Source organism: Salinibacillus xinjiangensis, assembly GCF_009649735.1.
GTDB lineage: Bacteria > Bacillota > Bacilli > Bacillales > Alkalibacillaceae > Salinibacillus > Salinibacillus xinjiangensis.
This window is the reverse complement of sequence record NZ_WJNH01000003.1, coordinates 286,505-344,175: the sequence shown is the minus strand read 5'-3', so window position 1 is coordinate 344,175 and position 57,671 is coordinate 286,505. Positions and strand designations below refer to the sequence as shown.

62 protein-coding genes, 2 pseudogenes and 2 riboswitches (2 of these 66 running past the window's edge) are annotated in these 57,671 nt (G+C 39.3%); of the genes and pseudogenes, 16 read left to right on the top strand and 48 right to left on the bottom strand.

What is annotated here, in order from left to right:
* The 3 genes from thiO to tenA form a co-directional block, all read right to left on the bottom strand.
* Window positions 1-862: the 5' portion of a glycine oxidase ThiO gene (gene thiO / locus GH754_RS07365; RefSeq protein ID WP_153728064.1), read on the bottom strand. The gene continues 263 nt to the left of window position 1, outside the view; the window shows 862 of its 1,125 coding nt (coding positions 1-862); the start codon lies at window positions 860-862; the stop codon falls past the left edge of the window.
* Window positions 863-1,477, bottom strand: a complete 615-nt coding sequence (gene tenI / locus GH754_RS07360; protein WP_153728063.1) for a thiazole tautomerase TenI — start codon at window positions 1,475-1,477, stop codon at window positions 863-865.
* A 63-nt stretch (window positions 1,478-1,540) separates the two neighbouring features.
* Window positions 1,541-1,641, bottom strand: a riboswitch (TPP riboswitch).
* A 21-nt stretch (window positions 1,642-1,662) separates the two neighbouring features.
* A complete protein-coding gene (tenA, locus tag GH754_RS07355) occupies window positions 1,663-2,349 on the bottom strand; it encodes a thiaminase II (protein WP_153728062.1) in 687 nt (228 codons plus the stop codon).
* Between the two features lie 71 nt (window positions 2,350-2,420).
* A riboswitch (TPP riboswitch) is annotated at window positions 2,421-2,527 on the bottom strand.
* Window positions 2,528-2,680: 153 nt separating this feature from the next.
* Here tenA and GH754_RS07350 point away from each other — a divergent pair.
* The 3 genes from GH754_RS07350 to GH754_RS07340 are packed head-to-tail and all read left to right on the top strand — an operon-like array spanning window position 2,681 to window position 4,159.
* Complete coding sequence (locus GH754_RS07350) at window positions 2,681-3,520, top strand: SPFH domain-containing protein (protein WP_153728061.1); 840 nt, start codon at window positions 2,681-2,683, stop codon at window positions 3,518-3,520.
* A gap of 58 nt (window positions 3,521-3,578) precedes the next feature.
* Entirely contained in the window at window positions 3,579-3,746 is a 168-nt protein-coding gene (locus tag GH754_RS07345; protein WP_153728060.1) for a toxin-antitoxin system HicB family antitoxin, read from the top strand.
* An 11-nt stretch (window positions 3,747-3,757) separates the two neighbouring features.
* Window positions 3,758-4,159, top strand: a complete 402-nt coding sequence (locus tag GH754_RS07340) for a hypothetical protein (RefSeq protein ID WP_153728059.1) — start codon at window positions 3,758-3,760, stop codon at window positions 4,157-4,159.
* 70 nt (window positions 4,160-4,229) lie between these two features.
* Here GH754_RS07340 and GH754_RS07335 read toward each other — a convergent pair whose 3' ends face one another.
* From GH754_RS07335 to GH754_RS07325, 4 genes are all read right to left on the bottom strand, one after another.
* A complete protein-coding gene (locus GH754_RS07335) occupies window positions 4,230-4,919 on the bottom strand; it encodes a GOLPH3/VPS74 family protein (RefSeq protein ID WP_153728058.1) in 690 nt (229 codons plus the stop codon).
* Window positions 4,920-5,045: 126 nt separating this feature from the next.
* On the bottom strand, window positions 5,046-5,210 hold the full coding sequence (locus GH754_RS19420; RefSeq protein ID WP_194841308.1) for a hypothetical protein: 165 nt from the start codon (window positions 5,208-5,210) through the stop codon (window positions 5,046-5,048).
* Between the two features lie 9 nt (window positions 5,211-5,219).
* Complete coding sequence (locus GH754_RS07330) at window positions 5,220-6,548, bottom strand: D-serine ammonia-lyase (RefSeq protein WP_153728057.1); 1,329 nt, start codon at window positions 6,546-6,548, stop codon at window positions 5,220-5,222.
* 21 nt (window positions 6,549-6,569) lie between these two features.
* Complete coding sequence (locus GH754_RS07325; RefSeq protein ID WP_323741894.1) at window positions 6,570-7,577, bottom strand: C45 family peptidase; 1,008 nt, start codon at window positions 7,575-7,577, stop codon at window positions 6,570-6,572.
* Between the two features lie 188 nt (window positions 7,578-7,765).
* Between GH754_RS07325 and GH754_RS07320 the strand changes: the two genes are divergently transcribed.
* Window positions 7,766-8,497 (top strand): RNA polymerase sigma factor, encoded by a 732-nt coding sequence (locus GH754_RS07320; protein WP_194841307.1) that lies wholly within the window; start codon window positions 7,766-7,768, stop codon window positions 8,495-8,497.
* Window positions 8,498-8,510: 13 nt separating this feature from the next.
* On the top strand, window positions 8,511-9,491 hold the full coding sequence (locus tag GH754_RS07315) for a hypothetical protein (RefSeq protein WP_153728054.1): 981 nt from the start codon (window positions 8,511-8,513) through the stop codon (window positions 9,489-9,491).
* A 39-nt stretch (window positions 9,492-9,530) separates the two neighbouring features.
* Here GH754_RS07315 and GH754_RS07310 read toward each other — a convergent pair whose 3' ends face one another.
* The 6 genes from GH754_RS07310 to ddlA form a co-directional block, all read right to left on the bottom strand.
* Window positions 9,531-10,289, bottom strand: coding sequence for a hypothetical protein (locus tag GH754_RS07310; RefSeq protein ID WP_153728053.1), 759 nt, complete (start codon window positions 10,287-10,289; stop codon window positions 9,531-9,533).
* Window positions 10,290-10,314: 25 nt separating this feature from the next.
* Window positions 10,315-10,857, bottom strand: a complete 543-nt coding sequence (locus tag GH754_RS07305; protein WP_153728052.1) for a histidine phosphatase family protein — start codon at window positions 10,855-10,857, stop codon at window positions 10,315-10,317.
* Between the two features lie 11 nt (window positions 10,858-10,868).
* Window positions 10,869-11,372 carry a GNAT family N-acetyltransferase gene (locus tag GH754_RS07300; protein WP_153728051.1) on the bottom strand — a complete coding sequence of 168 codons (504 nt, stop codon included), beginning with the start codon at window positions 11,370-11,372 and terminating at the stop codon, window positions 10,869-10,871.
* 21 nt (window positions 11,373-11,393) lie between these two features.
* On the bottom strand, window positions 11,394-11,570 hold the full coding sequence (locus GH754_RS19415; protein ID WP_194841306.1) for a hypothetical protein: 177 nt from the start codon (window positions 11,568-11,570) through the stop codon (window positions 11,394-11,396).
* Window positions 11,570-12,667: an ethanolamine utilization protein EutH gene (eutH, locus tag GH754_RS07295; protein ID WP_153728050.1), complete on the bottom strand. Its 1,098-nt coding sequence runs from the start codon at window positions 12,665-12,667 to the stop codon at window positions 11,570-11,572. Before eutH ends, GH754_RS19415 begins: the two co-directional genes overlap by 1 nt.
* A gap of 353 nt (window positions 12,668-13,020) precedes the next feature.
* Window positions 13,021-14,121 carry a D-alanine--D-alanine ligase gene (gene ddlA, locus GH754_RS07290; RefSeq protein WP_153728049.1) on the bottom strand — a complete coding sequence of 367 codons (1,101 nt, stop codon included), beginning with the start codon at window positions 14,119-14,121 and terminating at the stop codon, window positions 13,021-13,023.
* Between the two features lie 218 nt (window positions 14,122-14,339).
* Between ddlA and GH754_RS07285 the strand changes: the two genes are divergently transcribed.
* Together GH754_RS07285 and GH754_RS07280 are read left to right on the top strand one after the other, a co-directional pair.
* Complete coding sequence (locus GH754_RS07285) at window positions 14,340-15,491, top strand: thiolase family protein (protein ID WP_153728048.1); 1,152 nt, start codon at window positions 14,340-14,342, stop codon at window positions 15,489-15,491.
* A 29-nt stretch (window positions 15,492-15,520) separates the two neighbouring features.
* Entirely contained in the window at window positions 15,521-16,288 is a 768-nt protein-coding gene (locus GH754_RS07280) for a 3-hydroxyacyl-CoA dehydrogenase (RefSeq protein WP_153728047.1), read from the top strand.
* Between the two features lie 508 nt (window positions 16,289-16,796).
* Here the strand turns inward: GH754_RS07280 and GH754_RS07275 are convergent.
* The 13 genes from GH754_RS07275 to GH754_RS07215 form a co-directional block, all read right to left on the bottom strand.
* Window positions 16,797-17,069 carry a hypothetical protein gene (locus GH754_RS07275; protein ID WP_153728046.1) on the bottom strand — a complete coding sequence of 91 codons (273 nt, stop codon included), beginning with the start codon at window positions 17,067-17,069 and terminating at the stop codon, window positions 16,797-16,799.
* Between the two features lie 972 nt (window positions 17,070-18,041).
* Window positions 18,042-19,655, bottom strand: coding sequence for a long-chain fatty acid--CoA ligase (locus tag GH754_RS07270; protein ID WP_153728045.1), 1,614 nt, complete (start codon window positions 19,653-19,655; stop codon window positions 18,042-18,044).
* A gap of 24 nt (window positions 19,656-19,679) precedes the next feature.
* Window positions 19,680-21,347, bottom strand: a complete 1,668-nt coding sequence (locus GH754_RS07265; RefSeq protein ID WP_228550180.1) for a class I adenylate-forming enzyme family protein — start codon at window positions 21,345-21,347, stop codon at window positions 19,680-19,682.
* Entirely contained in the window at window positions 21,347-22,498 is a 1,152-nt protein-coding gene (locus GH754_RS07260; protein WP_153728044.1) for a CaiB/BaiF CoA transferase family protein, read from the bottom strand. The genes GH754_RS07265 and GH754_RS07260 overlap by 1 nt, the downstream gene beginning before the upstream one ends.
* A gap of 32 nt (window positions 22,499-22,530) precedes the next feature.
* Entirely contained in the window at window positions 22,531-23,676 is a 1,146-nt protein-coding gene (locus GH754_RS07255) for an acyl-CoA dehydrogenase family protein (protein WP_153728043.1), read from the bottom strand.
* A gap of 168 nt (window positions 23,677-23,844) precedes the next feature.
* Complete coding sequence (locus GH754_RS07250; protein ID WP_194841305.1) at window positions 23,845-24,381, bottom strand: GNAT family N-acetyltransferase; 537 nt, start codon at window positions 24,379-24,381, stop codon at window positions 23,845-23,847.
* 108 nt (window positions 24,382-24,489) lie between these two features.
* Window positions 24,490-25,647: a lactate 2-monooxygenase gene (locus GH754_RS07245; protein WP_407690657.1), complete on the bottom strand. Its 1,158-nt coding sequence runs from the start codon at window positions 25,645-25,647 to the stop codon at window positions 24,490-24,492.
* Between the two features lie 119 nt (window positions 25,648-25,766).
* Window positions 25,767-26,534: an ABC transporter permease gene (locus tag GH754_RS07240; RefSeq protein WP_194841304.1), complete on the bottom strand. Its 768-nt coding sequence runs from the start codon at window positions 26,532-26,534 to the stop codon at window positions 25,767-25,769.
* 25 nt (window positions 26,535-26,559) lie between these two features.
* Entirely contained in the window at window positions 26,560-27,450 is an 891-nt protein-coding gene (locus tag GH754_RS07235) for an ABC transporter ATP-binding protein (RefSeq protein ID WP_153728040.1), read from the bottom strand.
* Between the two features lie 172 nt (window positions 27,451-27,622).
* The gene (locus tag GH754_RS07230) at window positions 27,623-28,126 is read right to left on the bottom strand and encodes a GNAT family N-acetyltransferase (RefSeq protein WP_153728039.1); all 504 of its coding nucleotides are present in this window, start codon (window positions 28,124-28,126) and stop codon (window positions 27,623-27,625) included.
* Window positions 28,127-28,165: 39 nt separating this feature from the next.
* Entirely contained in the window at window positions 28,166-29,407 is a 1,242-nt protein-coding gene (locus GH754_RS07225) for a hypothetical protein (protein WP_153728100.1), read from the bottom strand.
* Between the two features lie 143 nt (window positions 29,408-29,550).
* Window positions 29,551-31,065 (bottom strand): acetyl-CoA hydrolase/transferase family protein, encoded by a 1,515-nt coding sequence (locus GH754_RS07220; protein ID WP_153728038.1) that lies wholly within the window; start codon window positions 31,063-31,065, stop codon window positions 29,551-29,553.
* A 133-nt stretch (window positions 31,066-31,198) separates the two neighbouring features.
* Complete coding sequence (locus GH754_RS07215) at window positions 31,199-31,843, bottom strand: LytTR family DNA-binding domain-containing protein (protein WP_153728037.1); 645 nt, start codon at window positions 31,841-31,843, stop codon at window positions 31,199-31,201.
* Window positions 31,844-32,003: 160 nt separating this feature from the next.
* Here GH754_RS07215 and GH754_RS07210 point away from each other — a divergent pair, with 160 nt between their 5' ends.
* The gene (locus GH754_RS07210) at window positions 32,004-33,260 is read left to right on the top strand and encodes a cytochrome P450 (RefSeq protein ID WP_153728036.1); all 1,257 of its coding nucleotides are present in this window, start codon (window positions 32,004-32,006) and stop codon (window positions 33,258-33,260) included.
* Between the two features lie 40 nt (window positions 33,261-33,300).
* On the opposite strand, the gene GH754_RS07205 is transcribed toward GH754_RS07210, so the two are convergent.
* Window positions 33,301-34,089: a GNAT family N-acetyltransferase gene (locus GH754_RS07205; RefSeq protein WP_153728035.1), complete on the bottom strand. Its 789-nt coding sequence runs from the start codon at window positions 34,087-34,089 to the stop codon at window positions 33,301-33,303.
* Window positions 34,090-34,237: 148 nt separating this feature from the next.
* On the opposite strand from GH754_RS07205, the gene GH754_RS07200 reads away from it, so the two are divergent.
* Both GH754_RS07200 and GH754_RS07195 read left to right on the top strand, forming a co-directional pair.
* A complete protein-coding gene (locus GH754_RS07200) occupies window positions 34,238-34,711 on the top strand; it encodes a hypothetical protein (RefSeq protein ID WP_153728034.1) in 474 nt (157 codons plus the stop codon).
* Entirely contained in the window at window positions 34,711-35,214 is a 504-nt protein-coding gene (locus tag GH754_RS07195; RefSeq protein WP_153728033.1) for a hypothetical protein, read from the top strand. Before GH754_RS07200 ends, GH754_RS07195 begins: the two co-directional genes overlap by 1 nt.
* A 34-nt stretch (window positions 35,215-35,248) precedes the next feature.
* Here the strand turns inward: GH754_RS07195 and GH754_RS07190 are convergent, their stop codons facing one another.
* The 3 genes from GH754_RS07190 to GH754_RS07180 form a co-directional block, all read right to left on the bottom strand.
* Window positions 35,249-35,773: a GrpB family protein gene (locus tag GH754_RS07190; protein WP_153728032.1), complete on the bottom strand. Its 525-nt coding sequence runs from the start codon at window positions 35,771-35,773 to the stop codon at window positions 35,249-35,251.
* Between the two features lie 14 nt (window positions 35,774-35,787).
* Window positions 35,788-36,081 (bottom strand): DUF3219 family protein, encoded by a 294-nt coding sequence (locus tag GH754_RS07185; protein ID WP_153728031.1) that lies wholly within the window; start codon window positions 36,079-36,081, stop codon window positions 35,788-35,790.
* A 120-nt stretch (window positions 36,082-36,201) separates the two neighbouring features.
* Window positions 36,202-38,337, bottom strand: a complete 2,136-nt coding sequence (locus GH754_RS07180) for an ATP-dependent Clp protease ATP-binding subunit (RefSeq protein WP_153728030.1) — start codon at window positions 38,335-38,337, stop codon at window positions 36,202-36,204.
* Between the two features lie 358 nt (window positions 38,338-38,695).
* Between GH754_RS07180 and GH754_RS07175 the strand changes: the two genes are divergently transcribed.
* Window positions 38,696-39,733: a M14 family zinc carboxypeptidase gene (locus tag GH754_RS07175; protein ID WP_153728029.1), complete on the top strand. Its 1,038-nt coding sequence runs from the start codon at window positions 38,696-38,698 to the stop codon at window positions 39,731-39,733.
* Window positions 39,734-40,166: 433 nt separating this feature from the next.
* Window positions 40,167-40,787: a trimeric intracellular cation channel family protein gene (locus GH754_RS07170; RefSeq protein WP_323741893.1), complete on the top strand. Its 621-nt coding sequence runs from the start codon at window positions 40,167-40,169 to the stop codon at window positions 40,785-40,787.
* A gap of 36 nt (window positions 40,788-40,823) precedes the next feature.
* Here the strand turns inward: GH754_RS07170 and GH754_RS07165 are convergent, their stop codons facing one another.
* The 5 genes from GH754_RS07165 to GH754_RS07145 all read right to left on the bottom strand — a co-directional run bounded on the left by GH754_RS07165 (window position 40,824) and on the right by GH754_RS07145 (window position 43,996).
* Complete coding sequence (locus tag GH754_RS07165) at window positions 40,824-41,489, bottom strand: DUF3889 domain-containing protein (protein WP_228550179.1); 666 nt, start codon at window positions 41,487-41,489, stop codon at window positions 40,824-40,826.
* Between the two features lie 94 nt (window positions 41,490-41,583).
* A complete protein-coding gene (locus GH754_RS07160) occupies window positions 41,584-42,372 on the bottom strand; it encodes a hypothetical protein (RefSeq protein ID WP_153728027.1) in 789 nt (262 codons plus the stop codon).
* A 108-nt stretch (window positions 42,373-42,480) separates the two neighbouring features.
* Window positions 42,481-42,825 carry a redoxin domain-containing protein gene (locus tag GH754_RS07155; protein WP_323741900.1) on the bottom strand — a complete coding sequence of 115 codons (345 nt, stop codon included), beginning with the start codon at window positions 42,823-42,825 and terminating at the stop codon, window positions 42,481-42,483.
* A gap of 3 nt (window positions 42,826-42,828) precedes the next feature.
* Window positions 42,829-42,996: a hypothetical protein gene (locus GH754_RS07150; RefSeq protein ID WP_153728025.1), complete on the bottom strand. Its 168-nt coding sequence runs from the start codon at window positions 42,994-42,996 to the stop codon at window positions 42,829-42,831.
* Window positions 42,997-43,012: 16 nt separating this feature from the next.
* Window positions 43,013-43,996 carry a ring-cleaving dioxygenase gene (locus GH754_RS07145; protein WP_153728024.1) on the bottom strand — a complete coding sequence of 328 codons (984 nt, stop codon included), beginning with the start codon at window positions 43,994-43,996 and terminating at the stop codon, window positions 43,013-43,015.
* Window positions 43,997-44,208: 212 nt separating this feature from the next.
* On the opposite strand from GH754_RS07145, the gene GH754_RS07140 reads away from it, so the two are divergent.
* The gene (locus GH754_RS07140; protein WP_153728023.1) at window positions 44,209-44,943 is read left to right on the top strand and encodes a DsbA family oxidoreductase; all 735 of its coding nucleotides are present in this window, start codon (window positions 44,209-44,211) and stop codon (window positions 44,941-44,943) included.
* Between the two features lie 45 nt (window positions 44,944-44,988).
* On the opposite strand, the gene GH754_RS07135 is transcribed toward GH754_RS07140, so the two are convergent.
* From GH754_RS07135 to GH754_RS07125, 3 genes are all read right to left on the bottom strand, one after another.
* Window positions 44,989-45,336 (bottom strand): DUF4260 domain-containing protein, encoded by a 348-nt coding sequence (locus GH754_RS07135; RefSeq protein WP_153728022.1) that lies wholly within the window; start codon window positions 45,334-45,336, stop codon window positions 44,989-44,991.
* 15 nt (window positions 45,337-45,351) lie between these two features.
* Entirely contained in the window at window positions 45,352-46,344 is a 993-nt protein-coding gene (locus tag GH754_RS07130; RefSeq protein WP_153728021.1) for an NADPH:quinone oxidoreductase family protein, read from the bottom strand.
* Between the two features lie 307 nt (window positions 46,345-46,651).
* A complete protein-coding gene (locus GH754_RS07125) occupies window positions 46,652-47,254 on the bottom strand; it encodes a ribonuclease H1 domain-containing protein (protein WP_153728020.1) in 603 nt (200 codons plus the stop codon).
* A 613-nt stretch (window positions 47,255-47,867) separates the two neighbouring features.
* On the opposite strand from GH754_RS07125, the gene GH754_RS07120 reads away from it, so the two are divergent.
* A complete protein-coding gene (locus GH754_RS07120) occupies window positions 47,868-48,152 on the top strand; it encodes a hypothetical protein (RefSeq protein ID WP_153728019.1) in 285 nt (94 codons plus the stop codon).
* Between the two features lie 173 nt (window positions 48,153-48,325).
* Here GH754_RS07120 and GH754_RS07115 read toward each other — a convergent pair whose 3' ends face one another.
* The 6 genes from GH754_RS07115 to GH754_RS07090 all read right to left on the bottom strand — a co-directional run bounded on the left by GH754_RS07115 (window position 48,326) and on the right by GH754_RS07090 (window position 54,301).
* Window positions 48,326-49,687 (bottom strand): gluconate:H+ symporter, encoded by a 1,362-nt coding sequence (locus GH754_RS07115; protein ID WP_153728018.1) that lies wholly within the window; start codon window positions 49,685-49,687, stop codon window positions 48,326-48,328.
* Between the two features lie 38 nt (window positions 49,688-49,725).
* The gene (gene gntK / locus GH754_RS07110; protein ID WP_153728017.1) at window positions 49,726-51,270 is read right to left on the bottom strand and encodes a gluconokinase; all 1,545 of its coding nucleotides are present in this window, start codon (window positions 51,268-51,270) and stop codon (window positions 49,726-49,728) included.
* On the bottom strand, window positions 51,263-51,937 hold the full coding sequence (locus tag GH754_RS07105) for a GntR family transcriptional regulator (protein WP_153728098.1): 675 nt from the start codon (window positions 51,935-51,937) through the stop codon (window positions 51,263-51,265). The genes gntK and GH754_RS07105 overlap by 8 nt, the downstream gene beginning before the upstream one ends.
* Before the next feature lie 221 nt (window positions 51,938-52,158).
* On the bottom strand, window positions 52,159-52,983 hold the full coding sequence (locus GH754_RS07100; RefSeq protein WP_153728016.1) for a phosphotransferase family protein: 825 nt from the start codon (window positions 52,981-52,983) through the stop codon (window positions 52,159-52,161).
* Between the two features lie 66 nt (window positions 52,984-53,049).
* Window positions 53,050-53,364, bottom strand: coding sequence for a hypothetical protein (locus tag GH754_RS07095; RefSeq protein WP_153728015.1), 315 nt, complete (start codon window positions 53,362-53,364; stop codon window positions 53,050-53,052).
* A gap of 70 nt (window positions 53,365-53,434) precedes the next feature.
* A complete protein-coding gene (locus GH754_RS07090; RefSeq protein ID WP_194841303.1) occupies window positions 53,435-54,301 on the bottom strand; it encodes a gamma-glutamylcyclotransferase in 867 nt (288 codons plus the stop codon).
* 102 nt (window positions 54,302-54,403) lie between these two features.
* On the opposite strand from GH754_RS07090, the gene GH754_RS07085 reads away from it, so the two are divergent.
* A complete protein-coding gene (locus GH754_RS07085) occupies window positions 54,404-55,291 on the top strand; it encodes a putative RNA methyltransferase (RefSeq protein ID WP_153728013.1) in 888 nt (295 codons plus the stop codon).
* 23 nt (window positions 55,292-55,314) lie between these two features.
* Here the strand turns inward: GH754_RS07085 and GH754_RS07080 are convergent, their stop codons facing one another.
* The 4 genes and pseudogenes from GH754_RS07080 to GH754_RS07065 form a co-directional block, all read right to left on the bottom strand.
* Window positions 55,315-55,464: a hypothetical protein gene (locus GH754_RS07080; protein ID WP_153728012.1), complete on the bottom strand. Its 150-nt coding sequence runs from the start codon at window positions 55,462-55,464 to the stop codon at window positions 55,315-55,317.
* A 29-nt stretch (window positions 55,465-55,493) separates the two neighbouring features.
* Window positions 55,494-56,257, bottom strand: a pseudogene (locus GH754_RS07075) (alpha/beta fold hydrolase); the annotation flags it as partial.
* Window positions 56,258-56,283: 26 nt separating this feature from the next.
* The gene (locus GH754_RS07070) at window positions 56,284-56,967 is read right to left on the bottom strand and encodes a RibD family protein (RefSeq protein ID WP_153728011.1); all 684 of its coding nucleotides are present in this window, start codon (window positions 56,965-56,967) and stop codon (window positions 56,284-56,286) included.
* A gap of 48 nt (window positions 56,968-57,015) precedes the next feature.
* Window positions 57,016-57,207 (bottom strand): annotated as a pseudogene (locus GH754_RS07065) (maltose acetyltransferase domain-containing protein); the annotation flags it as partial.
* Window positions 57,208-57,390: 183 nt separating this feature from the next.
* Between GH754_RS07065 and GH754_RS07060 the strand changes: the two are divergent.
* Window positions 57,391-57,671: the 5' end (the start) of a beta-propeller domain-containing protein gene (locus GH754_RS07060; protein WP_153728009.1), read on the top strand. 1,957 nt of this gene lie beyond the right edge of the window; only the first 281 of its 2,238 coding nucleotides appear in the window; the start codon lies at window positions 57,391-57,393; its stop codon lies beyond the right edge, outside the window.

Here is a 57,671-nt window from a genome sequence, read left to right as displayed (position 1 = left end):
CTTTTTCTAATAACCCAGCAACCCCTTCCACGCTTACCTGTTGATTATAAGTATGTGGTTTTACCGTAGCACCAACGATGATTCGTCCCCCTTTTTTCGGGACAAGATAGCACCCATGGGAAAAGATAGTACTCTTTAATAGAGGCTGATGGGTTCGAACGGAAAAGCATTCTCCTTTTACAGGATAAACAGGTAAGTCCAGCTCCGTCTGACGTAAAAACGAACTACTCCAGGCGCCTGCTGTCACTATGATATTTTCGGCCTTGTATTCACCTTCGTTTGTTGCTACTCCTACAACCTGCTCACCTTCAAATAGTATGGATTGTACTTCTACAAATTCTTGAATGGTAACGCCAAGAACTGCAGCTGATTTAATAAAAGCTTGGGATAACTGTGGTGCTGATACGTGCCCGTCATGTTCAATATACATAGCTCCTAATATGTCATCAGATACATTTGCTTCTTGTTTCCGAACCTCGTCTCCTGTCACCCACTCTGCATGCTCCCCAGCTCGTTTTTGGATGTCAATAATTTGCTTATATTCGTGCACCTCTTGATCTGTTAAGGCAACTTTATACATCCCTTTATTAATCAATTCAATATCAACGCCACTTAAATCCTTAAGCTCTTCTGCAAGACTAGCAAAACGCTTTCTACTCTTTCGTGCGAGTTGAAACAATGGATCATCATCCTGTAATTCTGCCTGGGCAGCAATCATTCCGGCTGCTGCACCTGATGCTTTACTGGCTATTCGATCTTTCTCTAAGACCAAAACTTTTTTCCCTCTTTTCGCAAGCTGATAGGCAACAGAACCACCATTCACCCCACCACCAATGACGATTGCATCATAGAATTGACTCATCTAACTCCCCCTATCTATTAAATGTTTTTTATATGACTGAACAGCATTGAGTGGATCACGTGCCTCCCACACCCCACTCATTACCGCAATGCCCGAAGCACCAGCCTTCATCACTTGGGATACATGTTTTGGAGTTATACCCCCGATTGCTATAACGGGGATATCTAGTTGTCGGCTTACCCTAGAAAGAGCTTTTAACCCCTTTGGTGGCACCCCTGGTTTGGAATTAGATGTAAAAATATGTCCAAATAAAATATATTGAGCCCCGTTCCGTTGGGCCCTTCCCCCCTCTTCTAGACTGTGACAGGAACAGCCCACCTGTAAACTCGGAAAGCTATCCTTGACCTCTTGTACAGGCAAAGAATGATAGGCTAGTTGTACCCCTTTCACCTTACATACTTGTGCAACATCCACCCGGTCATTGATGATTAATTTTGATGACGGCACTCCGTTTTTATAGAGCTGTTGAACTAGATGATAGATTTGCTGCGCTGTTTTGGCTTTTTCACGTATATGAATTGCATCAATGAAAGGATGAATAATTTTAGCAATATTTATGAGCTTGTCGTTTGACTGTTTTCCATTCGTAATAACGTGAAGTTTCCCATTCTTCATACCACATTCTCCTCATAAATAAAAAACACTCCTAAGTAAGGAGTGGTGTATGTATAGAAAGGTATCCTATAGCTGCCACTTCCCTACGCTGGTTTTGAAGCCAGATCAGGTTCTAAGGGTCTGGATATGTCCATCTCAGTCGTTTGACTCCCCTAGTGCTACTGTCATTTTATGTTGTTATTTTACTAGTTAGAAGAGCTTAATTTAGATGCAAGTGGCCAGGACTCTTTTTGGGAGGCCATTTCCCAGAATAAATACTCATAGGAACTACTAATGAGAAAGTGTTCCTTCATTTGTAGTCGGTCTTGCTCGGTTACTTGTTCAGCAATCTCATCCAATCGATCAATTTGCTCTTCTACTAATGCTTTAAACCAGTCACCGCCATAGGCTGAGATCCATTCTTGATAAATCGGCTCATCAGGTTTAGAGTCCTTTAATCTTTCTCCGATATCGTAATAAAGCCAGTAGCAAGGTAAAATAGCTGCAATGATATCCCCTAAATGCCCATTGTATGCAGCACGATACAAATGGGATGTGTACGCATAGGCGGTTGGTGATGGCTTGAAGCTTTCCTGCTCCTCCTTCGTAATCCCTAAAAGTTTGGAGAAGGTTTCATGGAGCCCCATTTCGGCCTGGTAGGTTCCTTGGGCATGTGCGGCCATTCGATTAGTAGTCTCAAGCTTCTTTGCTTTTGCTGCACCAATCGATTGTACTCTAGCAAAATGAGATAAATAGTAAGAATCTTGCATCACATAATAGCGAAAGTTTTCTAATGGTAGTGTACCATCCCCGATTCCTTTCACAAACGGATGATTAAAACTGGATTCCCAATAAGCTTTTGCTTCTTCCTTTACCAACTGTGAAAACTTCATATGTAGCCTCCTTTGTAAACATTAAAAAACCACTTCCCTATTGCGTAGAGAAGTGGTTGCTTGAGAGATTATATAGATCATCTCCACTTCCCTACGCTAGTCTGAACTAGATCAGGTTCTGAGGGTCTTAAAGTTCACTTTAATCTCAGCCTTACATAAGGCTCCCCTAGTGGTGCATTCATATGAATTTACTTAAATTTTACCATGTATTAGTTGGTTGTCAATAAACAATAGCTAAGTTTCACCTTAAATTGATATCTTTCAATTTACATATTCAACCAAAAGTGATATCATTTTAATATAAATATGAAATGAAAGTGAGAGTGGAGGAATGCAGGAGAGAAAGGCTTGGACATTAAATGGTTTTATGGGGATTTTGCTGATTGCTTGTTTATTAGGGGGAGCTACGTATGTCTTTTTTCAAGGACAAATTATCCCTGCGATTGTGATTTTTATCCTAGCAAGCTCCTTAGCTACAGGTATCACAATTGTACAACCGAATCAATCTGTGGTTGTAACATTTTTGGGGAAATATATGGGAAGTATTCGAGAGGCTGGAATCTTTGTCACGATTCCGTTTACGGTACGGCGTACTATTTCCTTACGTGTTCGCAACTTTAACAGCAAGCGACTCAAGGTCAACGATGTAGAAGGAAATCCGATTGAGATTGCTGCTGTAATTGTGTTTAAGGTCGTGGATGCAGCGAAAGCGGTATTTGATGTGGATCAGTATGAACAGTTTGTTGAAATACAAAGTGAGACAGCTATTCGCCATGTCGCAACGAAATATCCTTATGATACCTTTGACAATCATACTCTATCGTTACGAGGAAATGCCTCCGAAGTATCTGATGAACTCACAAAAGAATTACAGGACCGTCTTAAAGTTGCTGGCGTTGAGGTAATGGAAGCTAGGTTAACACATCTCGCCTATTCGACAGAGATTGCCCAGGTGATGCTCCAAAGACAACAAGCATCAGCCATTATTTCAGCTAGAAAACTAATTGTTGATGGAGCAGTTGGCATGGTAGAGGATGCCATTAACCGTCTTGAAAAGGATGGGGTTGTGGATTTGGATGATGAACGCCGAGTGACCATGATTAATAACTTACTCGTTTCCATTGTGTCAGAAAAAGGAACACAACCTGTTGTGAATACGGGAAGTCTTTAAGTCTTTATCAATAAAGATACTCCAAGTTATCCCTGGGGTATAAAAATGAGGGTTTTGCATGGCTAAAAAAAAGAATTTTCCACTTCGAATTGATCCAAAGCTGTATGAAGTCTTACAGATTTGGGCAAAGGATGAATTTCGTAGTGTAAACAGTCACGTGGAATTTTTGTTGCGTGAAGCAGCTAAAAAGGCTGGGCGAATGCCGGAAGATTGGAAAAATAAATAAGGAGAAAAAAGATGAATTTTTCTACCTGGAACCTAGAGGATATCCTTCTATTTATCTTTTGCATCTTTCTGTTATTAGACAAATTTTCAACCATTAGGGAACGAAAGCAGGTTAAGGAGGATTTAAAGGAGATTGATGACAACCAGATACTATTAAGTAAATGGAAAAAAATCGGATTGTTAATTGTCGGAGCATTTATCTTTAAATGGTTACTCTACTTTATAGCCACGGCGATTACGAAAAATTTTATTGTCATCATCATTTCCTTAATCTTGATTACCTTAGAACTGTATAAATTCACCTATAACATTAAGGAGCTTCAAAAATCAAAATTAGGCCAATTTTTATTGTATGCTGAAACGGTATATATTTTAGTGTTTAGTATTTATTACTTTGGGTATAGTTTGACTTAAACAGTAAAAGGCGTAATTGTCTTAAAATAAGCAAAGGAACCTCTTTTATGAAAGGTTCCTTTGCTTTTATTTAGGATGATGAACTTGTCGTGGATATTACAGTGGCTGCGGTTATAATAGCAATTACTGCTGCTTCCATTGCTTGAATCGTATCAGAAACAGCTTTTCCATGTGGGTTATTTTTCATCATTTCGTTTATTTTCTTATTTGCTATTTTATATTCATCTTTGCTAAAGATTGTCTTGGCAAGACTACAGGCTTTTAAGAGGCCTATTAAAACCATGGTTTGTTCATCAACCTCTTGACTATCATCCAACACTGCCTCTTTCACTTTTGCTCGAATCGCATTTTCCTTCCCAGTTTTAAGCGAAGGATAAACATCCTTGGTAAAAAAGAAAAGGAATTTCGTCTCTTCTTGCTTGATAATCCCCTTGTCGATTAAACGGTCAATATAAGATAAATGTAGTTTTTTCCTGTGTATTTCATTTCCTAGTTTTTCTACCCAGTATTTTAAATTTCGTAGTTTTCCATTGTTATGCTTCTCCCTTAAAAAAGCAAGTGACTCATTCAACAGTTTATCGCCAGCATCGGTTTGATCTAAAAATACCAATTTACCCTTTTGATAATCTAAACAACCTTTAGATGTTAACTCCATTATGATTGCCCCTGCTAAACCGAAGTGAATCGATTCTGATGCATTCATTTGACCTGTTTCATCGTCAATGGCTATTAATAAAAGCTCTTCCATAGTAGATAACATGATTGAAACCTCCCATAAGTGGCTACTCTTATATACGATTCAACAGCTAAAAGGTTTCAATACGCTTTGGTACCTTTCTGATTTGGATATTATTAGGAAAAGATAGCCCATTACATATGATGTTCGTTATTTCTTTTTATGATTGTTTCCATCAATGCCGGCACCTAAGGCTATTCCGATGGCAACTCCGATGGCGATATTATCCATTGCTACACCAATGGCAACTCCGATAGCTAGACCAGCCCCTATCCCTGACCCCTGAGGCCATTTCTTTTTCTTTGAATCTGACAAGTGATCACCTCAATTGTTTTTCCCTTTTTGATAAAACACGTTCATATCCTTATCAGGTACAAGAGATCCGCCGGTTGCCCAACTAATATGAGTGACATGTTGTGGATGAATTTTATGGCGTTTATCATAATTTGATTGCTGAATCATAACTGGACCAAGTAGCCCTGCTGTGGCCGATGGTTCAACATAATGACCTTCTTGATCAGCAAGTAAGGCGAGGAGCCTAAACAGTTCATCATCCTCAATCGTATATATGCCACTCACGAGCTTGTCGCTTATCTCAGTAGCAAATTTTGACGGACGCCCCACGGCTAATCCATCTGCTTCAGTTTGGTTATCTACCCTAAAGTCCTGAACGGAAACACGGTCCATTTCTCCTGTAACCAACCCGATTAATACAGATGGAGAATGGGTTGGTTCTACAAAGAAACAATGAACATTGTCCCCAAACACCTGTTTCAAACCAAAGCTAATCCCACCAGGAGCACCTCCTACTCCACAAGGTAAATAAACAAAGAGTGGATGATTACGGTCAACTTTTATATTTTTATCAGCTAATTGGTCTTTTAGCCTTAAAGCAGCCACACTGTAGCCTAGGAACAGGTGCTTTGAGTCTTCATCATCTATAAAATATCCATCAGGGTCTGCATGGGTCCTCCGTCTTCCCTCATCTACTGCTTTGCTGAAATCACCCTTAAATTCTAAAACATTTGCCCCTTTGGAACGAAGTAAATCTTTTTTCCATTGCTTCGCATCCTTTGACATATAAACATTTACGTTAAAGCCAAGCTTAGCACTCATGATTCCAATGCTTAAGCCTAAATTTCCGGTTGAGCCGACACCTATGGTATATTTTTGAAAAAGCTGCTTAAACGCGGGATTAGAGAATGCTTGATAATCATCATGAAAATCGATAAGTCCAGTCTTTAAGGCTAATGTCTCTGCAAAATGAAGGACCTCATATACACCACCACGAGCTTTGATTGAACCCGCGATGGGTAGTTGATGATCACATTTTAAAAGGAGTTCACCATCAATAGAGGACGAATACTCTTTCTCTAGCATTTTTTTCATGTTGGGTATGTTTTTTAAGGATGATTCAATAACACCTTCAATTGTTTCTGGAAATTCTGCAGCAAAATAAGGTGCAAAGCGTTCCCAAAGCTGAGCGGCCGCGAGCATTTCTGACTTTACTACTGGCAGCTGACTTAACTTATATTCAGAAATCTCATTCGGGTTTTGCCAAAATACGGGCTCATGTTGGAGAATCTTTTTTAATAACGGATGCTTTTCTTGCCATTTTTGGATTTCGGTCGAAGAAAATACCAATAGGCTCATCCTTTCTGTTCAAAAAATCAATCAAATCATGCCTTTCATTGTATCCTCTTTGACATCATGGCCATTCAACCATTTTCGAAAATCAATATCGAGAGGTTCATGTCCTTGGGCAATGGTTGTTAGAATTCTAGAATTATGGAATGAATAGGAAAAGGTATGTATCGTACCAAACAATTCCTCATAATCAGTGAAAAATAGAGGTGAGTCTATATTTCTAAAAAGATTGAATAACTCCTCGTGACTTTCTGATTTTATGGTTTCCAAAAAGGATTCCCGCTTTAATGACCCTTCTATATTACTACGATTTTTATCTTCCATCGGTTTCGTTTGAAAACGATTGACACAATACATGGAGGAAGGATGGCTACGTTTGTTCACTTGCTCAGGACTCGCCTCAACCACAGCCATGTTCCCGTGTTGATCGGCTAATGAAAAATTGTAGCATGCAGCATGTGGGAGTTCCTTTAATAAATGATATGCATCGTCTACCGTTGAACAAACATCTAATACCATTCTTAGACTAGTCCATGCCGAAAATCCTTTTCGATAGTCAACATTGCTAACAAAATGTATTCCCCCTACTAGCCCCTGCTCGTTGACACCATCATGTCTCCCTAAAAGCTGCAGGTTGTATCCTGCTATAGCATTTGATTGGTTTGGTTGCACTAATGTGAAAATCCCATCATATAGTTCAGGTGAAAAATCATAGTTTCGCACATAAAAGTGTTGGTTGACAAAAGCTGTGCAACCCATGGCATCGACTTTAGGTACATCATAGCCACTAAAAAGTGCTGCTGCTTTCTGAAAGGAAACGCCCACTCCATCTGCTAGCCCTTGAATTTCTTCTACTAAGTGAGGTGTATACGTTTGTAGGATGTGTTTCATTGAGGTATGGTCTATTTCTGTTTTTGTAATCGATTTGAATGATTGAAAAATAGGTTTGTCCTTTACCCACTCTCCTAAGCGAACACCAATTTCATAAGGATTGTTTCGCAATTGTAAAATATCGACTTGAAAATTTTGATCCATCGTCATCCCCTCTCCCCATTTTATTTACTAAATTATACCATAAATGAATTTATTCTGTTGTTTTAGAAGGAATATAGGTCGGTTTTCGTTAAATAGATAAAGGTGAAAAAATTATGAATTATAATGATAGAAATAAATCACTCATGGCATCTATAAATTAGAACCTTATGAAAGGAGGAATAACTACATTGAATCACGGATTGAAAGATGAATCAGAAGAAATGAAGGATTTATATAGCATTCCAGACGATACACTAATCGAAATGGCTAAACAAAAACGTACTGACGCTTTCGGTGAATTAGTTAGACGACATCGAGCTAAGGCCTATGGTTGGGCAAAAAAGTGGACCCATGACCCTTATTTAGCTGAAGACATTGTTCAAGAGGCGTTATTGAATGCATTCCTGCACATTCATCATTTGTTAGATTCATCTAAATTTTCGGCCTGGTTCTATCGCATTGTCTCCAATCAAGGAAATATGAAGCTGCGGCGAGGAGGAAATTTCGGTAGGGAAAATCCCTTTGCCTCCTTGACAAAAGAGGAATCGGTAGCGTTTGATTGGGCTAACATTGACCATATCCTCATGAAATTGTCAAAGTCAGTCCACCTGAATCCGTCTTTCAATCCTGTTGAACAGTTAATTCGAAAGGAAACCTTATTAGGGTTAAAAACAATGCTACACTGTTTAAGCAAACGAGAACGGGCCATTTTTGAGGGATACTTTTTTGAACAATTGTCTCCGCGAGAAATATCAGACCTATTCGATACTAAAGTAAGCAATGTATACAATCTATTATCCCGTTCAAAACAAAAAATCCAACGTGAACGAATACGTGTTACTGTGCAGCAACATGTAGAAACTCGGAATCAAAACGGGTTACCGAAAAAACGAGTATTAGATTCTTCAAAAATTTTATGAAAGAGTGATTCATGTGAGTCAACAATTGTCGTGTGAAAACTATAATTCTAGCTGGACATCAGCTGCAACCGCGCTGTTAAGTGCCTGTCGATATTATAAACCGGAGCTTACTATGATTGAATTTATGGGGTACTCAGGTCATGCCTTTCGCATCAATATTAATGCAGATGATGTGGATGTAGCAGGTCCGACGGGATATGACTGGGAATCTTTTTTTAGAAAAGGGCTAAGCAATCTAGGATTTACCTGTAGAGCGATTCGAACTGTTAACTTCACTCCTCCCTCACCACAGGAATTAACAGATGCCATGTCATTAATACAAAACAGTATTGATAAAGGTATTCCTGCCATTTGCTGGGATATGTTTATTCCGGAGTTTGGCAATATTTACGGGTACGACGATGATAAAAAGGAGTTTATGGCTAAAGACCCTGGTGGAAATGGAACTTTACCCTATGAGAAACTGGGACGTGGACAGATTAATGAACTGTTTGTCATGTCGGTAGAAGACACCAATGAAATGGATAAAAGTAAACAACTCAAAGGCGCATTAGAGCTGGCTATTGACCATGCCTACCAAAGAGTGCATGAAGATCACCTCCCGCCATATGAAAATGGGATCAAAGGCTATGACGCTTGGATTCAAGCCTTTCAAAAGCAACAGGTAAGTGATTTTGGCAATGCTTATAATGTAGCAGTAGTCCATGATGCAAGAAGGTTTGCGGCTAAATTTTTTAGTAAACTAGCTCAAGAATGGGACGAAGAGATGGAAAATGGGGAAACAATTAAGAACCTAGCATTTGAAGCTAGTAAATTTTACGATAAAGTTGTGACTCAATTGGAATTGCTTGTGAATATGTATCCATTTCCTGACGGTGGAAATCCGAACCATTCTAAACAAGCGCAACAAACCATTGAAATACTAGGCAAGGCGAAACAAGCTGAGGAGCATGCTGTTCAAACGCTTGAAAATATGTTGTATGAACTAAAATGAATCATAGCCAGGTGCCTCAAATGGTACCTGGCTATGATTTTAAAATGGGGGTTCATCTCCCCCACTATCATGTGCTGTTAAAACACCCCGACCAATCCTATAGGACCAGAACCTTGAGCCTGTAGCTGAGCCTTTTTCCCAGGTTTCTGTAAAGGTAACGATATACTCCTCATCATCTATTTTCTCAACACTCGTCTGTCGAACAACCTGATATCCATCGATTTGTGTAGAAGATGCTCCGATTTCATCAGGAAATTGATCAATGATTGTGCCTTCACTATTGGTTGCAAACTCAACAGCATCCTCCTCCGTAAACGGTGGTAACGAAGGGGATAGGAGTTGAAGAGATGCCCATGATAACGCGTAAATGAGAATGGGAATGATGAAAAACATTTTGATGCTCTTGTCTTTTTCCAAACGTCTCAAAACCCAACGGTCAACAACACCATAAAACAATGCCGTTAGAAAGCCAAATAAGGCAATAAACCAAGACTTTAATAAAAACCAAATCACCAATCCAAAAACACCGTGAATGAAAATAAATAGCCAATTTGGTAATGGAATCCGTCGGTGGAAAAATTCTATAACGATAGAAACCATATTCCCGTATATTAGGATGATAATTCCCACATACATCATATAAAAGAATGATCCGGACATAAGTGCATTCCCAAGATTATATGTATGAGTTGATTCCATTAAAAATTGGGCTGCCAATATGATGGATATGACTGTCGACGATACAAATGTAGCGATGAGCTTGCGTGAAATCAAACCTATCTCGTTGCTATTTTGCATGTAAACACCTCACTAGAACCATAAGTTACCATAAATGTTTAATGCTCGGTTTACTGTTGTTGGTGAAATCTAATCGAAAAACATCGGGATTGGTAAGCATTTTCCATTCTTTAAATCCAAAGCTGGAATCAAAATGTTTTAATATCAAGGAGAGTAAATTTCCGTGAGTAACGATTAGGGTACTGTTATATTTTTCAGTCAGTGTTTCTTCTATAACCTGAATAGCTCTTGAAGTTGCCACACGACTCGACTCTCCACCTTCAAAAGCAAGATCTAAGTCCACAAAGGTCTCTTTTAATTTCGGCAGCCAGTAAGGTAGGTTTTTTGTGCTCAAAATCCGTTCATGTAATCGTTCATCGACTTTTAATGAAAGTCCCTTCTTATCCGCAAGCGGCCTTACAGATTCTTTAGCACGGAGATATGGACTTGATATGATTTGGTCAACTGAAAGGTTTGAGAAAAAATCCGCTAGCATTTCAGCTTGTTTATGCCCATTTGATGTTAATGGTGACTCTGCTGGTTGTCCTTCTGCCTCACAGTGCCTAATTAAGTAAATTTGCTTCGTCATAACCGCTCACCTTACCCCTTTAATAATTTCCCCATATAATATTCATTTACATATTCTCCGTCTATGTATAAAGAATTTCGTTTTGTTCCTTCAATCTTAAAGCCTTGTTTTTGATATAAGGCAAGTCCTGCATCATTTTTGGCTACGACTGTTAATTCTAGACGATGTAGTCCGCGTTCTCTCGCCCATTTTTCAAGCTCATGAAAAAGCTTCGTTCCAATCCCTTTACCTCGGTAGTTAGATAATATGCCAGCTACTAGGTAAGCTGAATGGCTATTTCTTTTTGCCTGACCACCCATGGCTATTAAGTAACCGACTAGAGTTTGATCTGTTTCAGCTACTAAAATGGTCGAATTTTCTTTACTTAAAATGCCTTCAATCATTTCGGCTTGTCTTTCTAGGTTCAATTTCCGCTCACCAGCTTCAAACAGCATGTATTTTGAATCAGCTTCAACCTGCTCAATCAAACCCATAAATTTTTCTGCATCTTGTAGTGTGATTGATCTAATAATCATGTGATTCACCCTTTGTCAATTTTAATCATCTAAATCATGATCAAGAAATGATTCCTTTTTTGGCTCAGTAGCTTCCTCTTTCCCTCTTTTCTCTTCCAATAATTCAACTAATTTTGAATTATTGATACCTGTTTTGACTGCTGAAGAAATCAAGATATATAGAATAAATAAAGAAATGAGATACAGCACAATTCCCATTACGAATTCCTCCTCGTATGTGTAGTTGTTTTTCTAAGTGTAACCATGGCTAACAGAACAGCACTTAGCCCTCCTGATAATTTGCCGACAATCATGGCAAAAACCATATCCTTTTCAATCCCCGCTACAAAACCTAAATGCCCTCCAAACACAAAAGCCCCACTAACGGCAAACGCCACATTGATGACTTTTCCTCGTTGATCCATGTCCTTCAATAAGACGAGCATGGGAATACTATGAGCTAGTGATGAGACGAGGCCTGCAGTCGAAGTCTCGCTTATGCCTAAGAGTGCTCCCAGTTTGGCTAATGGCTTTTTAAGGGTTTTTTCAATAAAAGCAACCATAGGAAATGCTCCTGCTAGAAATAAAGCGATCATTCCCACAATTTGTATTCCCTCATGAAGTGGAGTCATATTTGGAATGACAACAAAGCCTGTCATGGTTTCAATACTGATTGCAGCAAGACCAATAATGGCGATGATTTCAATGAACCTTCCGAAAATGGTAAATCCAGCTATTATTTTTTCTGTATGTTTCCATAAGCCAATTGCAATTAAAATGGAAATCAAAATTGTTGGAAGAAGGTTTTTTAGAATCATCATGAAGCTAAGCTGACCAACAAGACCTCCTATTAAACTACCAATCGGAACGGTAATCAATCCAATTAGAATCCCCTTTGCGAAATAGGGATGATCCTCCTTTTGGATAAGTCCGAGGGCTACAGGAATAGTAAAGACAATCGTTACACCCATCATCGTCCCTAAAAACACCCACGAAAATACCTCTGCCTCTGCCGTTTGGGCCATTTCTTGGGCAAGTGCATAGCCTCCCATGTCAATGGCTAGAATGGTGTTGACAAACGAAGCCGGGTCAGCACCTATCAGCCCATAAATAGGAGCAATAATGGGCTTAAGAAGCGCTGCTAACACAGGTGATAATGATATAATACCAACCATAGCTAAAGTTAACGTTCCCATGGCCATAAATCCCTCGGTAAAACGTTCGCCATAGCCCCACCGATTTCCTAATATTTTATCGATGGCCCCTAATGCTAAAAAAACTACTACTATATAAACAATGACATCATTGATTCCCATATATTTTCTCCATTCGTAGTTTCTATCATTATTATGCTAACATATTTTGGAGAATTTGAATCTATTGATCTAAAATCCATATAATTTCGTTATGAAGTACAACTGCACCGCATTTCGGGAGGGTTGAGTCCTTTACGGCTCCCATGATGAACATTTCCATCATTTTTTGGCGTCTTTTGTCCTTCATAATGGATCTCAAGGACAATCACTTCAATTCTTGAGCAGAAACGGTTGTTCATGCTAGCTCTCAGGGACAATCGCACCGCTTTTTAAACGAGGAATGTGCTTCATTATAAGCCAAACAAAAACGCTTGGATGAATTTCTATTCTCATCCAAGCGCTAAAGTGAATATTTAAATTGAACTCTTTAAATTTGCATCACGTTTATGTCTATCGATCGCAAGTTCAATCAGCTGGTCGATGAGATCTGGATAGCTAATGCCAGTTACTTCCCAAAGCTTCGGATACATACTAATTTTCGTAAAACCAGGAAGAGTGTTGATTTCATTTAAGACCAATGTTCCATCTTCTTTTAGGAAGAAATCCACTCGTGACAAACCTTCACACTCGAGGGCCTTAAAGGCTTGAACAGAGGTTGATTGAATCAATTCAACCTCCTTATCACTTAAATTAGCTGGAATTTCTAGCTTTGCGCCACTTTCGTCAATGTATTTCGTTTCATAGGAGTAAAAGTGGTCTCCTTGTGGGAGAATTTCTCCTGGCAATGATGCTTTAGGATACTCATTTCCGAGAACGGAGCATTCAATTTCGCGGCCGACGATATTCTCTTCAATTAACAGCTTGTGGTCAAACTGAAAGGCTTCCTGTAGACCTTTTTTAAATTCTTCTTCCGTGTTTACTCGACTCACACCTACTGACGAGCCTTGGTTGGCAGGCTTAATAAACACAGGCAATCCTAAAGTGCTTTTTACCTTTTCAAAGGAGATATTTTGCTGGTCATGCTTACGGACGGTTATGGATTTCGCCACATGGATTCCCACATCACGTAGGAGTCGTTTGGCGATATCCTTATCCATGCAAACAGCTGACCCTAGTACATTGGTCCCCACATAAGGTAAGTTCGCCAAGCGTAGCATCCCTTGAATACTACCGTCTTCCCCTAATGTTCCGTGTAAAATCGGGAAAATGACGTCTAACTGATCTAAATCCAATTCACCATCTAAGTTAATGATTTGATGATGTTCTTCACCTGGAACAAGTCCGACGTGTTTATTACTTTTATTTAGGGAAATGAGCTTGGGATCCTCTTCATGAAGAAGATAGTTTGATTGCTCATTCAAATGCCATTTCCCTTGTTTATCAATCCCTATTAACGTAACCTCATATTTTTCTTTATTAATCGCTTCTACAATATTTTTGGCCGACTGGAGTGAAACCTCGTGTTCGGCAGACTTTCCACCAAAAATTAAACCAACTTTTATTTTCTTTGACATGTTACGTCCCTCCGCTTATAACGTCTACACTTTATTTTCTCAATTCCGCTGATAAATTACAAATTAAATTTTTGTTCATTCAAGTTGAACGGTATTTTTCATTCCATTTACCTATTTATTTTTCAGATTATTCACAACTTTGTTATAATATATGTAATCTAAGGGTTTTCTTATCCGTTTTAGAAAATCTTCATCCAAAATTTAAAGGGGGAAATAGAATGAGAGAAGTCGTAATCGTAGAAGCCGTTCGGACACCAGTTGGCCGTCGCAATGGCATGCTGAGTCATATGCGGGCAGATGACCTTGCCGCTCTAACACTGAAGGAGCTGGTGAGGCGGGCGGGTATTTCTTCAAGCGAGGTAGAGGATGTGATTATGGGCTGTGTATCCCAAGTTGGAGAACAAGCAGCTGATATTGGCCGTGTAGCTGCTCTAATTGCTGGTTTTCCAATTGAAGTGCCTGGAACAACCATTGACCGTCAGTGTGGTTCCAGTCAGCAGGCGGTTCACTTTGCTTCCCAAGCGATTTTAAGTGGTGATATGGATGTGGTGATTGTAGCTGGGATTGAAAATATGTCAAGAGTTCCGATGTTTTCAAACATGAAGGGTATATCCTTTAGTCCAGCCCTTACAGAAAAGTATGAAATGATTAATCAAGGACTATCAGCTGAGCGTATTGCCGAGAAATGGGGCTATTCCAGAAGGCAATTGGATGAATTCTCATATGAAAGTCATCAACGAGCCATTCGTGCCCAAGAAGAAGGTCGATTTAAGCAAGAGCTTTTCCCAGTTGAAGTCACCTTGCCTGATGGTAATAAGGAAACGATTGTAGCTGATGAAGGGCCTCGAGCAGACACTACGGTTGAGACCTTAGGTGGATTAAAGCCTGTATTTAAAGAGGATGGCGTGATACATGCAGGAAATGCGAGTCAAATTAGTGATGGATCTGCTGCTATCCTTTTAATGTCAAGGGAAAAAGCAGAACAGCTCGGTCTGAAGCCACGCTTTCGAGTCGTTGCTCGAACTGTAGTTGGTTCAGATCCAACCTTAATGCTAACAGGTCCAATTCCAGCAACGAAAAAGGTACTGGATAAAGCCGGCTTATCCATAGATGACATCGATTTATATGAGGTAAATGAAGCCTTTGCCCCTGTTCCTTTAGCATGGCTTGATGGAATTGGTGGAGATCCAGAAAAGTTAAATCCGAATGGTGGAGCAATTGCTTTAGGACACCCATTAGGAGCTAGTGGCGCGAAACTCATGACTACTCTTATCCATGAGCTAGAACGTACTGGTGGCCGCTATGGATTACAAACGATGTGTGAAGGACATGGAATGGCAAACGCAACAATTATTGAACGATTAGACTAGGAATCTATTTTTTAATGGAGGTATATTAAATGAATATTCAAGAATCAGTAGGACTTGTTACAGGTGGCGCATCTGGCTTAGGGGAAGCAACTGCACGGCAACTCGTTGCAGCTGGAGCGAGTGTTGTCATTGCCGATTTACAAACAGACAGAGGTCAAATACTAGCAGAGGAGTTAGGTGATCAGGTCTCGTTTGTTAATACAGATGTGACGGATGAGGACAGTGTTCAACAGGCTGTTCAAACGGCTTATAATCAATTTGGCAAACTTAACATTGTGGTAAATTGTGCTGGTATTGGTGCTGCTCAAAAAACCGTTAGTAAGAATGGGCCGCACGATTTCGGGTCTTTTCAAAAAGTCATACAGGTTAATTTAGTTGGAACCTTTAATGTCATTCGGTTGGCTGCTGAAAAAATGAAAACAAATGAGCCAATTGAAACTGGTGAACGAGGTGTATTCATTAACACGGCTTCTGTTGCCGCCTTTGAAGGTCAAATGGGTCAAGCTGCGTACAGTGCTTCCAAAGGAGGAATTATCGGCATGACCTTACCTATCGCTCGTGACCTTGCCCAGTATGGGATTCGGGTTATGACCATTGCACCAGGGTTATTTGATACCCCTCTATTTGGAACATTACCTGAAAAAGCCCGTGATGCATTAGGGAAAATGACTCCATTCCCTTCGCGTTTAGGGGATCCATCTGAATACGCGAAATTGGCTCAAAGTATTGTCGAAAATCCGATGCTAAATGGTGAAGTGATTCGCCTAGATGGAGCGATTCGAATGCAGCCGAAATAATTTTATAGATACGGAAAGCATTGTCTATCGCAACACGTAGAATTAAAAATAAAAAATCTCAGTTCATTGAACTGAGATTTTTCTTCTCTTTATTTTCAAATCCTTATTAAACTAAAGCTCATCGTTTGGTTAATTGTATTGCTTCAAAACGGTCTAATTGCTCTTTACAAATAGTTGACAATAAATTTTCATAAGAAAAGACCATAACTAATTGTAATGGTCATAAAATCTCACGTATAAGATTTATTTAGTTTTCACCTGGAAAAAGGATAGCTAAAATAACAACATCATTCTCAATCAATTTATAATACACTCTAAACCTTTTAATAACTACCTATATTTTCCGACTTCTTCAGTGTATGTTTTTCCAATAATACGATTCTTTAATAGATCTTCAGTTTCGATGATAAACTGAGAGATAAAATCAAGAGTCTCTTCAGATGTAAACCTTTCACTCCTAAACAGAGTAAGTTTTTCCTTAACAGCAGGGGTCCAAATAACTTTCCGGTCATACCATAAAGTCCTTTTTAGACAGTGAATTTAATAATTCTGAAGTAGACATACCATGTCCATTTTTATACTGCTCCTGACTTTCTTTTAACATTCGTTTAAGTTCAGGATTTTCATCAGCATCAAACTTTATAGATTTTGCATCCTCTTCCTCTTGTAAAACAAGTGTAAATTTTCCCTTGCCAGGAATCGAAAACTGGAATACAGAGTTATCACTATTCATTTTCTCAATATATTTCATAAGCTCTTCTGAAGATTGGATTTTTCCCATACTAATTAAACACCACCGATATCCTTTATCTTATAATATCATAATACCTCATATATGTAATAAATCAAAAAAATTAGTTATGGTCACATGTAGTGATATAAACACCTCTATGTATTGCAGTTCTATACCAGTACATTCAGAAGTTTGTCAGCTTAACCTTTTTCTTATAGGTTTGTTTCCATACTCAACATATTCATTCAATTCAAGCATCATGATTTACACCACCCCCGCGGTCAGGCTTCGTAAGCTAAACTTCACTGTTACGGTAAATTCTAACGCCTTTTCATTGATCCCTTAACATAGAAGATGGGGAGAAGATCCAAAACAATTACAGGACTCTCCACCAGATTGGAATTTACATGTAGATATATGGGAAACTGCAAATAACTTGACTTCTCTTGCTTCCATAGGGTATGCAAAGCATGATAATGTTTTAAAGGGAATAAATTGGATTAATAAATCCAAGCTTTCTAATGGTAGGTTCCCTGGATACATTCATACAACACATGCTATGGGTGCATTAAGTTTTATCATTGATGATTATTCAATGTTCAAAATACACATGGATAATTCAAAGAATTTTATTCTAGAAAACAAATATAAAAATTGGTTTGATGTAATGGATTTAGTTTGGTCGCTTATATTGTCATTGTTCTCCTGAAGGTCTTTTGAGCAACCTGCAAAAATTATAAATATGAAAGATACTAATACTATCAAATATTTCACTTTTTATCGCCTCGTAATAACAAAGATGCATTGTTTCATACTTCTTGTTGCTATTATTCTAAAATGGGGTGCAAATTACACTACAACTTTTATAGGCAATAACCCAAAAATGCTATTAAACCAATAGAAAAGACCATCAAATTCACATACAAATTGATGGTCTTTTTCACATTACATTTTTAATGTTTGGGATTGGTAACGAAACCAATTACCAAATCAGCCTGGTTTTATATATTGCATCCTTTTTTATACCTCTAACTGATCATGAAGCTGCTCTCGTAACTTTGCTTTCATAAACTTTCCAACAGATGTCTTTGGGATTTCCTCCATAAAGATAATATCATCTGGTAGCCACCACTTTGCAAATTGTGGCTTTAAGTAATCAAATAATTCTTGTTTAGTAGCTGTTGTATTTGGATGAAGGACGACGGCTGCAACGGGGCGTTCCTGCCATTCAGGGTGAGGAACCCCGACTACGGCAGCCTCAAATACAGCATCATGGGCCATAAGCACATTTTCTAAATCAATAGTTGAGATCCATTCTCCACCACTTTTGACTAAATCCTTTGTTCGATCAGCAATTTTGATGACACCTTCTGAATCAATGGTGACAATATCCCCTGTTTTTAACCAGCCATCCTGAAAGGCATCCTTGGTTCTCTCATCGTTATAATACGAGTCTGCAATCCATGGGCCGCGAACCAACAGCTCCCCCATATCTTCTCCATTCCATTCAACTTCTCCTGTGTCGTTCACTACTTTGGTCTCAAGCCCGGGCACGACATACCCTTGCTTGGAACGAATGGCTAACTTATCATCCTCTGCTAAATCATCCTGATAGCTCTTCAATCGTGATAGTGTTACAAGTGGAGTTGTTTCGGTCATCCCGTATGCGTGAATGAACGGAATGTTGTATTTCGTTTCAAACTTACGAATCATGCCAAGTGGTGCTGCGGAGCCCCCGCATAGAACCGCGCGTAAAGAACTCATATCATATTCCTTCTCACCCGTTTCGAGCTCCTTTAAGAGTCCTAGCCAAATCGTTGGCACCCCTGCTGTAATAGTGACATTTTCTTGATCAATCAGTTCAGCAAGCAAAGCTGGTGTGAACTTAGGTCCTGGTAGAACCTGTGTTGACCCTAGCCAGGTGGAGGCAAATGGCATTCCCCAGGCATTGGCGTGAAACATCGGAACAACGGGCATACATACATCTGACTCGGAAATAGCTGCCGCATCTGCTAAGCTAATGGCCATACTGTGTAGAGTAATGCCACGATGAGAATAGACTACTCCCTTTGGTAATCCAGTAGTTGCGGAGGTATAGCACATACCAGCTGGATCATTTTCATCAATATCCTCAGTATATTCAAAGGTAGGGTCCCCTTGATCTAACAATCTTTCATAAGAATATAGAGGCTCTAGCTTTGAATCTGGCAGTTCTTCGTCATCTGTTAATAGAATAAAAGATTGAACGGATGGTATCTCATCTTTAATGGCTTCGACTAATGGTAAAAAGTCAGAATCGATAAGTAAAACCTTATCTTCCGCGTGATTTATAATGTAGGCAATGTGCTGTGGTGAGAGACGAATATTAATGGTGTGAAGGACTGCCCCCATGCTTGGGATGCCAAAATAGGCTTCTAAATGTCGATGGTCGTTCCAGGCTAAGGTACCGATTTTGTCTCCCTTTTTCACGCCTAAATTTTTCAACACACTAGATATACGGCGTGTACGTTCCCCCATTTCCTTGTACCCATAACGCGTAATGCCCGAAGACGTACGAGAGACAATTTGCTTTATAGGAAACAGTTTTTCTGCTCGCTCCAGCATTTTATCTAGTGTCAGTGAACCTTCCATCATCTTTATCCCCTCCACTTTTTCGTTTTATTTCACACCCATACGCTGTTTGAGATCTTCACGCAGGGATGCTTTTAAAATTTTCCCGACTGGATTACGAGGAATTTGGTTAACCACTTCTAATCGTTCTGGCAATTTATAGACGGCCATCCCCATTTCTTTTAGAAAATCGTTTAATTCCTCTAAAGTAACAGTTTGATCCTTTTGTGGCACGACATACACGCAGACCTTTTCGCCTAGTACCTCATCTGGTAACCCAACGGCAGCAACATCCGCAATTTTGGGATGTCCTAACAAACTATTTTCCACTTCTTGAGCACTAATGTTATAGCCCCCTCGAATGACAATGTCTTTTTTACGATCGAAAAAGCCAATCATATGGTCTTCTTTAATGACGAATAAATCCCCTGTGTAAAAGTAACCTTCATCATCAAAAGCTTTAGCATTTAAATCATCTCGTTTAAAATAACCCGCAATAACACTTGGGCTCTTATAGGCAAGCTCGCCTACTTCTCCGACCTCAGTTACCTCTTCTCCAGTTTCAACAGATACTAATTTGGTTTCAATACCGTCTGCATTGACTCCCCACTTCACTCCCGGTTTGCCGTATTGAGGCAGGTGGTCAACTCGTTTTTCCAAATCAGCAATTTCTTTAGGTCCAGAGACAATCCCTGTTCCTTCGTTCTGACCCCAGATATTTCCGATTTCAATGTTCCAGCGACGTTTAAATTCTTGAATAGAAAATAAGGAAGGTGGTGCTGAGCCAAGGGTGATAGCCCGAACTTGACTTAAATCAAATTGATCAACTTGTGGGTGTTTCACAATCATGTTGGCGATAGCAGGTACGAGGAGTGTATAGTTTACTTTTTCTTGCATCATTTGTTGAATAAATACTTGAGGATCAAAGGGATGATGCAGGACATAGGTGCCTCCTGTCATGATCCATGGGATGTAGGTGGTTGCGACAGATGCCATATTAATCAGTGGGCCTGCAGTTAATAAAACGTCCCCTTCACGGATATCGGCAATCTCTAATTCAAATTTCACGATAAACTGCCAGTTATTATGGCTTAACGGACAGCCTTTGGGATTCGATTCTGTCCCAGAAGTCCAACAAAGTGTGAAAATATCATTGGCATCTATTTGAACTTGAGATAATGCTTGGTTATCGACGGGTCCCTCTGTCATTTTTCTTAGACGTTCTAATGTGAAGACTTCCTGGATGGTTGTATTCAACATAATCTCTCTCATCATTTCGGCATGTTTAAAGCCATGAAAATCCTCAACGGTTATACAAAACTTCGCTTCTGTTAAGGAAGTCACGTACTCGACATCTTTTTGACGCCATTGAAGCGGAACCGGTGAAATTAATCCTCCAGCCCTGGCTATAGCTAAGTACAACATAGCGAGCTCCCAAGTATTGGGCAGCTGTACAATTACTGTGTCATCCTTTTCTAAGCCTTTTTGTATCAAAGCTGTCGCAGTGGCATCCACGGCTCTGTCAAGTTCTGGAAACGTCAGACGTTCAGAAGCGTGCCCGGTTAAGAATTTTCTATTGAGTGGATCAACAACAGCCATACGCTCTGGATGTTTGGATACATGTTCTTTAAACCAATCGATCAATGTCTTGGTTCCCCAATAGCCCTTGGCTGTATAATCCTCAATTTGCTTTTTGTCAGCAAGAATCATCGACATCATCCTCTCTCATTTTTAATAATTCCTTTATCTTTCCACTTTTGAATCTCTGTTTCTTCCTTTCCTAGCAAATCTTTTAACAGTTCACTCGTATGTTCCCCCACCTCCGTCGTTGCTTTGGACCGTATGAAATCGGTCTCAGCATGATAGTTGGTTTGGACATATGGTACTTGTTCATCCATTTGAATCAGCTGACGTTCCTGGATGTAAGAGCTTTGGATGGTTTCATCTATCTCAAGAATGGGAAATAAGCAGCAATCATGCTTCTCCCCAATCTCTGTCCACTCCCTTTGCGTACGTGTCAAAAACATTTGTTCCATTTGCTCAAATATAGGTTGACCCTGCCACAAACCATTTGGATATGCCTCCATCCATTCAGGCTGTTCCACGGCTAGGCAGAAGTTTCTCCAAAACTTGAATTCCAGGGCACCCAAACTCATATAACGGCCATCTTTTGTTTCGTAAATATGATAGTTTGCGGAGGAACCATCTAGGACTGGTACACCTTGGCCGTGATTAGAAAGATGTGAAATCATCGCGTGGTTGGTCATCATGGAAAAAACACTATCGGTCATAGCTAAATCAATGTAACTTCCCTCACCTGTTCGCTCTCGCTTCAACAAGGCACTCATAATAGCTTCGCTAGCAGTCATGCCCCCGATTAAATCGGCTAGTGTAATACTAGGTTGAATCGGTTTTCCTCCATCATCTTTAAATTGCGCAAGTACGCCACTTATTGCTAAGTAATTGATGTCATGGCTACCCTGATGTGCGATGGAACTGTCTTGACCAAATCCAGTTAATGACAGATAGACAATGTCACTTTTCACCTTCTTCAGCTGCTCATAGCCTAGGCCGAGCTTATCCATTACGCCTGGACGAAAGCTTTCGATGACTACATCAGCCTTTTGAACGAGTTCGCGAGCCAGCTTTTGACCTTCTTCATCCTTTACATTCAACGCGATGCTTTTTTTGTTTCGATTATTGGCATAAAAAAGGGCAGGGCTATCTTTTATCTTCATCTCTCTGGCAGGGTCTCCGGTTAAGGCTTCAATCTTGACTACCTCTGCCCCGCGATCAAGCAAGCGTAGTGTGGCGAATGGACCTGGTAGGTATTGGGTAAAATCTAGTACTCGTATACCATGCAGCATGTGATTCCTCCTAAGTCTATTAATCTAGTCGTTTATAGCCCCATATTTTTGGCGATAATATTTTTCATAATCTCATTTGAACCTGCGTAAATAGAAGCTACTGGTATATCACGAAATCGTCTTGCAATCGGATATTCCTCCATATAGCCATACCCGCCATAGAGCTGCATGCAGGTAGTTGCCGTTCTCCGCGCCAAGTCTGTTACCCACCATTTGGCCATGGATACCTCAGTCACAATCTCTTCACCTGCCATATGGCGTGTAATCACATCATCTACAAATGTCCGACCAATTTGAATTTCTGTTGCCATCTCAGCTAGCTTAAATTGAGTATTTTGAAACTGTGAAATCCGTTGTCCAAAAGCTTTTCGTTCTTTTACATAATCTATTGTCATTTGAAGCATTTCCTCAGCAGCTACCTGTGCGCCAATGGCCACAGTCAACCGTTCCTGCTGAAGCTTTTCCATTAAGTAATAAAAGCCCTTTCCTTCTTCACCTAATAGATTCTCAGCCGGTACTTTAGCATCCTCAAAAAATAGCTCTGCTGTATCCTGAGAATGGAGCCCGACTTTATCTAGTTTTCTACCTTTAGTAAAGCCAGGTGTGCCTTCCTCTACAACGAGGAGACTTATTCCTTTATGTGCAGGCTTTGCATGGGGGTCTGTTTTACAAACGACCACAACTAAGTCTGCATGAATACCATTGGTAATAAACGTTTTTTGTCCGTTTAAGATGTAAGAATCTCCATCACGTACAGCTGTTGTTTTAATCCCTGCTAAATCGGACCCTGCTCCTGGCTCTGTCATAGCAATAGCTGTGATGTACTCTCCTGTCACACATTTTGGCAACCAGCGCTTTTTCTGTTCCTCACTCCCATAGGAATCAAAGTAAGGAACGACAATATCATTATGTAAACCAATGCCAACTAATCCTGTCCCAACTCGTTCTAATTCCTCATTTAATATAACGGAATAACCAAAATCAGCATTTAACCCACCATACTGTTCATCAAGCCATGGGCACAAAAAGCCGTTTTCCCCCATCTTTTCCCATAACTCTCTTGGGATAATCCGATCCTTCTCCCATTGTTCATAATAAGGCTTGGCTTCCTTGTCTAAGAATTTTTGAATCGATTGGCGAAATAACTCGTGCTCTTCTTTTAAATATGATGCTGTCATGTTTCTCTCTCCCTTTTACTTAGAAATTCATTAATGGAAACGTTTACAAAAAACATCATAAGAATAAACAGGATGAGGAAGTTTTTTGAGGATAACTAGTACTATTGTCGCAATTTTAAGATAACACAAAACATTCTGATGGTAAAGTGTATGTCAATTCTTCCTTATTCAACACTCTTTTTCAATAAGCTGTTGTAGTGTTTCCATACGATCCCATCCATATGCTTCCTCTATTAGAATTCGATTTCCAACCTGAACTTCCTTCTGATCTATGAGAGAAGCGCCTAATTTTTGATAGAAACGTTTAAAAGGGTTTTGTTGTAGGACCCAAACTAGTAATGAATCTACGTTTCTTGCTGTTAGCTGTTGTAGGAATGGTCTCAGAAGTTTTGTGCCGATGCCTTGTCCTTGGTAGGCTTCTAGAAGATAAATGGCATAAATTTCGCCATTCATAGGGTATTGACCTGTTCTCTCCTTACCGCCACTTACAAATCCCACAATCTTTTCATCCTCTTCAGCAACGTAGATGATGTCTTCCCCTTTTTCAATACTTTGCTGCCATTTGTTCTTTCTCGATTGATACGACAATGAGGACAAAAACTCTTGCTCCATAATCCCCGCATAGGTGGATTTCCAGCTACTAACACTAACTTTTGCAATTCCTTCTGCGTCCAAAAATTTGGCTTCTCTAATGTTAATGTTCATCAAAGTCTCCTCCATAGATTATCAAACTTTCTATTATATTATCACATTACCATAATTATCCAAATGTAAAAAATCAGCACTCCAGATTCGTGAAGTGCTGATTCATCTCTAACCATTTTGTATCTTAAGCATCCCCCTATTTAATTCACGAACAGACTTCTTACCTGATAAAGCCATCGTTAAATCAAAATCTGCAATTAAATTACGGAGGACTTGTTGAACGCCCTTTTCCCCAGCTAAGGCAAGTCCGTACATATATGGTCGGCCGACTAAGACTGCTTTAGCTCCTAATGCAACAGCTTTCACAATATCAGATCCTCGGCGAATTCCGCTATCCATTAGTACGGGGATGTTATCCTCAACGGCATCAACAATCTCAGGTAGAGCATCAATGGCCGGGATAGCACCATCTACCTGACGACCTCCATGGTTACTGACGATGACTCCGTCTGCTCCATGTTGGACAGCAAGTCTAGCATCATCAGGATGTAAAATTCCTTTTAATACGATAGGAAGAGAGGTTTGGGCTTTGATGAAATCTAAGTCCTCCCATGTTAAAGAAGGATTTCCGAAGATTTGGGACCAAAGCATGATGGCTGACCTCATATCCTCTTGTGGCGATTTGTCTAATCGGGATAGAAATACAGGGTCACTTAAATAATTTCCAATCCCTTCTGCTTGTAAAAATGGTAGATAAGCATGGTCAATATCCTTTTCTCTCCACCCCATCATCGGCGTGTCAAGGGTAATGACAATTGCGCTATACCCAGCTTTTTCAGCCCTTTTGACCATGCTAGCTGCAATTTCCAGGTCACTGCTCCAATAGAGCTGGAACCATTTATCCTTTTCTCCCATTTCCTCGGCTGTTTTTTCGAGACTGTATGTAGAGGCTGTACTGGCAATGAAGGGAACATCCATAGCGGCCGCTCCTCTTGCACTCGCAAGCTCGCCTTCTGGATGGACAATTGATTGAACGCCAATAGGTGCACACAAAAGAGGGTAAGAAAGTTTGTTACCAAATAGTTCAACACTGAGGTCTCGTTCTGAAGTATCACGGAACATTCTCGGGATGATTTGCCATTTATCGAAGGACTGGTTATTCTGTCTAACGGTTACTTCTGCGCCAGCTGAAGCAGCCACATAATCATATGGTTTTGCATCTAAGAATTCCTCGGCTTTCGCTTCTAGCTGTTCAAAGGATGGTGGGATGATATTTTCCTCCATCTGTTGGTATACTTTTGCTTGTACCTGATTTCCATAACTCAATTCTCCTCAACTCCTTTTAAGTAAACGCTTACATTACTTACTAATCTATCATACCATTATTTTGAAAAAACGGTCAAACCAATTGATAGATTTTGAAGGAGGGATTAACTCCCTCCTTCCTATTCCTTATTATCCAAGAATTCATTCATAGATGATTCAACCCGTTTGTAATAAAGGGTGTAACCAGTCCAGAAAATCGAATATATGATGACGAAAAGGAGAGTACTCATTAGTATTGATTTGAGATCGAGTGGAACCCAGCCTATTGGAAGAGCGACAGCATAATGTGTGAATAGAGAAAGAGTAAAATTACTAATGGTTTGAATGATATCAGGCATTAAATCAATAGGCATCCATAGACCACTTAAAATCGCTCCTCCTAATCCTACTAGTTGAGTGATTGCCAGCCCCATGTTTTCGGTTTTTACGGAAACCGCTAAAGCTAGCCCTAAACCGGTTGTAGTAAAGGATAAAAAGATGGATAGAATTCCAATAAGCATGGGATTTTCAAATGGAATGTTGTATACCATGAGACCAAATATAAAAAGCATTGTGGTCTGAATCATAACTATGGCAACATGCGGAATCCATTTTCCGAGTAAATAAGCATAGGAAGGTAAAGGTGTGCTGGCGAGTCTAGCCACCATTCCTTTTTCCCGATCCTTAACAAATACCGTCACCATTGAAATCATAATGAAGAACGAAAACATAACTGCATATCCAGGCACAATGGATGCGGACACATCGTGATTAGCTAAACCGACCTTTTCATTGCTGAAGATGGCATTAAATAAAACTGTAAATAAGAGAGGCAAAATAAACATCCAAAAAACCAAGCCCCGATCCTGGATACTATTTTTGATTTCATTTATAAGAATAGCACTCATATATAACACTCCCATTAATAATTCATTAGTCACGCAATTGACTTCCGATCATTGAAAAAAATACATCCTCTAAACGAGGTCTTGCGAGTTCTAATCGATTCACTCCAATAGAATTCCTTTTACAGTATTGAATCAGTTTTTCCATTGTTTTCAATGGTTCGCTTGTTTGCATCAAATATCCTGCATTTTTGGGGATAAACGTCCCTAAGGTACCAAATTCGTTTTCATTAAATTCACCTTCAACATAAACAGAAGGCTGCGTATATTTCTGTAGGACTTCACCGATTTCTCCTTCTTCGATAATGGTTCCATGGACCATCATGGCCACATAATCACACAGACGCTCGACTTCCTCCATATAATGACTGGCATAAATAATTGTACAGCCCTTTTGCTTTAAATCATCGACTATATTGTAGATTTGTTGTCTTGATTGCGGATCAATCCCGACTGTTGGTTCATCCATGACAACGATGCTTGGTCGATGCATGAGTGCACATCCGATGTTTAACCTTCTTTTCATTCCTCCTGAAAAAGTCTGAACCTTTTCCTGACCATGATTTTTTAATCCGATTAATGTCAAAGCTTCCTTCAAACGCTGCTCGAGAACCTTTCCCTTTAGTCCGTATAATTTTCCAAATAGCTGCAAATTTGAATTGGCTGTTCGTTTTTCTTCCATGCAAATGTCCTGAGGGATATACCCAATTTGTTCCTTTAAGGATGTAGTGGATAGCGAGGAATCCACTGAACCTTTATAATCCGTAATGATGGAAACAATGATTTTCATGAGGGTAAATTTTCCGGCTCCGTTAGGTCCAACAAGCCCGTAGCATGTTCCCTTCTCAAACGTTAAATTGACATTCTTTAACACTACCTTTTCTCCATATTGTTTTGTGATCTCATTAACAGCTAACATGTCATTCACCCACCTTATTTAGCTAAATTTCTTATCATCATTATAAAAAGTGTAAAAATACATTTGGTTAAATGTGGTATGGGATGCAGGTTTTGGAACATGACCTGTTGTATTCTGTACCTGTATAAAAAAATGCGTCTCCACTTATATGTGGAAACGCATCAGTTACTTCTTATTCCATTCCAACTACATGACTACGACGCTCTAGCAGGATGACATCTCGCCACACTCCATTTAACTTCCCGATATGTTCTCTCCTGCCCACTTCGCGAAAGCCATGTTTTTTATGTAGGTGTATGCTAGATGTATTTTCCGGAAAAATGCCAGCCTGTAACGTCCAGAACCCCTTCTCTTCACTACGTTGAATGAGTGCTTGGAGTAGCTGACTGCCAACACCCTTGCCTTTACTGTTTCGGCCTACATAAATACTTAGCTCCGCAGCACCGGCATAGGCCTCCATTTTGGAGGTGGGAGTTAAAGCAGCCCATCCTAATACTTTATCCCCTTCTCGCGCGACCAATCGGCAATCCATTAAATGATAATGATTCCATTCCTCCCATGTCGGGGCTTTCGTTCGAAATGTTGCATTTCCTGTGTCGATACCTTCTTGGTAAATGGTTAAAACCTGCTCCCAATCCGTTGTGTTCATTCCATCAATAGTGATTGTATTTTCCATTTCTCTTCCCTTTTCTATCTATAATCTTTTATACTCTATCTATTTTATTTCATATACTGAAACATCTTCAACATTTTTAAGCCATACATGAGCATTTTTTCCATTTGCATCCCCTATCCATAGGTCCTTGTTGCGTTCAGTTAAGGATTGCTGTCGAAACCAAATCAACTTTTGGGCATTAAGAAGATATTGAGGTGCATAATCTCCATAATCCTCTGGTGGGTCGGTAATCCGTCTTTGCTTATTCCCTTCTAGTTGGATAGAGTAAAGCGCAGGTAGTGGATGTTCCTTGGCGTTGTTGGACCATTCTCGCTCTTCTATTCTTGAAGTGACGATCTTATTATCATCGACCCAAGTAAAATCAAGCTCGGCATAATTTTTCGGAGTTAAGGATTCGGATACAGGCATTTCTTTTACCTTTAAATTCTTATCCTTAAAGCCAAAGACAATCCTGCCTTGACCAGCAATATAGGCTAGCATATCCTTCTCCGGAGCCCACTTCGGTTTTCCTACTTCAAATATAATCTCATCTAATACCTCGAAGCGTTTCCCATTACTTGAAATCACGCTAAGCATATTGGTGTCCATAGACATGGATGCGGTTGGGGAAACAACAAAGGATATCCACTTTCCACTAGGAGAAAACTGTAAGCCGCCTGCTGTAATAGCCCATATCGTATCATCCCCTATACCCAATTCATTTGGAATGGTAAAAAACTCTTTCACATCTTTAAAGATTTCTACTTTATTGATATTTTCAGGAAGACTTTTTCGGTATAGCTTCGGATTCGTCCAGCCTATTGGGACTAAATCTGCCTGAGAAGATAACAAAAAGCCACTTCCATCGGGAAGCCATGTATAGCCATTGACACCTAAGGCTACGTTATGGAAGCGCTCTAAGTCTGACACATTTAAAACTTCCTCACTTTGGAAGGCAATCAGGTTTTGAGTGGGTGCCCATTTTGGTAATCTTCCATTATAGAAAATCTTTTTATGCTCACCTGATTTCCGGTTGTAAACCCAAATTTCGTTATGATCGGTCCTTTTTTCTGTCTCGATTGCTTTTTGATAAAGAATCCATTCTCCATCAAAGGACCATTGTGGATCATACACACCACCTGACTTTGTGATTTGTGTTTCACCTTGTTCACTCCATAACCAGAGGTTCCCATCTTGAATAAAGGCCACATGCACATCTTCTGAAGGGAGAGCTTCATTTGCTAGCACGGATATGGGAAATAAAATGACCGAGATCATTGTCAGGTTAAAAATTCTTAACATCAAAACAGAACACCACCAAAGATATTGTTACTCGTAATTTGTACCAATAGTGGTAATTTTATGTAAATCTTAAAGGCGTTGTTCAGTCTGACAAAACGAAAAAAAGCCTGGTATCATTGATTGATACCAGACCAAACATAAAATTATACTTCTTCAGTTACAAGTTCCCGCATCGTACCGTTTTGGGCGAAGTTCGTATGCCATGAAAAGGCTTTTTCTAAGACATGTGGGGTCTGACCGCCTTTTGACACAGCTTCATAGAAATAATCCCATAACTGGTTACGATACGTTGGGTGGGCACAGTTTTCAATAATTAATTCAACGCGTTCTCTCGGAGCCAATCCACGAAGGTCTGCATATCCTTGCTCTGTTACAACAACATCAACGTCATGCTCCGTATGATCGACATGAGAAACAAATGGGACAATACTGGAAATATCACCACCTTTAGCGATTGATTTGGTTACAAAGATGGCTAATCGTGCATTTCGAGCAAAGTCTCCAGAACCACCGATTCCATTCATCATTTTCGTGCCGGAAACATGTGTAGAATTGACATTTCCATAAATATCAAATTCCAGCGCAGTGTTAATTGAAATTAATCCGAGTCGACGGATAATTTCAGGATGGTTGGATAGCTCTTGTGGACGCATGATTAATTTGTCGCGGTACTGATCAAAGTTATGGAATACCTGTTTCATTTTTTCCTCAGACAAGGTAATGGAACAGCAAGATGCGAAATTGACTTTGCCAGCATCGATTAGATCAAACACAGCATCCTGTAGGACTTCAGAGTAAACCTCTAAATCCTTAAATTCAGAGTTCACCATTCCGTGAAGAACTGCGTTAGCTACTGAACCTATTCCTGACTGCAGTGGAGCGAGTCTTTCAGTTAGACGTCCAACCTCAATCTCTTTACGAAGAAAAGTCATTAAATGATCCGCCATCACTTGTGTTTCTTCATCAGGTGCAACAATAGTGGAAGGAGAATCGACTTGGTTTGTGAACACAATTCCTTTTACCTTATCCAAATCGACTGGTATCCCTGCATGACCAATACGATCATCTGGTTTCGTCAATGGAATCGGTTGTCTCTCCCCTTGTTTTTCTATACTGTAAATGTCATGAACACCCTTCAGTGCTTCTGGCTGAGCTGTGTTGATTTCGACAATAATGTTTTTCGCGTTTTCCGCAAAAATTTGGGAGTTTCCAATTGAAGTGGTTGGAATCACCATGCCATCCTCAATCGAAACCGCTTCCAAAATGGCATAATCAACCGTTTCCAATACATTAGAACGTAATAGCTCTGCAGTATGGGATAAATGGTGATCAACAAACAAATGCTCTCCTTGATTAATCTTTTTTCTCATCGTTGGGTCTGCTTGAAATGGTAATCTTTTATTTAGAATACCAGCTTCAGCAAACATTTTATCAATATCAGATCCGAGTGATGCCCCTGTAAACATATTTACTTTGAAGGATTCGGTTTCTGCTCTTTTCACTAATGCAGTCGGAACCGCTTTCACATCACCGGCACGTGTGAATCCGCTTAACCCCAATGTCATCCCGTCTTGAATCCAAGCTGCCGCATCCTCTGCTGAAACGACACGCTCCTGTAAGCGAGGATCTTTGATTCGGTCTCTGTAGTTATTCTCCATCTAGCTCATCCCCTTTTTTCATAACTTTTATAATTATCTTAACTTATCAATAAGTTTCTTAGCGATTTATGAAGGGGAAAAGAGAATAACTGAGTGAAACAAGAAAATATTTGTTTAAAACAGAAATTTTATGTTAAAACCCGAGTAATTTACGAAAATAACTGGAGTATGACTGGCTGACCGGTACTTTTACCTCGTTATCCATTTCCAATACAAAAGTAGAATGAGTATCAGGATAGATCTCTTTAATATGATTAACATTTACGATGAATGACCGATGACAACGGATAAATGTCTCCCTTGGTAACGAATATTCGAATTCCTGTAGTGCTCGATTATGTGTCCCGGTAAAGTCATTCGCAAATACGTGTGTTTTCCGATCTCGAACCTCCAAAAACTTAACATCATCAAAAGGAATTGGTTTCCACCCATCATGCGTTTTGACTGTAATGACTGACTTACCTTCTGTTAAAGCAGGATAGATAGCCGTCACACATCCTTCGAGCTTCCCATCCAATTCAAACGGGACTGCCCTTCCGTGATATGGAACCCCAAAAATATCTCGATCAATAAATTCAGATACCTTTTGACCTGTTGTAAATGCTTTATGTGTAATGGTCCCATCTTTAATCTGGTCACCTGGTTTAATTTTTAAGTCAATTCGTTTACTAGGTCGGTAATATATGTATTCATCTGTATTAGATACAGCTATCGATATTTCATCTGAAAATAATTCCCCAATTACATCTAGTAATGAAACAATTGTTAAATTCCCCATGATGAATCCCCCTAGGCGAAATTAGTTTTTGACAATATTTTGCCTATTTTGCAATTTCTATTATATCAATTTCAATGGAAACATAGAACCCTAAATATAAGTAAACACTAGCTTTAAGGGTATGCTATACCTAGTATATTTAAATAAAGGGGTTGACCACATGCAAGCAAATGAAAATATTCCAAAAGATGAAGGCCTTGATAACTCCTTAACACTTATGAAAGAAGGATATCTTTTTATAAAAAATCGAATGGATCGGTACCATACTGATATTTTTGAAACCCATCTCATGGGGCAAAAAGTTATTTGCATGACTGGTGTGGAGGCAGCTAAAATTTTTTATGATCCAGAGCGTTTTCAACGTAAAGGAGCAGCTCCAAATCGAATTCAGCAGACTCTATTTGGTGCAAACGCCATACAAACAATGGACGGTGAAGCGCACCTACATAGAAAACAGCAGTTTATGTCATTAATGACAAGGCCACACCAAAAAGAGTTAGCAAATATGGTAGTTCAGGAGTTTGAGCAGTCGATTCATAAGTGGGAATTAGCTGAACAAGTAAATTTATTTGAAGAATCACAAGTCATTTTATGTCGAGTAGCGTGTAATTGGGCGGGGATTCCTATCCAAGAAGCTGAAGTGACCGATCGAGCAAAGGATTTCATATCAATGATTTACTCCTTTGGTGATATTGGTCCTGAGCACTGGGAAGGAAGAAGAGCGAGAAACCGTGTGGAGGATTGGATTCAACAAGTCATTGAGGATGTTAGGTCAGATCAGCTAAAGCCAAATCAAGACTACCCTTTATATGCCTGGGCGAATTTTAAGGATATCGACGGCAAAAGGTTAGATAGTAAAATGGCAGCCATTGAATTAATCAATGTGATTCGACCCATTGTTGCGATTGCGACCTATATTACCTTTGGAGCATTGGCATTACGGGATTATCCACAATATCAAGAAAAACTACAATCGCGTGACCCCGAGGAATTGGAGATGTTTGCACAGGAGGTTAGACGTTTCTATCCTTTTGGACCATTCTTGGCTGCCCGTGTAAAAAAAGATTTTGAGTGGAATAACTGCCAATTTGAGGAAGGGACACTTGTTTTGCTCGATGTATTTGGCTTGCATAATGATCCAAATGTTTGGGAGAAGCCTAGTGAATTTCGTCCAGAACGTTTTCAAGACAGAGAAGAGAATTTTTATGACCTGATTCCCCAAGGTGGTGGAGATCCTAACAAGGGACATCGATGCCCGGGTGAAGGAATCACCTTAGAGATTATGAAAGCAAGCATCGATTTTCTTGTAAATAGGGTGGACTATGAAATACCTGCTCAGGATTTAAGCTACAGTTTAAGTCAGATGCCAACCTTGCCGAAAAGTGGATTTATCATCAATCGAGTGAAGCAAAAATAAAACATAATCAAACCCTCTCAGAGTTGAGAGGGTTGTTGATTTAATAAATATTCATGACCCATTTTCCAATATCCTCAAAACCAAGTCGTTTGTATATATTTCCCGCTTCGGGATTATCGTAAAATAGACAAAGGTGCTTTCCTTCACTCAATAACTTTTCACAAAGATGTGTCATACAAGCACTAGCATACCCTTTTTTCTTATATCCTTCTAATGTACAAACCCCAATAATCATAGCAGAAAAAGTGTTCTCAGCGGTGGTCATCGCAGTTGAAACGATATCGCCCCCGTCTTCAATGTAATAAATACGGGAAACACCTTGCTCCATGTTTTGCTTCAAGCTTTCCTCTCTTCCCTCTCTTGTTTCAAACTCAGGGATTTGTTCATGGAGATTGATTATGCGCGGGATATCGTGAACTGAAGCCTGCTTGATCTCCTCTTTAGAGATGGCTTGCTTTTGTAAACTTTCGCACTTGGCATAATAAAACTCTCTTCGTTTATTAGGTTTGTAAGTTAAATGGTCAACAACTTGATTTACAATTGGACCAATCCCAGAAACGAATTTGTTTTTACGTTCATCTTGATCAATAATGTTGGCTATGCCCCTCACATCAAAGTCATTGGGTGCATAGATAATATAATTGTCACGATATCTTAGAAGTACAGCCTTATATTGTCCATTTTGATTAAATTCTCCCCACACTTCTTGGATGTCATGATCAAATCCGTACGCTTCGATATCTCCAATTATAAATAAGTTTTCAGCAGGTTTTTCTTTAACAAATTTCATACATGAATCTCGATCGTTTTCTGTTAATGGACGTATCATTCTCCCCACCCCTTTATTTATAAATTCCTATTATATTACCAGAAATTCAGATTTGGCAAGCACCTAATGTGAAAAAGTCACTTCAATTTGTATAAAAAAACCATAATTCACAAAAAATAACGTCGAAAATTTGAAGTGGGTTGATACAATGGAACACGTTGTTTTTTTTGATCTTATCATTGGATTGTTAATTGCAACTACTGTTATAAATAAACGCTTAAATATTCTCGAAAATATCTTCATATTAATTACCTTAGAGTTTATTATTACAGGCTATGTGGCCGTGTTAACCATTAACTTGGGACTGTGGGAAATGGCCAAAAATGCGGAACCTTATACCATTCTAAGGCTACATGAAATTATTATTTTGCCAGTACTGTATTTATGGTATTTTAATTTATTAGATGCTTTTAAGTCACTACTTGGAAAAAGTGTGTTAACCTTGGGAGCCCTATTGATTTTCTACGGAAGTGAGTATTTACTCGTACGATGGAATGTCATTACCTATAACAGTTGGAATGCTTGGTATTCCATCTTTGTACTATTCGGAGTCATTATCTTTATACAACTATTAAGGCGGGGATTTAAACACCGAATGCTCAAGGAGGGGATCCCGAATTAATGCCACTTCCACAAGAATTTGACCACAATGAATGGTTTCTCCTCATATCTTTAGTTCTTATATATGGTGTGATGTTTCTGCTGCCAAAACATATTCCCACAACGATAACAATACTCGTTATGATATTTTCGATTTTATCTGCTCGCTTTTTAGACCATTTAATGGCAGGACCCACTATTAATTTTTATGACATGATGGATACAGGAAAATATGATTTGACAGATGTATTTTTATATTTCTTATATGGTCCTTTTGGTTACTTTTTTATTTACGTTTATGAAAAATTTAACATTCAAGGACTGGCCGTATTATTTTATATTCTCATTTGTTCTTTATTTAGTATTGGTTATGAATGGTTAAATGTACATTTTGATGTATTTAATTATAAAAATTGGGCGTTACGGTATTCGTTTACAGTCTATATGGGCGTCCAAGCTATTACCATACTGTTCTATCACTTTGTCAAAAATAGATATGAATTACTTAAAGCTTCCAATACGTAAAACGGAGTGTTGCAGCACATTGCTGAACACTCCGTTAATTCGTTCGGCTGTTTTGATACCATTCAAGTGCACGTTTCTCAGTGGTTTGAACAAAATCATTCTTTCCCTCAATGTATCCATTCATATTCTCGGGATAGCGCTGAGCCAAATCTGTCTTCAGCCACCCATATTGTTTCGCCACATCAGGATGTGTGCGTAAGAAATCTCGAAAGGCCAAGTGGCGCTCGATATGCGGACTACCCGTTTGAAACATATGAACATGATGGGTGCGCTCTTCTCCGCCTTTCGGAAAATACCGACGACCCGAAATTCCGAACTCACCTTTTGGTTCATACCCCAATTGAATCATGTCATCATGAAATGCATCTACCTTTTCTATATCCTGAACTACAGGCATAATGTCAATGATTGGTTTCGCATGTAAACCTAGAACAGATGTACTTCCAATGTGGTGAATATCTAAGATAACTGAACCAAATAATTGACATAACCTTCGTGCCTCTTGTTCAAATAAGTCCTTCCACTTTGGCTGGTAGGCTGATACTTCAACTCTTCGCATAGCTTGCCTCCCCCCTATTGTTTTTCGATTAACTCTAAATAAAAGTCTCCTACTGCTCCTTCTTCATATAAATTGGTAATAGATGTGGAATAATTGTGTATGGTCCCCTGAAATGCTATGTTTTCTTCCGGAATCGATACTCGAAAGTCGTTTGTATATAAAAGTGTTGTGATCTCATGATATTCTTCGCTCATCACTTTGAAGCGGAATTTGACCATATGTAATGACTTACCCTTGGGTGATATGGTTTCAATATGTAATGTTTCGGCATTGAATGATCGGTCGTTTAGGATGATTTCGTGACCCATTGTCAGCCTCCTTTTCGTTGTCTAGTAGTTATTAACTTATCACAAATGGTTGTAATCAGAAAACTTTTTGTCTCCAAAAAAATAGCTGAGCCTTCTGCTAAGGCTCAGCTTTTCATTCTATTATGCTTTTACCACAATTTCGTTATTCTCAACCCCAATTTCTAACTGCTTGAACTCTTGTTCTTCTTCTAGAAGTACATCAGCGATTTTATCTTCAAGCTTCTCTTGAATAACGCGGCGTAATGGACGCGCACCAAACGCTGGATGGTAACCTAGTTCTATCAGTTTTTCTTTGGCTGCTTGGTTTACATTGATTTCAATTCCTTGCTCTGATAATTGTTGCTTCAATTCGTTTAGCATGATGTCTAGGATTTGTAGAAGGCTGTCTTTTTCTAAGGAATTAAATTCGATAATGGAATCAAATCGATTTAGAAACTCGGGCTTAAAGTAGGAGCCGAGAGACTCTAGGATATTGGACTCTTTCTCCATATCTTCGCCAACTGAATTAAAGCCAACCGTTACTTTCTTACGGTCATTCACACCAGCGTTACTTGTCATAATAATTACGGTGTCCTTAAAGCTTACGGTACGACCCTGACTATCTGTTAGACGACCATCCTCTAAAATTTGTAGGAACATGTGTTGAACATCTGGATGAGCTTTTTCAATTTCGTCAAGTAAAATGATGCTGTACGGATTGCGACGAACTTGCTCGGTTAATTGTCCTGCCTCATCGTGGCCAACATAGCCAGGAGGTGACCCAATAAGCTTAGATACCGAGTGTTTTTCCATATATTCACTCATATCCAGACGAACCATCGCTTCATTTGAACCAAATAGCTCTTCAGCAAGTGATTTGGTTAGTTCTGTTTTTCCGACACCAGTTGGACCTACGAATAAAAATGAACCAATTGGACGTGCATTTGCTTTTAAGCCGGCACGACTACGACGGATGGCCTTTGAGACTTTTTGTACGGCCTCATCTTGACCAATTACTTTAGCGGCAAGATTTTGCTCTAGTTTCTTCATTTTTACTTTTTCGTCTTCTTCTAATTTCCCGACTGGAATGCCAGTTTTGGATTCGATTAAGCTTGTAATAAACGCTTGGTTAACAATCCCTTTTTCTTCATTACCGTCTTGAAGTTGATTTTCTAGCTCAAGTTCCTGATCGCGCAATTTAGCTGCATCCTCATAGCGCTCTTCTTGAGTGGCTTGTTCCTTTTGACGGCGAACATGGTTTAATTTCTTTTGAATTTGGGATTTCTCTTTTCCTTCTGATAGTAAGTTCACCTTTGAGCCTGCTTCATCTAGTAAGTCAATCGCTTTGTCAGGCAAGAAGCGATCTTGGATGTATCGGTCGGAAAGCATTGCGCAAGCCTTGATTGCATCCTCTGTGAACTTTACTTGATGATAGTCTTCATATTTGGATTGCAACCCTTTTAGAATTTCTAGCGTTGCTTCAATCGTTGGTTCCTTAACCATTACAGGTTGGAAACGACGCTCTAGGGCAGCATCCTTTTCAATTTGACGATATTCCTTTAGGGTAGTAGCGCCAATGATTTGTAGTTCCCCACGGGCTAGCGCTGGTTTTAGGATGTTTCCAGCGTCCATTGAACCTTCTGCAGATCCGGCGCCTACAATTTGATGAACCTCGTCAATGAACAAAATCACATTTTGTCTTTGTTGAAGCTCGCTAATAATTGACTTCATCCGCTCCTCGAAAGAACCTCGAACACCAGTACCAGCTGTTAAGGACGAAACATCCATCACATAAACTTCTTTGTTTAACAGCTTAGACGGAACATCGCCTTCTAGCATTTTTAAGGCTAATCCCTCTGCAATTGCCGTTTTACCTACACCTGGTTCCCCGATTAATACCGGATTATTTTTATTGCGTCGATTTAAAATCTCAATCACGCGTTCTACTTCTTTATCTCGTCCAATAACAGGGTCAATCTTACCACCTTTAGCTTGGTCGGTTACATTTCGACCAAATTGATCTAATACCCCGTTGCCACCTTTTCCAGACTGAGTTTGAGCTTGGTGGTTCATTTGGCTTGAAAATCCGTTAGCTCCATTCATACCCTTGAATAGATCTTCTAGCGGAAAACCAAATCCACCACCTGTTGGCATTTTATGTTTTGCCTGTTCCTTTTCAAAACAAGAATGACACATTTTCACTTGTGATTTTTTTTGATTAAATTGGGTATACACATTGATCGTTGCTTCGTTTTGTTGACAAACATCACATAACATCAATAAAACCTCCTTGAGTTTTATCATTTGTTTGACTTTGACTATATTTGACCTTATCTGTTTTATATTATAATTTGACCTTCTTTGACTTTCAAGATTTTTGTTTATGGAAATTTATGGGGCTTTTTAATTAAGAATTTCTACTCGTTTTTCCGACAAGATTTTCACGAAATCAGTTGATTTTATCGTTATTTACAGTTCTTTTGAATTACAAAAAGACAAGTAATCTGACTAATCCTTTCTCGCATGTTTTAAGATAGTCTTTTACGTCTATTTCTTTATTAATAGATTACTAGCTAAAATAGAATTACCTAATCATTACAGTATTGGGTAAATCAGAAAAATAAGGAGGAATTGGATGAAAAAGAAAAAGGTCTTAAATGTAACGACATCCATTGTTTTGGGCATGGGCGTACTATTTACCACCCCCTTTACCGTCGGAGCTGTAGGTGAAGGTCCAGGGTATACAGGGAATGAATCAATCCAAACTTCTATTTTACACACCCACGAGGAAATGGTAGATTTCCTACAAAATCAGGAGGCGAAACAGGATGTCCTTGAATTAGAGGTTTTTGGACAATCTGTTAAAGGCCGCGATCTTTATCTTGCCAAATATGAAACAGACCCTAGTAATCCTAGCGTTTTATTTTTAACCCAACAACACGGAAACGAGGCACTAACAACTGAAGGTGCGTTAGATTTTATCAAACAATTAGGGACTGGAAAAATGAAAGGCATCCTTGACCAAGTAAACGTGTATGTTGTACCAATGTTTAATGCTGATGGTGCCATGGGAGATGTCAACTTCTCCTTAGAAGATTACGTTGCTGATGGTGACCGTCACCTAACTCGATACAATGCTAATCATTATGATCTAAACCGCGAGCATGATAAAACTACCGAAGATATGCAACCAGAGGCTAGGGCTCTTCATGAAAATGTATTCCAAAAATATGATATTGATTATATGATTGATTTTCATCACCAAGGTCGAAACAGTGAGAGAGATGGAAAACTAGTATCTGGCTCCATTCTCCATCCTACAACGCCAAATGTTGATGAAGAAGTTCTAGAAGGATCTAAGCGTCTTGGCGCGATTGTATTTGATGCAATCCAATCTAAAGGTTGGGGACATCTAGGTAAATATCGTGGCGGATCAAGCGACAATATCGGACGAAATGGAATAGCCGCTCGATATGATATTTCCACCGTACTATTTGAAATGAGAGGAATGGCTGACCATTATTATGAGCCTTATGTTCTTGGACAAAAAAGCAACGGCTATATTATTAAACAAGCTGTAACTACTATGGAAGAAACGGTAAGAGCGATTGCCGATGGATCTGTGGAAACTGCTGATACTAGTTTCTGGGATACGTTAGATTACCAGCAATAAAGGATACGTCTGAGAGGGTTTTAGTTTGAGCCTTCTCGGGCGTTTTTTGTTTGGGGAGCGATTGATAAGCCACGCTTGGTCGGTGCGGTGTTCCTGTGGATGGTGAACAGCCCTCGGCCAGCGTGCTGGCCCTCTAGATGCTGATAATTGAAGTTTATTCGCTGATATTTTCTCTATTATGCTGAAGATATCCGATTATGCTAAAGATGAACATTCTTACGCTAAAGTCGACATAAAAAATGCTAGACTTCATGAACAATATGCCAAAGTCCACCCCCAAAATGCTGAACCCTCCCTCCCGCTTCACCCAAGCACCAGCAACTCCTCCCACTAACAGCAATTTCCAACCAATCTCCTGCGCATATCATCCCCTTTTTCCAGTAAAATTTGTTACGATGTAATAAGCATTATGAAGGTAAAGGGGACGGTTACGGTGACTTGGGAAATTTTTAACGCTATTGGTACGATTGCTTTTGCAATTAGTGGTGCCATTGTCGCTTTAGAGGAAGAATACGATATATTAGGAGTTTATGTTCTGGGAATGGTCACGGCCTTTGGTGGTGGTGCCATTCGTAATCTATTAATTGGAGTGCCTGTTTCAGCTTTGTGGGATCAGGGGCTGTTATTTTTGATGGCAATTCTTGTCATTACAGTCGTGTTCCTCTTCCCACTACGTGCCTTAAAGCAATGGAAACGGTGGGGTACGTTTACTGATGCCATAGGTTTATCTACATTTGCCATTTTAGGGGCTCTATATGCGGCTGAGATGAATCACCCTTTGAGTGCTACAATTATTGCAGCACTACTTACAGGTAGTGGTGGTGGTATGCTTCGTGACGTCCTAGCTGGTCGAAAGCCTGTAGTGTTACGTGAGGATATTTATGGTCTATGGGCAATGTTGGCTGGGCTTTTAATTGGAGTTGGTGCGGTGAACCAGACTTGGGGATTGTATGTTTTGTTTGTGGCGATTGTGATTCTTAGAATGATGACCGTTCATTATAAATGGCGTTTGCCACATCGGACGATTAAACAACAAGAAGATGTTTCCGTATAAAAAAAGGAGCTGCTTCTATTGAAACAGCTCCTTTTTTTACATTTCTTTAATATCAAACGAAATTACGCGATCTGTGTTCGGGTTATAAAGCACCGTGCCGCGAACAACCAGGCTTTCCTGAGGTGATTGCAATTTAAAATCGTAAACTTCCCTTGTTCGATTAGATGAAACGCTCGTTTTTTCAACTGAATTGTAGTCAGTCACTTTAAAATTAGGATAGGCTGTTTGGGTAACCTCCAATAAATATTTCCCCCACTTTTCCTCTTCTAATTGAGGCTGGGGAGTAATTTGAACATTGATGACCCCCATATCTGGACTTACGCCTAATGCCTCAAAGGCTTTTCGGTGCAAATTGATTTTATTAGGTGGAAAGCCTTTTACTTGATCAACCACCGTAACCAAAACCTCACGCTGATTGGTCGGATTGGTTACTTTTAAGGTTTGGCCACATTGATAGGGTGTATTTTCACCAACAGCAACTGTCATATATTCATTCGAAGACCAAGGCTGATTGCATTTCGTAACTTGTCCTCCCTCTGTCCATGTTGCCTGACCACTAATCGGCTGTTGACGCTCCAAATTATATGGATATGTTGGATAGTACATATTTTCAGTTTGGTAGCATGGGTAAGGCTCTGGGTACACTGGAAATGGATTCGTATACGCATTTACATGTCTTGTAAACGGGTAATAATGATACATGGTTTTTCCTCCTGTCTTAATCTTCAACCTTATGCTCATAGCATATGTACCCAATGGGTTGACTTGTGACAGGATTTGTTAATGAAAGCACCTATTATGGCTTTCGGTAACGGAAGGTATATTGATAGCTGTGGACTTGATCCTCTGTTTGGAACGAATACTGACTCCATTCACTTGACGCTTCTATCGTCTCAGATGTCTTCACCTGCTTAATTTCTCCTGGCTTCAATGTCATAATATTGGAATCAATCACCTTCAATTCCTCGTCATTCATATTTAACACCCGCATTTTAAATTGAACCTCATACGTCTCATTTAAGTTGTTTTTGGCCATCACAATGTTTTTATAGTCATCCATACTACATCTTGTGGTGCGTGTATTGATACAAATGTCCTCTGAATAAACCAGAGCAAGAGAAAATTCCTTCTTCTCTTCTTCCTCCGCAAAGACTTCTTCAGCATTAGAATAGGATTGAATGAGGAGAATCTTTTCCCCAATTGGATGAAACCAAAAGAATCCAACAGCAATGGTTGCAAGTAGCATGCCCAATATTTTAGACACGCCGGCAGGATCAAAAACCGACTTAGGGGCATGTTTGAGCTTTCGATAGGTAAAAGTATATATAAGAGCGAAAATCAGGCAAAAGATTCCAAGTACAACCGCAATAACGGTTAAATCATAGCCATTTAGAAATAAATCATAGTCAAATTTTACTTTCAAATAAGTATTAACGACGATACTGACAAGAAATATAAACAAAAAGGCATACAGGGACCGTTTCCAATTGATTTTGTCGCTTTTGCCAGCCCCTACATTGATTGCAGACCACACATACAAAATCAATGGAATAATCGTAATTATATAGGTTACATACATAATCATATTTTTTTCGCCTCCCCTACCGCAATATATACAACCGGATGTAGAACAGTAGAGTTTTTTGGTCAAAAAAAAATCCCAGACTGTCCAATCAGCCTGGGATTCCTTTTATTATTTCATATTTTGATATTCTTCCTTAATTTCACTTAGCGTTTGTTCAATCTCTTCGCCCCAATGATCATTTTTCGTTTGGAAGACAACATTTCCATTTTCATCTAACAAACCATAGCCACGGTGTGCGACCTGACCATTTTTCATCCCCATATGATCAATCATATTCAAATCTGGATCAGAAATAATTGGTAAGCTCTCCCCAAGGACCCTTTCAATTTCGTTGTACAGCATCTCTTGTTCCTCTGGGGAATCGCTACTAATAATGTACGTATCCACGTCCAAATCTAATGCCTTAAGCTTGTCAAGATTTTTGTGCAACTGAACCAGCTGCTGTTGACAAATACTTCAGGTGTAAGTCGTAATAAAGAAAAACAGTACAGGCTTATCATTAGGTACTTGAACGTCTTGGTTTTCGTGATTCTTAAGGGTCATGGACTCGGTTTCAGGTGTACCACATGCTGCTAACAGGAGTATGACCATAAGTAAAACAGTTACGATTTTGCTACTTTTCACGTTCTGGGGCTCCCTCCTACTCATATTCTTTCGTGATTTCCTTCGTACTCCTTACCGTATCAATGGGTCTAACCATTTTTTCGATCTCTTCACGTTGCGGTTCTAGGAATGGTGGTAGGGATAATTTTTCACCTAATGTTTCATAAGGCTCATCCCCCATAAACCCTGGACCATCTGTTGCAAATTCAAACAAGATTCCTGGAGCCACATTGGCATAAAGCGACTCAAAAAAGTGGCGATTGACATAGCCGGATGTGCGAAAACCGAAGCTCGACATCCGCTTGATCCATTCCTCTAGCACAGAACGGTCTTCAACGCGGAAGGCGCTATGGTGAACTGTACCAAAGCCTTGTCTCGCTTGAGGAAGAACAACATTGTGCTCCACAACAACTTGGGCTCCATTGCCTCCTTCGCCTACTTCAAATAAGTGAAAAGAACCCTCTTTGTCGATTTCCTTAAATTGAAGCACTTTTTCCATCATTTCTTTGAAATACTCAAAGTTTTCAATGCGGACAAAAATAGGTCCTAATCCAGTTATGGCATATTCTAAAGGAATCGGGCCGTTTTGCCAAGGAGTTCCGGACTCTATTCCCTCATTATGTTCATCTGAAATGAGTTGGTATTGTTGATCATCAAAGTCAACAAAGAAAAGAGTTTTCGTACCAAACTGTTCCTTAATGCCTGAATGCTTCACATCTAGACGATCAAAACGTTTTACCCAATAATCTAACGCTTGATCACCTGGCACACGGAATGAGGTTTTGAAAATTTCATTGGTGCCATGTACTCCTTTTGGAATACCAGGAAAATCAAAGAAGGTCATATCAGTTCCAGGACTGCCCTTATCATCGGCAAAGAACAGATGATAAGTTTGAATGTCATCCTGATTGACTGTTTTTTTTACGAGACGCATTCCTAGTACATAAGTAAAAAATTCATAGTTTTTCTCAGCACTACTCGTAATCGCTGTTACGTGGTGTAATCCTTTTAATCCGTTCAAAATTTCAACCTCCCAAGTATCACTAGTGAATAGTTTAGCCTATTCGTGAAATTGTATTATTATTTTAAATTAGAATATCTTTAATTCAAAATAAATATATCACGAATTCGAAGTATCGTCAAAACGAAATCATGGATGCCTGAGCAACTATCTTGGTGTCTTAAATGGACTGTGCTAAAATCCAAATAATGAAATAAAAATGAGGTGTTATTATGAAAATCGAAGTATGGTCAGATTTTGTATGTCCATTCTGTTATATAGGTAAGACAAGACTTGAACAGGCATTGGATCGTTTTCCCCACCAAAATGATGTGGAACTAGAATTTAAAAGCTTTGAATTAGATCCAAATGCACAGGAATACAATGGGAAAAGTATTCACGAGGCTCTTGCTTCTAAATATGGCATGAGTGTTGAGGAAGCGAAGAGAGCCAATGAAGGAGTCGGCAAACAAGCAGCAGATGTTGGTCTAACGTTCAACTTTGATAACATGAAGCCGACAAACACGTTTGATGCCCATCGTTTGGCTAAGTTTGCGAAGGAACAAGGTAAAGAGAAGGAAGCAACGAATAAACTTCTATATGCCTATTTCACGGAATCGAAAAATTTAAGTGATGAAGACACCCTTGCTGATATTGCTGAGGATACGGGTCTGAATCGAGAGACTGCCCTTGAAGTGATTCGAGACAAAAATGCTTATGCAAATGATGTACGCATTGATGAAAATTTAGCCCAACAATATGGGGTTCAAGGCGTACCTTTCTTCATCATAAATCAAAAATATGCCATTTCTGGTGCTCAGCCATTGGAGACCTTCATGAATGCTCTAGAAAAAGTGTGGGAAGAAGAACATCCAAAGCCAATATTTGAAGACCTATCAGGTGATGGTGCCAACGATGCTTTTTGTGCAGATGGAAGTTGTGCCGTTCCAGAAAAAGATGATCAATAAATGAAACAAAGGACAAGTACAAACTTTCATACTTGTCCTTTGTTATTATACCCGTTGCAAGTGAGTATCCTTAAAATCAGTCGGATATTTCAGTCCATACCCTATCATGCGGTCCATCCCGATATGAGCCGTCCATATCAGTCCAACGGCTAATAGAATTGAATAAGAGATCCATATTCCGATTAAAATCACAAGAAATGGTATGAAATACGAATGAAAAATATTATAAATAACTGCCCCCTGCATTTGATTGATGAAATAACCTAGCATTGATAAATCTGGAGTTAATAATAGTAGAAAAAACATGAGCCAGCTATAATCTAACATCGCGTAAACCATGGCACTTAAGACCAACACGCAAAACCCCTCAAAGTGTAGCAACGTTTTATTCATTTTATCCCCCATTATCTATTTTAATCGTACGATAAATCTCCCCCGTGCCTGACCTTTTAACAGTCTGGGTAAAACATCAGGGAGTTCACTTAATGTGACCTCTTGTTGCACAAAGGATGCTAGATGTTCTGGTTTAAAATCAGTTGCTAGCTGTTCCCATGTTTTTAGACGTGTCTCCATAGGACAATATACGGAGTCAATCCCGAGTAAATTAACACCTCTTAAGATAAATGGAAAGACGGCAGTAGGTACCTTTGTCCCTGCAGTTAAGCCACTTACCGCCACCGATCCACCATACTGTATTTGACTTAATACAGATGCAAGCGGCTCACCTCCGACAGGGTCAACAGCTGCCGCCCATTTTTGCTTGCCTAGTGCTCTAACTTTCCCATCAAATACTTCTTCACGGGAAACAATCGTATCCGCACCGAGGTTCTTTAAATACTCTTGCTCAGACTCTTTACCTGTACTTGCTTCAACCTCATAGCCTAGCTTCGATAAAATAGCCACGGCAAAACTACCAACTCCACCTGTTGCACCAGTTACGAGCACTTTACCTTTATCAGGTGTTACGTTGTTATCCTGTAAACGCTGAACAGACAAAGCAGCCGTAAATCCTGCAGTACCAATAATCATCGCCTCTTCTAACGATAAATTCTTTGGTAATGGTACAATCCATTTTGCTGGTATTCGGGCATATTCACTATATCCTCCAAAATGAGACACCCCGATTTCATAGCTCGTCGCAATCACCTGATCCCCTGGTTGGAAATGAGAATCCTCAGAGGAAACAACTTCACCTGCCAAGTCAATTCCAGGTACCATGGGATAATTTTTGACTACATTGCCATTGGGAATGCTAGCTAGACTGTCTTTGTAATTGACGGAAGAATAATGAACGCGGATGAGGACCTCGCCTTTTGGTAAATCATACGTTGTTAGCTGCTGAAGTTCAGAGGTGAATTGATCCTCTTTTTGATTGACTACTAATGCATGAAATGAATCCATTCTATTACTCCTCTCTTATTGAATACTCTATATTTATTATTTCGAAAAGTTTTTCATGAATCCCTGCTGGAAATAGGATTTAATGTGTATGATGGGATGAATATGGACGTGAGTGTGGTGCCGAAGATGGGTGTGAAATGCCGATGTTCACGCCAAGTTTGCTGAAGAACGGTTGAAATGCTAAAGTTACATGGGTCCTTGCTAAAGCTTGGCCGCCCTATGCTAAAGTATCGCTCTATTAAGCTAAACGCAACCCTGTAAATGCTATAGCCCGACTTTCGCTAATAAGGCGGGCCCTTTATATCATCTACTTTCGTCCAAAGTCAGCCTTACTCTCTCCCCATAAATGGGTTTCCCACTTTAATAGCTTGTTTGAGTATGTATTTTGCTCCAACCATTTGGTAGCACGGTCAATTAGTTTCCAAACTTCTTCAGTTGACTGATCCCTGCGTAACTTCGTGTTGGGTCGTTTTTTTCTCACCCAGCTGAGAGCTGTTGCTGAATCGGAGTAGATGGGCATATTGCTTTTCTTTTTCTGCAAATATGCTAGAGCATGTACAATGGCAATAAACTCGCCGATATTGTTTGTCCCATTAGGAACAGGTCCGTGGTGGAAAATTTCCTGTCCATCCTTGGTAATGACGCCCTTATATTCCATATCGCCAGGATTTCCACTACAGGCAGCATCCACAGAGATACTTTCCTCAATATAATTAGACTTGGTTGGACGGTTTTTCGAGACAGTTGGATTTGAACCATTTTCAAATGCTTCCTCTGCTTCTTGCTTGGAAGTGAATGATTTATAACGAGCTCCTTTTACACCATGAACTTGTTTTTTGCATTCATCCCATGAGGTGAAAATACCCGTTTTCCTACCAGACCATACGACATAATATTTTTGCTTTGCCATTTTAATCATCCTAACTAATCGATTCGTATGACAACAAGTATATCTAAAAATGTCCAAATGAAAAAGCACCAATAATATAGGTGCTTTTGAAGACGACAATAATATAAAAGAATTTCCTGATAAATGTAACGGGTTCAATTCTAGGAGAGAAAACAATAAATATCGTACAAAATAGGAGTACAATACGGACAGCGTTTCGTACTCCTATTTTTGTTGATATATCAACATTTATTAGTATTTAACTCTTAAATTGATGTGATAATTAGCAACCCTTTTAAGAAGTGTACATAGATTTTTGTATAGCGTGAAATAAAGGTGCTAAAAAGGTTTTAAAAGCTATGTTCTTTTTAATGTAACTTGTGATGTTAATTATGATATGCTCCATTTTTTGGAAAGTTTTTCTGGGTTTTATGTTAAAATATAGATAGAGGAACAGGATGGGCTTGTTCAACTGACGGGCAGGTTTGTTCAATAAGAAATCACAAAAGGAAGAGCATTTACTGTAAAACAAGATTAGACGTTTTAATGTCTGATAAAATATAATGCAAAAAATTGAGATGAAGCACATTAGTATTATTGCACGGTATAAATAAAAATATATGGGGGAATAGTTATGTGGGTAATATTAGGGGTTATTGCAATAGTAGTAACTATTATAAATCTTTATATGTATTTAGCAGGAAAGGATTATAAGTTTGCTATGGCGATGGGATTATCATTTACAGCATTAACACTTTGTGCAGAATACAGTCTTGTATCGGAGTGGGTAGAAGTGGAAGATTGGGCAGCTTTAGGGGATGTAGTACCTGGTATGGAAAGGGCATTATGGGTTTTGACAATTGTTTCTATCTTACTAAATATAGCACCTATACTTTTAGAACGAAAAGATAAGAAATAATGACTTATTGTCACATCATTTATATAATATGTAATTATTGAGTAAGTCTTTATATATAACTAACGGGGAGTAGTTCAATAAGCTATAAACAAACAGAACTCCCAATTTTATGGAAGTTCTGTTTTTCTATAAATATCAACATTTAACTTTAACATAGCCTTCTGAAAAGTAATTTAGACAAATAAATTAATAACTAACACGCCCACAAGACCGACAACGGAAATAACCGTTTCTAAGAATGTCCAGGTGGCAAAGGTTTCTTTAACACTTAAGCCAAAGAATTCCTTGAACATCCAGAAGCCTGCGTCGTTTACGTGAGAGGCGATTAAGCTTCCTGCTCCTGTTGCGAGTACCATCAAGGCTGGATCAACAGCACTTCCCTGCATTAACGGAATGACCAGACCAGCTGTGGTAAGTGCGGCAACCGTTGCAGAACCAAGCGCAATTCTAAGGATAGCTGCAATCAACCAGGCAAGGATTAATGGTGACATTTGTGAGCCTTCAAACAAATTGGCTACGGCATCTCCAACTCCACCATCAATGAGTACCTGCTTTAAGACACCACCGCCACCAATGATTAGTAGCATCATACCAATGGCGCGGATGGATTCTTCAGCTGATGTCATAACTTGCTTCATCGGGATGTTACGTTGCACTCCCATCGTATAAATAGCTAGTATTACAGAGATTAATAATGCAGTTGTTGGTTGACCTATGAGATGAATGATATCGAATAACAGATTATCTGAAACGTTTCCAAGATCCTGTACTAAATCCACAATGGTTGTTAGAGCCATTAAGATGACTGGAAATAGTGAGGTTAACACACTAACACCAAAGCTAGGTGTATTTTCAATTTTAAAGGATTTTGCTTCACCAATAGCTGTCAAATCCCCCGTTTTATTAAAGGATTCTGGTGTGATTTTCTGTGCAAGCTTTGTAAATAAAGGACCTGCAATGATAACAGTTGGAATAGCAATGATAATTCCATAGATTAATACCATGCCAATATTTGCTTCATACTGCTGTGCAATAACAGTCGGACCTGGATGAGGAGGTAAAAATCCGTGTGTAACCGATAACGCTGCTGTCATTGGGATTCCCAAATACAACGGTGATACTTTGAGTTCTTTCGCAATTTGGTAAACAATCGGAATTAATAGAACGAGTCCAACTTCAAAGAATAGAGCAATACCAATAATAAATGAAGCGATTACAACTGCCCACTGAATTCGTTTCTCGCCAAATTTATCAATTAATGTGATTGCGATGCGCTGGGCACCACCTGCATCAGCTACTAACCGGCCTAAGATAGCACCAAAACCAAAGATTAAAGCGATACTGCCGAGTGTTCCACCCATACCCGATTCGATCGATGAAACAATTTGATCAAGGGGCATTCCTAGAGCCAGAGCAACAAGAAATGCCGTGATAATTAAAGAAATAAACGTATTGATTTGTAGCTTGGTAATAAGTAGTAATAGTACCCCTACACCTAATGCGACGATAATTAGTGGAAAAATATTTTCAAACATGTTTTCTCTCTCCCATCTTAGTTGTTAAATGCTTGTTGCTATTGTAGTTCTGTTTGATAGTCCGCAATCTCTTCATACGCGGTTGTCAGAGAACGTGAGATATTGATAAACGTAGGCATGAGTTTTCGATATTCTTTAACGTAATCCGGATTTGGCTGGTGCTGGTGAGTAGAACCAATGTAATCCTCAGCAACATTAAAGGAATCAATTTCATTAAGTGCGTAAAGACCTAATAAACAGGCTCCCAAACAGGATGATTCATAGCTTTCCGGAATGACAACATCCTGATCGAACACATCCGCAAGCATTTGCCGCCATAATTCGGATTTGGCAAACCCTCCCGTTGCCTTGATAGCCGTTACAGGCGTGTCCATCGCTTCAGTTAAAGCTAGGAACACAGTATAAAGGTTGTAAATAACACCTTCTAGTGCAGCACGAACCATGTGCTCTTTTTTATGATTTAAGGTCAGTCCGATAAAGGATCCGCGCACATTGGCATTCCATATCGGTGCCCTTTCTCCAGACAGGAAGGGATGAAAGATCAACCCATTGGCTCCAGGCTTTACCTTTTCTGCAATTTCAGTCAGGACATCATAAGGATCAATCCCTAGGCGCTTTGCAGTCTCCACTTCACTGTCAGCTAATTCATCCCGTATCCAGCGGAAGACAATCCCGCCATTATTGACTGGCCCGCCAATCACCCAATGATCCTCGGTCAGTGCATAGCAGAAGGTACGTCCTTTTGGATCAGTGTGAGGTTTAGGAATAACGGTTCGAATTGCACCGCTTGTCCCAATTGTAACTGCCACTTCCCCTTCTTTAACAGCGTTTACTCCAATATTGGATAGCACCCCATCACTGGCACCGATAACAAAGTATGTTTCTGGTAAAATCCCCATTTGTTTCGCATAGGACTCATTGCATCCAGTAAAAAATTCTTTTGTGGATACCAAGCGGGAAAGCTTGTCCGCTGAAATCCCAGCCACCTTTAACGCCTCTTCGTCCCAGGTAAGCCCCTCTAGGTTAAACAGTCCCATGGCAGATGCGAGAGAATAATCTACGGCGTAATCGTTGAACAATTTATAAAATACATATTCCTTAATACCGATATATTTTTTTGTCTTTTTCGCAAGCGCTGGTTTGTCATGTTCAATCCAAGCAATCTTGCATAAAGGTGACATAGGGTGGATAGGTGTCCCAGTTCTTCGATAAATGTCATGTCCGTTCAATTCTTCCTTAATTTTCTTTGCCCATTTGGAGCTTCTGTTATCTGCCCAAGTGATGCACTGTGTTAATGGCTGGTTATTTTCATCAATGGCGATTAAGCTGTGCATGGCACTGCTAAAGGAAATAAAAGAAAGGTCTTCAGGATTTATGCCGGACTTTTTCATTACATTTCCAATCGAGAGCAGAACGGCCTGAAAAATTTCTTCCGGGTCCTGTTCCGCAGTATTTATATCGGGTGTATATAGATCATAACCGTTGTTTTCTTCCGCGATTATTTCACCTGATTTTTGATATAAAACCGCTTTCGTACTTGTTGTACCAATATCTACGCCAAGCATAAACTTTGGTTTATTCATGATAGTCACTCGCTCTCTTTAAGTATTCTGTGTTGTGCCATAACCCATCTGACTGTTTCTGAACATCATTAAAGTTTTTATAGAAAGCCTTTTCAACTAATTGCTCATCCTTTTTCATAATGGATTGGATGAATAGCTCGTGATTGGAAATGACCCGATCAAAATCCTCGTAGTTTTCCTGCATACGATGTCTCATATCTAATAAAACTAAACATTCTACAACTGGTTTCAAATTTGTCCAGAGAATGCCGATATGCCTGTGCTCAATCGATGTGATAATGGTTTCGTGAAACTCAATATCCTTAAAGGTAAACTCAGTGGCATCTTTGTACTTTATAGCTACCTTCATCATCTCTAAAATCTTCTGCAATTGAAGAACAAGCCTCTGATTGTCTTTATTAAGGATTCTTCGAAAGACAAAGGATTCAATCATGAGTCTTACATCATAGATTTCTTCAATATCCTTCTCGGTTATCCCGATGACTTCAGCACCCATTCTTTTGAGTTCAATTAAATCTTCTTTTTCAAGCATCTTAAGTGCATCCCTTATTGGTGATCGGCTAACCTGATATTCTTTTGATAATTGGTTTTCAGATAATAGGGTCTCTTTTTCGATGTCATGGGAGATAATGCGCATTCTCAAATCAGCCGCAACTCTCTCCCCCATTGATGAGGATCCCAATCTTTGCTCAGGATAGAACGCTTTCAAACATACCCACCTTCTTTCAAGTGCGATACTTGTTTAACTTGTATACAAGTATATTATCATTTCATTTATTGAATGTAAACCCTTACTTTTTGAGGGCATTCTCTGGGAAGGTGATGTTTTTCTTTTATAGCAGTAAAAAAAGAGAAGCTAATCTAATAACTTCTCTAAAAAAATACTTTTTACAAAAATTGAGATATCCACTTTTCTATTTCTGCTTGTTGTTGTTCAGATAAATGGTTATCCAAGTCCCGTAGCATTCGCTGCCCTGCCCAGGCGTTGAATAGCTTCAGATTTTGCATAGATGAAATCGAAGTTCCAAATTTTTCATATCCGTCCATCCATCCTTTTTGGAATTGGGCCATGACATTAGGTTTGTGTCTGAAGTGGTTTTTCCCATTAAGCTGTATAATAGAATAAGTCCGTGCAATATCAAGACGGATATCACCAAAGGATGCATTATTCCAATCAATGACACCCGTAATATGCTCACCGTCAGTTAAGACATTAAGAGGATGGTAGTCTAGATGGATTAACCTTGGAGTAACTTTTTCCTGTGGTATGATAGCTAAAATATTTGCTTCTTGTTTACTTGGGGTTAACCAATCCATGCTAGATTTATAATCTGAGGGCTGTTCAATTCGATGAATAAGTGCATGAACTTGACCAAATTGCAATCCAATTTGATAGGCACTTTCCGGATGGTTTTCTAGCTCTGCTAGGATTGTATTCCCTTCCACCCAGTCCATTAACATCGAGGTACACTGATCATGTTCGGTAATCGAATGAATGTGCGGGACTGGAACCTTTTGTTCTTTAGCTATATCCATAAGGTGCTTTTCACGGTCATATTGACTTCCTTTCCTGTTTGGTAACAGGCGAAGGGCGTAGGTAACGTCAGGTTTTGCTATTATCTTATATACCCGACTGTCTCTTCCACCAAAAACCTCCCGACATGACTGAAGAGTAGAAACGCCTAACTGCTGAAGAATAGCATTTATATCCATTGCCAACTCCTTACATTTCAGACCTTATGTAGCGTGGGGATATAATAAAGAGGTACTGTGAGGAAATTAGTGTGGCTTTTGTTCTTTTTGTAAACGTTCCACTTTATGATCGACTTTCTTTATGTACTTATGAAGATTCGTGAAGCCCTCTGCATGAAGAGTCATATGGTGTTTGAGGATTTCTTTCATTTCGCGTTGACCTTCTTTTAGGTCTTTGGTATCGTTTTCCAATAAGCTTAAACGCTGGTCTACTTTTTCAAACTGCTGATCTACTTTTTCAAACCGTTGATCTACTTCATCAAAACGCCGGTCAACTTTTTCAAATCGTTTATCCATTTCGTTAAGCAACTGTTCAGAGAATTTTTTTAATAGCTCCTCCATTTTGTCTACACCTCCTTCCCTTAAATTATTTTTATTATACTATAACCCATATTTCAAATACTAGATAGTTTTACCAAGAAACATTCATGTTGAATTTGTTGGTTATTTTATCTTCTAGCTTTTTGAAATACGCATCACTAACCCTACCTTTTGCTCCTCGTAATATTTCTCGAGCATAATGCTCAGGTGGGGCAACTTCATCCTGTTTGTCAATGACAAGGAATGTCATGACGTTTCTGTGGACTTGACCATTAATTTCTACATCAATGAAGGCTGGGCGATAAGTTCCAGAATGTACACCTTCTCGTTTGAATAAATATTCAACAGCCTCTTCATTCACTTCATAAACGATGCCTTCCACCCAATCTTCTAACTCTACCATATTCGCTCTCCCACCATCATCACGTGGCAACGAATACGTTAGCACAAAGTTTCTGGCGATTCCACAGCCCTTCACATTCTTGAAGAGATGATCAACACCCGCAATCTGAAATCTCTCCTCATCCATACAGGAGCCATAAGCGAAGTAAAGTTGTGGAGATTGTTCTAAATATTGATGGCATCTCCAGTCACCAAATGGAAGTCTGTATTGATTAGTAATCTGTGATGGTGTGTAGATATAAATATAGGCATCATAAGTTCCAAAATCGGTGTATATAGTTTGGGTAATACGGTCATAATGATTGGATTCAGCTTTTCCAGTATAGCCTTCTAACTGATCCAATTGCTTGAGAACGACACCATTAACTTCATATATTTCTCCATATACTCTGTCGTCCCCGTTTACTACCAATGCCGGGTAACCATATCCTGTGTCATAAAGCTCCCCGTATGTCCAGCTTTGTAGTGCTATACATCTTGCATTATGCAGTAATTGATGATTACGCTCATTATTTAATAATGTTCCGTAAACAAATACATAAACAGATTTTTCCATACTCTCCATCCCCCTTATCATCTATTTTCTACCTCAGGACAAAACTTTTCAAGTAGCAATCATGCAGAAGTTCTTGTATAGTAAAGGATTGAGGTGGAAATCATGACAAAAATAAGTAAAAAATTACAAAGCGCAACCTATGTACACGATCATCAAGCATTATTCTCATGCCCTGTTTGTGGTGAGAAGATGCAGGTTTTCGAGCTAAAAAGCTTAGTTTGCACAAATCAGCATTCTTTTGATTTTACCAAACAGGGTTACTTGAACCTTACAACTCAACAGATCAACACGAAATACAGCAAAGAGCTATTTGAGTCTAGAAAAATGCTGATGGCCGATGTAGGTTTCTTTGATTCATTGGTAGAAAAAATCACTGAACAAATACATTCTTTTGTGAATAATTCAGCAGAAGAGCTCACACTCCTCGATATGGGCTGTGGTGAGGGGACACATCTTGTAAAGATAGGTGAAACACTTAAAGTGCAAAATCAACCTACAACGGTAGCAGGAATTGACTTGGCAAAGGAAGGGATTAAAGCTGCGGCAAAGCACTACCCAGGTAAAATATGGACAGTCGCAGACCTTTCGAACACACCTTTTCAAAGTAAACAGTTTGATGTGATCCTAAACATCCTCTCCCCTTCCAACTATGCTGAATTTAAACGGTTATTGAAAACGGATGGGATTGTAATCAAGGTCATACCCCAGGAAGGCTATTTAAAAGAATTGAGAGAGCTTGCCTTTGATGACCCCGCAAAACATAGCTACAGTAACAAAGAGACTGTTGAGCTATTTCATGAAAACTTTCGCATGTTGAAACGTGAGAGACTACAATATACGATGAGTCTTGATCAGCCCTCCATCCAAGCTTTAATTGAAATGACTCCAATGACATGGTCGGTTCCAATCGATCGTTTCCAGTCCCTTACTTCGGAAGAATCAACTAAAATCACTGTAGATTTAGATGTATTTGTTGGTGTACCAAAATAAATGGGATACCCCGCGTGTCCCATTTATTGATTCCTTAATCTTCTTTTGACGAAAAGTATAATCCCACCGATAAATAACATAAGGGATAAAAGTAGTCCATTCGAAGTTCCAATGGATGTAGTAAAGCCTAAAAATAAAATGATAAAGCTTAAAACTAGTAATCCAATCGCCATTTTCAATCTCCTTCCTATCCATTTAGCAGTTATTGCATAATTAATTTATATTGCTCCTCAAATCGAGCCCTTTCCTCAAGAAATGGATAATGATTGCTTTTTTCAAAGATGATTAACCTTGCATTCGGCATGTAATCTGCCATTTCTTTTGAATAAATGATAGGACACTGAACATCGTGTCTTCCACAAACAATTAATGTGGGAACTGTCACAAACGATAGCTTTTTTGTAACATCGTACACCTGTAATTCTCGACTGAAATAGTCCATCCGAATAGCAGATAGACCTTTGCTTATATTTAAGGAAAAGTATTCATCATACCTCTCAGGCTCCAACAAAGAAAGCTTGGTCCGTTCTACCTTTAGTTCACTTCTCGTCTTGCATTCTCTCAAAATGAGGATGAGCCTCATTATAAATACAATCCTTTGAAAATGTCATGTATTCTCTTGCAGCTGCTCCGACAATTAGATTAAAGGTAAGGTGATTTGAAAAATAGATTCCATATAGAACCCCAAGCATTCCACCGGTAGAATGACCTGCAAAACCCCACTGCTCATAGCCGAGCGCTTCTCGAATAGCCTCTAAATCAAAAACCGATTCAAGCAAGCTGAGCTGATAGGGTTCTTTCATCCCCTCAGAGTTCCCTGCCTCTCTTAAATTGACCAGGCATACCTTATTTGTTTTCGTAAATGTTTCGGCAAAATAATCACCGCTTTCATTAAAAATCGAATAGTGATGCGTAATGCACAGTGGTTTTTGTGAAAACCTCAAAACGACCTCTTGTAGTGTCAACAAAGGTTCTTTACCAATTTACCATAACTAGTTCCCTTTCCTATGTACCTTATAATGTAACCATGCAGCACCATTCCCGACAGGTTTCATTTTTAGTAATTCAAGCTGAATCGCATCCTCTATTTGCTGCAAATCATCACAATCAAATATAGTTGGTGTTTGGCGACCCCCAACAGCTAGTGGGGCATATACTAGACTAATTTCATCGATGAGCCCTTTTCTTAAAAAGGCTCCATTGATTGCCCCGCCTCCACTTAATCCTAGCTTGCGAAAACCATTTTCATATAACTTCTCAAGTGCTATAGAGAGATCTATATGCTGTCCTGTACCAGCTTGGATAAACCGTATCCCTTTTTCATTCAGTTGGTTTATGTATTCCTCAGAAACATCTTCTCTTGTTACCACTAATAATCCTTCCATCTGGTACCAATTGATTCGACCGCGGCCATCAAAAACAATATAAGCCTTAGATTTTTTGGGTTCATAAATAGATTGTTCCAGTTCAACCAAATGGTTTCCGAACACCATTAAAGTTTCACTGCCTGAAATGAGACCATCACAATCCAACTCATCATAGAAGCGATGGGTGATGTCGCGAGCATCACCATCAATTCCTGCTTCTGTCCATTCTGAAACATTATGATTTGGTGCGGTTGTGATTTTTCCATCTATGGAAGAAAAGATGTTTAAGATAACCTGGGGTCTCGGCATGGTACAACACTCCTTCCATTTGTACTTATCTCATCAATTTTTCATTTTATCAATAAACACATTCTCTCCTGTAGACCCTAAAAGTGTTTTAAGTAGCTCCGTCCTTTTGTTTTCTTCCGTTTCAAGGCTTTGGTTGAATAATCGTGTTAATCTCCTGGCCTGGTTTCTTTCTTCTATTAATATAGAATCAGCTGGATTGTATAGCTCACCGTTCAGCATTTTCTGTTTTTCTGTACTCATGTTTGTTGTTCCTCCTAGTGAGTAAGTCTGTGTTTGCCATTTCTTTTGTTTGTTAAATTATAACATTACTCCCTAATCTAGTGTACAAAAGAAACCATTGACTTTTTTATTACAAACGTGTAACAAAAATTCACCTTAAACGACTAAGTGTACAAAGGCAATTTAAAAACGAGGTGAGTGATTGTGAAAAAGATACTGTGGCTATGTGTAATAGTGATATTGGGTATTGGTGTGTTAACCTACTCTCTACTTTCAAATTCAATAACAGCTCAAATACCGGCCGCATCGAGCTATGCCCCCGCTTTCAAGGATTGGTCTATCCATTTTTCTGAACCTATGAATCCAGAAACCTTTACGAATGATAGCGTTCAGGTGTTTGACCAGAGAAATGACACCATTGAGGTCGATTTTGATTGGAATGAAGACAATACCATTTTAACGGTGAAAGCACCTGAAAATGGCTA

Bases quoted from the DNA above. Each gene is read 5' to 3' on its own strand.
- eutH (WP_153728050.1), bottom strand. From the start codon at position 12,667: ATGGGAATCAATGATGTCATTGTTTATATAGTAGTAGTTTTTTTAGCA.
- GH754_RS07265 (WP_228550180.1), bottom strand. From the start codon at position 21,347: ATGTCGATGATTCTTGCTGACAAAAAGCAAATTGAGGATTATACAGCC.
- GH754_RS07220 (WP_153728038.1), bottom strand. From the start codon at position 31,065: ATGGAGAATAACTACAGAGACCGAATCAAAGATCCTCGCTTACAGGAG.
- GH754_RS07275 (WP_153728046.1), bottom strand. From the start codon at position 17,069: ATGGGAAAAATCCAATCTTCAGAAGAGCTTATGAAATATATTGAGAAA.
- ddlA (WP_153728049.1), bottom strand. From the start codon at position 14,121: ATGTCAAAGAAAATAAAAGTTGGTTTAATTTTTGGTGGAAAGTCTGCC.
- GH754_RS07085 (WP_153728013.1), top strand. From the start codon at position 54,404: ATGACAAAAATAAGTAAAAAATTACAAAGCGCAACCTATGTACACGAT.
- GH754_RS07185 (WP_153728031.1), bottom strand. From the start codon at position 36,081: ATGGGTCACGAAATCATCCTAAACGACCGATCATTCAATGCCGAAACA.
- GH754_RS07115 (WP_153728018.1), bottom strand. From the start codon at position 49,687: ATGTTTGAAAATATTTTTCCACTAATTATCGTCGCATTAGGTGTAGGG.
- GH754_RS07235 (WP_153728040.1), bottom strand. From the start codon at position 27,450: ATGTTAGCTGTTAATGAGATCACAAAACAATATGGAGAAAAGGTAGTG.
- GH754_RS07325 (WP_323741894.1), bottom strand. From the start codon at position 7,577: ATGGATCAAAATTTTCAAGTCGATATTTTACAATTGCGAAACAATCCT.
- GH754_RS07135 (WP_153728022.1), bottom strand. From the start codon at position 45,336: ATGAATAAAACGTTGCTACACTTTGAGGGGTTTTGCGTGTTGGTCTTA.
- gntK (WP_153728017.1), bottom strand. From the start codon at position 51,270: ATGAATAAACCAAAGTTTATGCTTGGCGTAGATATTGGTACAACAAGT.
- GH754_RS07100 (WP_153728016.1), bottom strand. From the start codon at position 52,983: ATGGATATAAATGCTATTCTTCAGCAGTTAGGCGTTTCTACTCTTCAG.
- GH754_RS07215 (WP_153728037.1), bottom strand. From the start codon at position 31,843: ATGGGGAATTTAACAATTGTTTCATTACTAGATGTAATTGGGGAATTA.
- GH754_RS07240 (WP_194841304.1), bottom strand. From the start codon at position 26,534: ATGAGTGCTATTCTTATAAATGAAATCAAAAATAGTATCCAGGATCGG.
- GH754_RS07255 (WP_153728043.1), bottom strand. From the start codon at position 23,676: ATGACAGCATCATATTTAAAAGAAGAGCACGAGTTATTTCGCCAATCG.
- GH754_RS07140 (WP_153728023.1), top strand. From the start codon at position 44,209: ATGAAAATCGAAGTATGGTCAGATTTTGTATGTCCATTCTGTTATATA.
- GH754_RS07095 (WP_153728015.1), bottom strand. From the start codon at position 53,364: ATGGAGGAGCTATTAAAAAAATTCTCTGAACAGTTGCTTAACGAAATG.
- GH754_RS07270 (WP_153728045.1), bottom strand. From the start codon at position 19,655: ATGATGGAAGGTTCACTGACACTAGATAAAATGCTGGAGCGAGCAGAA.
- GH754_RS07305 (WP_153728052.1), bottom strand. From the start codon at position 10,857: ATGACGAAGCAAATTTACTTAATTAGGCACTGTGAGGCAGAAGGACAA.
- GH754_RS07090 (WP_194841303.1), bottom strand. From the start codon at position 54,301: ATGGAAAAATCTGTTTATGTATTTGTTTACGGAACATTATTAAATAAT.
- GH754_RS07230 (WP_153728039.1), bottom strand. From the start codon at position 28,126: ATGGAAAATACAATCACTATTGATGGAATGAACACAACGGATTGGGAG.
- GH754_RS07280 (WP_153728047.1), top strand. From the start codon at position 15,521: ATGAATATTCAAGAATCAGTAGGACTTGTTACAGGTGGCGCATCTGGC.
- GH754_RS07200 (WP_153728034.1), top strand. From the start codon at position 34,238: ATGGAACACGTTGTTTTTTTTGATCTTATCATTGGATTGTTAATTGCA.
- GH754_RS07180 (WP_153728030.1), bottom strand. From the start codon at position 38,337: ATGTTATGTGATGTTTGTCAACAAAACGAAGCAACGATCAATGTGTAT.
- GH754_RS07130 (WP_153728021.1), bottom strand. From the start codon at position 46,344: ATGGATTCATTTCATGCATTAGTAGTCAATCAAAAAGAGGATCAATTC.
- GH754_RS07195 (WP_153728033.1), top strand. From the start codon at position 34,711: ATGCCACTTCCACAAGAATTTGACCACAATGAATGGTTTCTCCTCATA.
- GH754_RS07120 (WP_153728019.1), top strand. From the start codon at position 47,868: ATGTGGGTAATATTAGGGGTTATTGCAATAGTAGTAACTATTATAAAT.
- GH754_RS07345 (WP_153728060.1), top strand. From the start codon at position 3,579: ATGGCTAAAAAAAAGAATTTTCCACTTCGAATTGATCCAAAGCTGTAT.
- GH754_RS07165 (WP_228550179.1), bottom strand. From the start codon at position 41,489: ATGTATCATTATTACCCGTTTACAAGACATGTAAATGCGTATACGAAT.
- GH754_RS07210 (WP_153728036.1), top strand. From the start codon at position 32,004: ATGCAAGCAAATGAAAATATTCCAAAAGATGAAGGCCTTGATAACTCC.
- GH754_RS07205 (WP_153728035.1), bottom strand. From the start codon at position 34,089: ATGATACGTCCATTAACAGAAAACGATCGAGATTCATGTATGAAATTT.
- GH754_RS07105 (WP_153728098.1), bottom strand. From the start codon at position 51,937: ATGGGGGAGAGAGTTGCGGCTGATTTGAGAATGCGCATTATCTCCCAT.
- GH754_RS07340 (WP_153728059.1), top strand. From the start codon at position 3,758: ATGAATTTTTCTACCTGGAACCTAGAGGATATCCTTCTATTTATCTTT.
- tenA (WP_153728062.1), bottom strand. From the start codon at position 2,349: ATGAAGTTTTCACAGTTGGTAAAGGAAGAAGCAAAAGCTTATTGGGAA.
- tenI (WP_153728063.1), bottom strand. From the start codon at position 1,477: ATGAAGAATGGGAAACTTCACGTTATTACGAATGGAAAACAGTCAAAC.
- GH754_RS07070 (WP_153728011.1), bottom strand. From the start codon at position 56,967: ATGCCGAGACCCCAGGTTATCTTAAACATCTTTTCTTCCATAGATGGA.
- GH754_RS07300 (WP_153728051.1), bottom strand. From the start codon at position 11,372: ATGATTATTAGATCAATCACACTACAAGATGCAGAAAAATTTATGGGT.
- GH754_RS07125 (WP_153728020.1), bottom strand. From the start codon at position 47,254: ATGGCAAAGCAAAAATATTATGTCGTATGGTCTGGTAGGAAAACGGGT.
- GH754_RS07350 (WP_153728061.1), top strand. From the start codon at position 2,681: ATGCAGGAGAGAAAGGCTTGGACATTAAATGGTTTTATGGGGATTTTG.
- GH754_RS07175 (WP_153728029.1), top strand. From the start codon at position 38,696: ATGAAAAAGAAAAAGGTCTTAAATGTAACGACATCCATTGTTTTGGGC.
- GH754_RS07080 (WP_153728012.1), bottom strand. From the start codon at position 55,464: ATGGCGATTGGATTACTAGTTTTAAGCTTTATCATTTTATTTTTAGGC.
- GH754_RS07160 (WP_153728027.1), bottom strand. From the start codon at position 42,372: ATGATTATGTATGTAACCTATATAATTACGATTATTCCATTGATTTTG.
- GH754_RS07250 (WP_194841305.1), bottom strand. From the start codon at position 24,381: ATGAACATTAACATTAGAGAAGCCAAATTTTTGGACGCAGAAGGAATT.
- GH754_RS07190 (WP_153728032.1), bottom strand. From the start codon at position 35,773: ATGCGAAGAGTTGAAGTATCAGCCTACCAGCCAAAGTGGAAGGACTTA.
- GH754_RS19415 (WP_194841306.1), bottom strand. From the start codon at position 11,570: ATGGGAATTGTGCTGTATCTCATTTCTTTATTTATTCTATATATCTTG.
- GH754_RS07310 (WP_153728053.1), bottom strand. From the start codon at position 10,289: ATGCAAAATAGCAACGAGATAGGTTTGATTTCACGCAAGCTCATCGCT.
- GH754_RS07330 (WP_153728057.1), bottom strand. From the start codon at position 6,548: ATGAGCCTATTGGTATTTTCTTCGACCGAAATCCAAAAATGGCAAGAA.
- GH754_RS07335 (WP_153728058.1), bottom strand. From the start codon at position 4,919: ATGTTATCTACTATGGAAGAGCTTTTATTAATAGCCATTGACGATGAA.
- GH754_RS07285 (WP_153728048.1), top strand. From the start codon at position 14,340: ATGAGAGAAGTCGTAATCGTAGAAGCCGTTCGGACACCAGTTGGCCGT.
- GH754_RS07260 (WP_153728044.1), bottom strand. From the start codon at position 22,498: ATGCTGCATGGTATACGAGTACTAGATTTTACCCAATACCTACCAGGT.
- GH754_RS07225 (WP_153728100.1), bottom strand. From the start codon at position 29,407: ATGTTAAGAATTTTTAACCTGACAATGATCTCGGTCATTTTATTTCCC.